At 41.6% G+C, this 43,710-nt stretch carries 36 protein-coding genes; 16 read left to right on the forward strand and 20 right to left on the reverse strand.

Annotation, left to right across the window (positions count from 1 at the left end; translation table 11 throughout):
- The 3 genes from CHX27_RS15540 to accD form a co-directional block, all read left to right on the forward strand.
- On the forward strand, positions 1-2,520 hold a 2,520-nt coding region (locus CHX27_RS15540), incomplete at its 5' end, for a TonB-dependent receptor (protein ID WP_094486185.1).
- Between the two features lie 113 nt (positions 2,521-2,633).
- Positions 2,634-3,704: a class II fructose-bisphosphate aldolase gene (gene fbaA / locus CHX27_RS07710; RefSeq protein ID WP_094486186.1), complete on the forward strand. Its 1,071-nt coding sequence runs from the start codon at positions 2,634-2,636 to the stop codon at positions 3,702-3,704.
- 18 nt (positions 3,705-3,722) lie between these two features.
- A complete protein-coding gene (gene accD, locus CHX27_RS07715) occupies positions 3,723-4,577 on the forward strand; it encodes an acetyl-CoA carboxylase, carboxyltransferase subunit beta (RefSeq protein WP_094486187.1) in 855 nt (284 codons plus the stop codon).
- Here accD and CHX27_RS07720 read toward each other — a convergent pair.
- Positions 4,570-4,890, reverse strand: a complete 321-nt coding sequence (locus tag CHX27_RS07720) for a hypothetical protein (RefSeq protein ID WP_094486188.1) — start codon at positions 4,888-4,890, stop codon at positions 4,570-4,572. The genes accD and CHX27_RS07720 overlap by 8 nt on opposite strands.
- 412 nt (positions 4,891-5,302) lie before the next feature.
- Here CHX27_RS07720 and CHX27_RS07725 point away from each other — a divergent pair, with 412 nt between their 5' ends.
- The 4 genes from CHX27_RS07725 to CHX27_RS07740 are packed head-to-tail and all read left to right on the forward strand — an operon-like array spanning position 5,303 to position 12,420.
- Positions 5,303-8,386: a type I restriction endonuclease subunit R gene (locus tag CHX27_RS07725; RefSeq protein ID WP_094486189.1), complete on the forward strand. Its 3,084-nt coding sequence runs from the start codon at positions 5,303-5,305 to the stop codon at positions 8,384-8,386.
- Positions 8,380-10,005, forward strand: coding sequence for an HsdM family class I SAM-dependent methyltransferase (locus CHX27_RS07730; protein ID WP_094486190.1), 1,626 nt, complete (start codon positions 8,380-8,382; stop codon positions 10,003-10,005). Before CHX27_RS07725 ends, CHX27_RS07730 begins: the two co-directional genes overlap by 7 nt.
- On the forward strand, positions 9,998-11,023 hold the full coding sequence (locus CHX27_RS07735; protein WP_094486191.1) for a PDDEXK nuclease domain-containing protein: 1,026 nt from the start codon (positions 9,998-10,000) through the stop codon (positions 11,021-11,023). Before CHX27_RS07730 ends, CHX27_RS07735 begins: the two co-directional genes overlap by 8 nt.
- A gap of 50 nt (positions 11,024-11,073) precedes the next feature.
- A complete protein-coding gene (locus CHX27_RS07740; RefSeq protein ID WP_094486192.1) occupies positions 11,074-12,420 on the forward strand; it encodes a restriction endonuclease subunit S in 1,347 nt (448 codons plus the stop codon).
- Positions 12,421-12,861: 441 nt separating this feature from the next.
- On the opposite strand, the gene CHX27_RS07745 is transcribed toward CHX27_RS07740, so the two are convergent.
- Entirely contained in the window at positions 12,862-13,155 is a 294-nt protein-coding gene (locus tag CHX27_RS07745) for a hypothetical protein (RefSeq protein ID WP_133063437.1), read from the reverse strand.
- A gap of 24 nt (positions 13,156-13,179) precedes the next feature.
- Here CHX27_RS07745 and rlmN point away from each other — a divergent pair, with 24 nt between their 5' ends.
- The 3 genes from rlmN to CHX27_RS07760 are packed head-to-tail and all read left to right on the forward strand — an operon-like array spanning position 13,180 to position 15,853.
- On the forward strand, positions 13,180-14,235 hold the full coding sequence (gene rlmN / locus CHX27_RS07750; protein ID WP_094486194.1) for a 23S rRNA (adenine(2503)-C(2))-methyltransferase RlmN: 1,056 nt from the start codon (positions 13,180-13,182) through the stop codon (positions 14,233-14,235).
- Between the two features lie 29 nt (positions 14,236-14,264).
- Positions 14,265-15,242 carry a polyprenyl synthetase family protein gene (locus CHX27_RS07755; protein WP_094486195.1) on the forward strand — a complete coding sequence of 326 codons (978 nt, stop codon included), beginning with the start codon at positions 14,265-14,267 and terminating at the stop codon, positions 15,240-15,242.
- Positions 15,239-15,853 (forward strand): thioredoxin family protein, encoded by a 615-nt coding sequence (locus CHX27_RS07760; RefSeq protein WP_094486196.1) that lies wholly within the window; start codon positions 15,239-15,241, stop codon positions 15,851-15,853. The genes CHX27_RS07755 and CHX27_RS07760 overlap by 4 nt, the downstream gene beginning before the upstream one ends.
- Before the next feature lie 128 nt (positions 15,854-15,981).
- Here CHX27_RS07760 and CHX27_RS07765 read toward each other — a convergent pair whose 3' ends face one another.
- The 6 genes from CHX27_RS07765 to CHX27_RS07790 form a co-directional block, all read right to left on the reverse strand.
- Positions 15,982-16,251: an STAS-like domain-containing protein gene (locus CHX27_RS07765; protein ID WP_094486197.1), complete on the reverse strand. Its 270-nt coding sequence runs from the start codon at positions 16,249-16,251 to the stop codon at positions 15,982-15,984.
- Between the two features lie 84 nt (positions 16,252-16,335).
- Positions 16,336-17,241, reverse strand: coding sequence for an ATP-binding protein (locus tag CHX27_RS07770; RefSeq protein ID WP_094486198.1), 906 nt, complete (start codon positions 17,239-17,241; stop codon positions 16,336-16,338).
- A 108-nt stretch (positions 17,242-17,349) separates the two neighbouring features.
- Positions 17,350-18,066, reverse strand: a complete 717-nt coding sequence (truB, locus tag CHX27_RS07775) for a tRNA pseudouridine(55) synthase TruB (RefSeq protein ID WP_094486199.1) — start codon at positions 18,064-18,066, stop codon at positions 17,350-17,352.
- Positions 18,067-18,870, reverse strand: a complete 804-nt coding sequence (locus CHX27_RS07780; RefSeq protein ID WP_094486200.1) for an undecaprenyl-diphosphate phosphatase — start codon at positions 18,868-18,870, stop codon at positions 18,067-18,069.
- Positions 18,867-19,109, reverse strand: a complete 243-nt coding sequence (locus CHX27_RS07785; protein WP_094486201.1) for a DUF3098 domain-containing protein — start codon at positions 19,107-19,109, stop codon at positions 18,867-18,869. Before CHX27_RS07785 ends, CHX27_RS07780 begins: the two co-directional genes overlap by 4 nt.
- A gap of 6 nt (positions 19,110-19,115) precedes the next feature.
- A complete protein-coding gene (locus CHX27_RS07790) occupies positions 19,116-19,991 on the reverse strand; it encodes a cell division protein FtsX (protein ID WP_094486202.1) in 876 nt (291 codons plus the stop codon).
- A gap of 155 nt (positions 19,992-20,146) precedes the next feature.
- Here CHX27_RS07790 and CHX27_RS07795 point away from each other — a divergent pair, with 155 nt between their 5' ends.
- Both CHX27_RS07795 and CHX27_RS07800 read left to right on the forward strand, forming a co-directional pair.
- Positions 20,147-23,224, forward strand: a complete 3,078-nt coding sequence (locus CHX27_RS07795) for a leucine--tRNA ligase (RefSeq protein ID WP_094486203.1) — start codon at positions 20,147-20,149, stop codon at positions 23,222-23,224.
- A 94-nt stretch (positions 23,225-23,318) separates the two neighbouring features.
- Positions 23,319-23,999, forward strand: a complete 681-nt coding sequence (locus CHX27_RS07800) for a zinc metallopeptidase (RefSeq protein ID WP_094486204.1) — start codon at positions 23,319-23,321, stop codon at positions 23,997-23,999.
- A 327-nt stretch (positions 24,000-24,326) separates the two neighbouring features.
- On the opposite strand, the gene CHX27_RS07805 is transcribed toward CHX27_RS07800, so the two are convergent.
- The 5 genes from CHX27_RS07805 to CHX27_RS07825 form a co-directional block, all read right to left on the reverse strand.
- Positions 24,327-25,007, reverse strand: a complete 681-nt coding sequence (locus tag CHX27_RS07805; RefSeq protein WP_094486205.1) for a response regulator transcription factor — start codon at positions 25,005-25,007, stop codon at positions 24,327-24,329.
- 41 nt (positions 25,008-25,048) lie between these two features.
- Complete coding sequence (locus CHX27_RS07810) at positions 25,049-25,564, reverse strand: hypothetical protein (RefSeq protein WP_094486206.1); 516 nt, start codon at positions 25,562-25,564, stop codon at positions 25,049-25,051.
- Between the two features lie 119 nt (positions 25,565-25,683).
- On the reverse strand, positions 25,684-27,750 hold the full coding sequence (locus tag CHX27_RS07815; protein ID WP_094486207.1) for an ATP-binding protein: 2,067 nt from the start codon (positions 27,748-27,750) through the stop codon (positions 25,684-25,686).
- Positions 27,751-27,853: 103 nt separating this feature from the next.
- A complete protein-coding gene (locus tag CHX27_RS07820) occupies positions 27,854-28,777 on the reverse strand; it encodes an SGNH/GDSL hydrolase family protein (protein ID WP_094486208.1) in 924 nt (307 codons plus the stop codon).
- 250 nt (positions 28,778-29,027) lie between these two features.
- Entirely contained in the window at positions 29,028-30,653 is a 1,626-nt protein-coding gene (locus tag CHX27_RS07825) for a hypothetical protein (RefSeq protein ID WP_094486209.1), read from the reverse strand.
- Positions 30,654-30,848: 195 nt separating this feature from the next.
- On the opposite strand from CHX27_RS07825, the gene fabD reads away from it, so the two are divergent.
- A complete protein-coding gene (gene fabD, locus CHX27_RS07830; protein ID WP_094486210.1) occupies positions 30,849-31,724 on the forward strand; it encodes an ACP S-malonyltransferase in 876 nt (291 codons plus the stop codon).
- Between the two features lie 70 nt (positions 31,725-31,794).
- Here fabD and galE read toward each other — a convergent pair whose 3' ends face one another.
- Both galE and CHX27_RS07840 read right to left on the reverse strand, forming a co-directional pair.
- Positions 31,795-32,811, reverse strand: coding sequence for a UDP-glucose 4-epimerase GalE (gene galE, locus CHX27_RS07835; protein WP_094486211.1), 1,017 nt, complete (start codon positions 32,809-32,811; stop codon positions 31,795-31,797).
- A gap of 2 nt (positions 32,812-32,813) precedes the next feature.
- Positions 32,814-33,947: a DegT/DnrJ/EryC1/StrS family aminotransferase gene (locus CHX27_RS07840; protein ID WP_094486212.1), complete on the reverse strand. Its 1,134-nt coding sequence runs from the start codon at positions 33,945-33,947 to the stop codon at positions 32,814-32,816.
- A gap of 93 nt (positions 33,948-34,040) precedes the next feature.
- Between CHX27_RS07840 and CHX27_RS07845 the strand changes: the two genes are divergently transcribed.
- On the forward strand, positions 34,041-35,276 hold the full coding sequence (locus tag CHX27_RS07845) for a 3-deoxy-D-manno-octulosonic acid transferase (RefSeq protein ID WP_094486220.1): 1,236 nt from the start codon (positions 34,041-34,043) through the stop codon (positions 35,274-35,276).
- Positions 35,277-35,422: 146 nt separating this feature from the next.
- Here CHX27_RS07845 and pckA read toward each other — a convergent pair whose 3' ends face one another.
- Together pckA and CHX27_RS07855 are read right to left on the reverse strand one after the other, a co-directional pair.
- On the reverse strand, positions 35,423-37,024 hold the full coding sequence (gene pckA / locus CHX27_RS07850; RefSeq protein WP_094486213.1) for a phosphoenolpyruvate carboxykinase (ATP): 1,602 nt from the start codon (positions 37,022-37,024) through the stop codon (positions 35,423-35,425).
- A 68-nt stretch (positions 37,025-37,092) separates the two neighbouring features.
- Positions 37,093-37,488 carry a DUF423 domain-containing protein gene (locus CHX27_RS07855; RefSeq protein ID WP_094486221.1) on the reverse strand — a complete coding sequence of 132 codons (396 nt, stop codon included), beginning with the start codon at positions 37,486-37,488 and terminating at the stop codon, positions 37,093-37,095.
- A 68-nt stretch (positions 37,489-37,556) separates the two neighbouring features.
- On the opposite strand from CHX27_RS07855, the gene CHX27_RS07860 reads away from it, so the two are divergent.
- The gene (locus CHX27_RS07860) at positions 37,557-38,912 is read left to right on the forward strand and encodes a saccharopine dehydrogenase family protein (RefSeq protein WP_094486214.1); all 1,356 of its coding nucleotides are present in this window, start codon (positions 37,557-37,559) and stop codon (positions 38,910-38,912) included.
- 9 nt (positions 38,913-38,921) lie between these two features.
- On the forward strand, positions 38,922-39,392 hold the full coding sequence (locus tag CHX27_RS07865; protein WP_094486215.1) for an Lrp/AsnC ligand binding domain-containing protein: 471 nt from the start codon (positions 38,922-38,924) through the stop codon (positions 39,390-39,392).
- Between the two features lie 377 nt (positions 39,393-39,769).
- Here CHX27_RS07865 and purT read toward each other — a convergent pair whose 3' ends face one another.
- The 3 genes from purT to CHX27_RS07885 form a co-directional block, all read right to left on the reverse strand.
- The gene (gene purT / locus CHX27_RS07875) at positions 39,770-40,936 is read right to left on the reverse strand and encodes a formate-dependent phosphoribosylglycinamide formyltransferase (protein WP_094486217.1); all 1,167 of its coding nucleotides are present in this window, start codon (positions 40,934-40,936) and stop codon (positions 39,770-39,772) included.
- 63 nt (positions 40,937-40,999) lie between these two features.
- Positions 41,000-42,187: a pyridoxal phosphate-dependent aminotransferase gene (locus tag CHX27_RS07880; RefSeq protein ID WP_094486218.1), complete on the reverse strand. Its 1,188-nt coding sequence runs from the start codon at positions 42,185-42,187 to the stop codon at positions 41,000-41,002.
- A 4-nt stretch (positions 42,188-42,191) separates the two neighbouring features.
- Positions 42,192-43,283 (reverse strand): fatty acid desaturase family protein, encoded by a 1,092-nt coding sequence (locus CHX27_RS07885; protein WP_094486219.1) that lies wholly within the window; start codon positions 43,281-43,283, stop codon positions 42,192-42,194.
- Between the last annotated feature and the right edge of the window lie 427 nt (positions 43,284-43,710).

Genomic DNA, 43,710 nt, shown 5'->3' on the forward strand with positions numbered 1-43,710 from the left:
ATTAAGTTCGCCATTGCCGACAATAAAGGACGTTTTAAAATCGAACTAGAAACTGGCGTTCCTTACGACGTATCCGTTTCCTACATGGGTTACAAAGAACAAATCATTAAACTCGACGGCATTTCCTACCCTGAAAGCCTGAATTTTAAACTCCAAGGAACCGGCGAAACACTAAAAGAAGTTGTCATCAACTACGACTATAAACCCATAGTTGTTAAGAAAGATACGCTTATCTACGACGTTAAAGCCTTCGCCAACGGCAACGAACGAAAAATGCGCGAAGTTCTCGAAAAACTCCCCGGCGTTGAAGTCGATAAAAACGGAAACGTAACCGTGCAAGGCAAACGCGTTACCCAAATGCTTGTCGAAAATAAATCCTTTTTCGGCGGTGGCAGTAAATTAGCCGTTGAAAACATTCCCGCCGATGCGCTCGACAAAATTGAAGTCATAGATCATTTCAATCAAGTTGGTGCACTCAAACAAGTTTCCGACAGCGACGAACTCGCCATGAACGTAAAACTCAAAGAAGACAAGAAAAAATTTGTTTTTGGAGATCTCGAAGCTGCCGCAGCCGTGGCCAACGAAACCAACTACAACTTGCTGCACGCAGGCTTGTTTTACTACAGTCCAAAAATGAATCTGAGCTTCATCGGCGATTCCAATAACATCGGCAACAGCACCTTTACTTTCGAAGATTTAATGCGTTTTCAAGGCGGCGTAAGTACGTTCCTAAGCAACAAACCTGCGCTTACAAACCTCTATGATTTCACAAACGAAAATACCGACGTTATCGAAAATAAATCGCAATTCGCCGCACTCAACTACAGTTTTCAAGCGTCGAACAAACTCGACATCAGCGGTTTCGGAATTTTCTCTAAAACTTTTCTACGCGCACAATCAACTACCGAAAATCAATATCTTAAAAACGATGCGCTGACGTTCGAAAATCTTCTTCAAAAAAACAGCAGCACCAATACCTTAGGCTTACTCAACTTAAAATTCGACTACTCGCCATCCAAAAAGGAAAAATGGTACTACAACATCCACGCCGATGCCTCGCAAAACAACAACGACAACGCAATAAACTCGCAAACCAACTTGGCCAACACTAACTTTTTAACTATTGCCACTGCCGATAATGCCTCAGTAAAACAATTTGTTGAATGGCACAAAAACCACAGCGATAAAAATACCAGTACGCTCGTTATCAATCATACCTACGAAAAAACAACGCCACAAACCACTTGGTTTACGAACAACCAATTTCTACAAGGACTCATTCCGCTGCAAACCGACACTGCTTACCAGATCAATCAGATAAAACAACAAACCAACAATACCATCGATTTGTTGTTCAAGCAGTATCACATTTTCAACAATTTCAATCATTTATATACCATTTTTGGAAATACCTACACAAACGCTTCGTACACGACCAACGAAAAACAACGACTAACCAACGGCACGATTAACGACTTTTCCTCGGCTAATTTTGGAAACGACATTACCTACCAACTCAATGAAGCCAAAATTGGTCTTGAATACAAATTCAAAATCGGAAAGCTAACCGGCAAACCTGCCCTATTCGCGCATCACTTTACCTTACAAACCGAACAAGAAAACGGCAATCAAAAACTCACCAAAGTATTACCGCAACCGCAAGTAAACCTAACCTACGATTTTAATACCGCCGAATCGCTTTCCGGCAATTACGCACTCCGAAATACCTTTGCCGACGTAAGCCAGTTTGCTGACAAATTTGTGCTCCAAAACTACAATGCTGTTTTTAAAGGAAATGCACTTTTAAATAACGAGCGCTTTCACACCGCAAGCCTCATCTATACCAAAATGAGTATGTACCGCGGCCTTTTTCTAAACGCTGTAGCCTCGTTCAATAAAAAAGTTCGAACCCTTAGAAATGAGGTTCAATTGCAAGGCATCAACCAATTTACAACACCAATTCTTACCGATAACCCGGAAACGAACTACCGTTTTTCCGGAATGATTTCTAAGAAAATATACAAATTCACCCTAAAAGCAAACGCAGCCTTATCTTGGTTCTCTTACCTGCAAGAACTAAATGATGTGGAAACCGAGAATCAAAGAAACAATCAAATACTCGGCTTATCTATTCGAACAGCTAACAAAAAGTGGCCGGTAATCGAAATTGGATACAACAAAACTTTCAGTCAGTTTTCAGGAATAACGCGTGCCGATTTTTCTTCAGATACCTGGAACGGCTCGTTTGAACACACATTTTTCAAAAGTTTTATCGTAAACTTCGATTACGAATATCTGCAAAACACCAACAACACCGGACAACGTAATGCCTTCGAATTAGCTCATGCATCGTTGCGCTACCAACGAAAAAACAAAGCCTTCAGCTACGAGCTTAAAGCCCACAACTTATTCAACATACAATCGAAATTTTCCTACAATTTCTCCGACTTTATGATTAGCGAAAATGAAGTCTTTGTACTACCAAGAATCGTGATGCTGTCGATAAGCTATAAGTTGTAAATTACTCGAAGTCAATGTTGGTTTGTAGCTTCGGCACATTTTCGGCATCCCAGCATCTGCCATTCGATTCGGTTTTCTTACTTTTGTAACCTTAATTTAAAAAGACCTGAATAATGGCGCACAACATTAAAGCTGGCGTAGCTACCGGAGATGAAGTTCAAGCAATTTTTAAGCTTGCAAAAGAAAAAAACTTTGCCTTACCTGCAGTAAACGTAGTAGGTTCCAGTACCATAAACGGCGTACTTGAAACAGCTGCGAAGTTAAAAGCACCCGTAATTATTCAGTTTTCAAACGGAGGCGCCCAGTTTAATGCCGGAAAAGGCCTCAAAAACGAAAACGAAAAATCGGCAATCGCCGGAGCAATAGCTGGAGCTTTACACATACATACGCTCGCCGAAGCTTACGGAGCAACCGTAATTCTTCACACCGACCACTGTGCAAAAAAACTCCTTCCTTGGATCGACGGACTCCTAGATGCCAGCGAAAAACACTTCGCCGCTACTGGAAAACCGCTTTTCAGCTCACACATGATCGATCTTTCTGAAGAACCACTTCACGAAAACATCGAAATCTGTAAAGAATACCTAGCTCGCATGAGCAAAATGAATATGACGCTCGAAATCGAACTCGGAATTACCGGTGGCGAAGAAGACGGCGTTGATAATTCAGACGTAGATAGCTCTAAACTTTATACGCAACCCGAAGAAGTAGCTTACGCCTACGAAGAACTGATGAAAGTGAGTCCGCGTTTTACCATTGCAGCCGCTTTCGGAAACGTACATGGCGTGTACAAACCAGGAAACGTAAAACTGACACCGAAAATCTTGAAAAATTCGCAAGATTACGTGCAGCATAAATTCAATACCGGTCACAATCCTGTCGATTTTGTATTCCACGGCGGTTCGGGTTCAACACTCGAGGAAATCCGCGAAGGAATCAGCTACGGCGTTGTGAAAATGAATATCGATACCGACCTGCAGTTCGCTTACACCGAAGGAATTCGCGATTACATGGTTAACAACATCGATTATTTGAAAACGCAAATCGGTAACCCAACCGGCGACGATGCTCCAAACAAAAAACACTACGATCCGCGTAAATGGGTTCGCGAAGGCGAAGTAACTTTCATCAAACGTTTGGAAGAAGCATTTGCCGACTTAAACAACGTAAACACCCTCGCTTAATTCTAAAATTCTCGTCTTATGGCATGGTTTAAAAGAACAGAAAAGGGAATTCAAACGCCTACAGAAGATAAAAAAGACGTTCCGAAAGGACTTTGGTACAAATCGCCTACCGGAAAAATTATCGACGCCGATGAACTCGCTCGCAACTTATATGTAAGCCCCGAAGACGGCTTTCACGTGCGTATCGGAAGTAAAGAATACTTCGAAATCTTGTTCGACAACAACGAGTTTAAAGAGCTCGATGCGAACATGACTTCTAAAGATCCACTGCACTTTTTCGACACGAAAAAATATTCCGATCGACTCAAAGACGCTCAGGAAAAAACCAAATTGAAAGATGCCGTGCGCACTGCCGTTGGTAAGTCGAAAGGCAAAGACTTGGTAGTTTGCTGTATGGATTTTGCCTTCATCGGAGGTTCGATGGGTGCCGTTGTGGGTGAAAAAATTGCCCGCGGTATCGATTACGCCATCAAAAATCGTTTGCCGTTTGTGATGATCTCTAAATCGGGCGGCGCGCGCATGATGGAAGCTGCGTATTCGTTGATGCAGCTCGCTAAAACATCGGCTAAATTGGCGCAGTTGGCCGAAGCGCAATTGCCGTACATCTCGTTGTGTACCGACCCGACTACCGGCGGAACTACAGCTTCGTACGCGATGTTGGGCGACGTGAATATCGCCGAGCCGGGAGCCTTAATCGGTTTTGCGGGTCCGCGTGTAGTAAAAGACACCACCGGAAAAGATTTACCCGAAGGTTTCCAAACGTCGGAATTCCTGCTCGAGCACGGTTTCCTCGATTTCATCGTTCAGCGAAAGGAACTCAAAAACAAAATCAACCTTTTCATTGATTTAATTCAAAATCAAGAAATTAGATAAAAACGATCGACTCTCCGGAGTCGATTTTTTTTGCACAAGCTTTTCGATTTATCGAACTTTTCCTGATTTTTTGGGCGTTCCCTGCACTTTTTTCCGGCAGGCCTTGGGGCACAGCCGCAAAAAACCGCCGGTCAGGCCATGCGCTGTATCCCAAAAACCTCAACCCCACTCCCAGCCCGTTTTTGGGGATGCCGCTGCTGTCCTTAACGCGAAAGAAGTGCTGGAAAGATGCGTTCCCGAAAATCAAAATTTGGGTAAGAACGTATAAATATTTCGTTACTATAAAACCTAAAAAAATTGACAAGTCTTGCATACCTGTGGCTTTTTGGGAATGAAAATTGGAAAAGTGTTTGAAGTGATTAAAATGGTTTGATTTGAAATAATCAAAAGGTAAATTGAAATGAAAATCGATTGGTTAACGAGCTCATTTAGTTTAATTGAACAAAGCAAAAAGCAACAATATTACACCACAGAATTAAGAAAAAACTACCTGTCGTAGTTTCAGAAGTAGTAGAAACACAAATTAACCGAATTCCAGTAGCATCCTCAAGTATTGCATCTTTTGACAATGATAAAAAAGCACAGATTTTAGAAATTTAGTTTTACTGCGATGCTATTTTGCGGTCACTATCGGCGAACTTTCGCATATAGCATTTAGTTTTGGTAGTTGCGAAATAACGAGAAACGACGATAATAACTAACTTGCAAAAAAATGAAACTAGAAGATGGCCTTTAACGAGAATACACGGGTAAAAATTCCAGCCATATTACATCTTTGCAGATTAGGTTATAAATATTTATCTCTTTCTAAATCACAGTGGGATTTCGAAACTAACATTTTTGTAGACATATTTACTGAAAACATTCAACGAATCAACCCTCATTTAGAACCAAATGACGTCAAACGTTTACTCGAAGACATCATACTAGTTCTCGATAATGAAGACTTGGGTGAGGCATTCTACAAAATGCTCGTATCAAATTCAGGAATAAAACTCATTGATTTTACCGACTTTGACAACAACTCATTTCACGTTATTACCGAACTCACCTACAAAAACGGGGACGATGAATTTAGACCTGATATTACCTTATTGATAAATGGTATGCCTTTAGCTTTTATAGAAGTTAAGAAACCAAACAATCACGAAGGTATTCTACAGGAAAGAGACCGTATAAATGTACGTTTCAAGAATAAAAAGTTCCGAAAGTTCATCAATATTTCTCAGGTGCTCGTATTCTCGAATAATATGGAGTATGATCGTGAATCCATTGAACCGATACAAGGTGCATTTTACACATCTACTTCATACAGCTCAGCTAACTTTAACTGTTTTAGAGAGGGCGAGAAATTTGATTTGGCGAACATTTTAAAAACGGAAGATGATGACTTGGAAAATTTGGTTCTGAAAGACAATAATCTTTCAGCTATTAAACATTCGCCTGAGTTTATTACGAATAAAGAACCGAATACTCCTACCAATAGGATTCTGACTTCACTTTTTAGCAAAGATCGTTTTGCAATGATTCTTAAGTACGGTATTGCATATGTGAACGAAGAGAAAGGTTTGGAAAAGCACATTATGCGTTATCCGCAGATTTTTGCTACCAAAGCAATAGAACGCAAACTAGATGCAGGAATTAAAAAAGGCATTATTTGGCATACGCAAGGAAGTGGTAAAACAGCACTCTCGTATTACAACGTAAAATACTTAACCGATTATTTCCAGCGAAAAAACATTGTTCCAAAATTTTACTTTATAGTAGACCGAATAGATTTACTGGAGCAGGCAAAAAAGGAATTTAATAGTCGCGGATTAATCGTACATACCGTAAATTCAAAAGAAGAGCTACTACGTAATTTCAAAACGCAACAAGCTATTCACAACTTAGTAGGAAAACGTGAGATCACCGTCGTAAATATTCAAAAATTTAAAGACGATGACGATGTTTTTAAGGCAAATGATTACGACATAAACACGCAAAGAATATACTTCTTAGATGAGGTTCACCGAAGTTACAATCCAACGGGAAGTTTTCTAGCTAATCTTTTAAATTCAGATAGAAATGCAATTATTATAGGTTTAACTGGAACCCCGTTAATCGGAAACGACAGAACATCGCGTCAAACTTTTGGAGATTATATTCATAAGTATTATTACAATGATTCTATCGCTGACGGCTACACATTAAAACTCATTCGTGAGGATATTGAAACTACCTATAAGTTTCAATTAAAAGAGGCATTGAAAGAAGTTGAAATTCTAAAAGGCGATGCCGACAAACGAGTTATTTATGCTCACGCAAAGTTTGCAGAACCAATGCTAGATTACATTATTCAAGACTTTATCAAAAGTAGAATTCGTTTTGGTGATCACTCAATTGGTGCCATGGTTGTTTGCGATAGTGCTGATCAAGCCCGGAAGTTATTTGAAATATTCATTAATAAATACAATCCCAATCAAAGAACTGTCGAAGAAGTCCAGCCTTTAATGATGGCAGCTGAAGCGCCAGCTGAATATGATTCGTACACAAATAGTGAGCGCAAACCGTTAGTAGCGTCTCTGATTTTACATGACATCGGCTCTAAGGAAGACCGTAAAAACGAGGTTGAAGATTTCAAAAACGGGAAAATCGATATTCTGTTCGTATATAATATGTTGCTCACTGGCTTTGACGCCAAACGTCTAAAAAAATTATATATCGGTAGAATTATCAAAAATCACAATTTACTACAAACACTAACTCGAGTAAATCGTCCTTATAAAAAATTTAAATACGGATACGTTGTTGATTTTGCAGATATTACTAAGGAATTTAACGAAACAAATAGAGCTTATTTTGACGAGTTACAGGCGGAATTAGGCGATGAAATGCAAAACTACTCCAACCTCTTTAAGTCTAGAGAAGAAATTGAGGAAGAGATTAAGAACATCAAAGAAAAGTTGTTTCACTACGACTTGCGAAATGCAGAAATATTCTCGCAACAAATTAGTGAGATTGCTGACCGGCAACAAGTTTTAGAAATTAAGAAAGCCTTAGAAGTTGCCAAAAACTTATACAACCTCATCCGTTTAGAAGGTCATTTTGATTTACTGGAAAAAATTGACTTCAAAAAACTCAATCAACTTTACAATGAAGCGGCAAGGCACCTAGATTTGTTAAATCTCAAAAACAATATTGAAAACAATGTTGACACTTCTAACTTGCTTAATGTTGCACTGGAAAATGTGATTTTCATGTTTCGAAAAATTTCGGAAGAAGAAATGCTCATCGCCGACCAGTTAAAGGACATGCTTCGTAAAACCCGTGAAGCGTTAAGTGGTAATTTCGATCCCGTTGATCCGCAGTTTGTAAATTTATATGAGGAATTGAAACGATTATTTAACAAAAAGAATCTGGATGAAATATCTCAAGATGATATGAGACAAAACATTGGTTCGTTACAAAAGATATACGACAAAGTAACCGAACTCAATCGAAAAAATAATTTATTAAAAGCGAAATATGAGAATGATGCCAAATACGCTAGACTTCATAAACGTATTATAGAGAAGGGCACAATTTCGAAACGAGAAAGCGAAATTTGCGAGACCTTAACCGAAATAAAAAATCAAGTCGATGAAAAAGTGCTAATTAATACTAAAATGCTAAATAATGAAAGTTACTTCGATCAACTTTTAATTCAAATGGTGATTAGTAGCTTTGGAAAAAACAAGATAGAACTAGACTCTGAATCTGCTAAGTACATAAATACTTGTTTAGTAAAAGAATACATGAACGAATATCAAGGTAATAGAGCATGGTAGCAATAGATTTTACGGCAAAAACAAAAGAACTGATTGATAACCTCAAAGGTATTTGTACCACTTATGGATTAGGAAATGATGGTAATGAATTTAAAATAATCACTCAGGTTTTTCTTTATAAATTCATGAATGATAAGTTCGGATATGAAGTAAAACAGCTGGAGCCCAAATTAGCACAAGCCGAGAGTTGGGAAAAAGAAATTTCAAAGTACACCGACGAGCAATACGAAATGTTATTGCTTCGCATGAAGCCCGAAAATGCTAAATTGAAGAGAGAACATTTTTTGGCAAATCTCTATAACAAGCAAGACAAGGAAGAGTTCGCAAAATTATTTGACGACATCCTTCGTGATATTGCAATTTTTAACAATGATATTTTTTCTGTCAAAACGGGAACGGGTGCCAAAATTATACTGTTCGATGAATTGAGCAACTACATTACCGATAGCAGCCAACGAGATAATTTTTGTAAAGCAATTGTAAATCAATTAGTTAATTTTAGTTTTGAAAAGATTTTCAATCAAAAGTTCGATTTCTTTTCGACGATTTTTGAGTATCTCATAAAAGATTATAACAAAGACGGTGGCGGTAAATACGCTGAATATTATACACCGCATGCCGTTTCGAAAATCATGGCTTCTATTTTAGTAGACAAACCCGTTAGCAATGTTACGTGTTACGATCCGTCGGCGGGATCCGGAACCTTGTTAATGAATTTAGCACACGCCATTGGTGAAGACCGCTGCACTATTTACTCACAAGACATATCGCAAAAGTCTACAAGTATGCTGCGTTTGAATTTGATATTGAACAACTTGGTTCATTCTATTCAAAATATCATACAAGGCAATACTATGCTTACGCCTTACCACAAGGTGGGTGATAAGCTGATGACCTTCGATTACATTGTATCCAACCCACCTTTTAAGTTGGATTTTAGCGAATACGTTTCCAGTCTGGACACAAAACAAAACAAAGAACGCTTTTTTGCTGGCTTTCCAAATATTCCTAAAAAGGATAAAGACAAAATGGCGATTTATCCTTTGTTCATTCAGCACATCATGTTTTCGCTGAGTGATAAAGGCAAAGCAGCTATAGTTGTGCCTACTGGATTTATAACCGCACAAAGTGGCATTGAAAAGAAAATACGTGAACGTTTAGTTGAACAAAAAATGCTGCGTGGTGTGGTAAGCATGCCGAGCAATATTTTTGCCACTACAGGCACCAACGTATCAATTTTATTTTTGGACAAAGCAAATACGAAAGGCGATATTGTACTAATGGATGCCTCAAAACTAGGCACTACAGTCAAAGATGGCAAGAACCAAAAGACTTTGCTGTCTGACGAAGAAGAGCAACTGATAATTGAAACCTTTAACAAACACGAAGCCAAAGAAGATTTTACTGTAGTAGTTAGCTACGAGCAGATAAAAGAAAAAAACTACAGCTTTAGTGCCGGTCAATATTTTGAAGTAAAGATTGAATACACCGATATTACACCTGCCGAATTTGAAACCAAAATGAACGGCTTTAAAATGAATTTGGACAACCTTTTCGCTGAATCTAAAACCTTGGAAAAAGAAATTCAGAAACAATTAAATAGGTTGAAGTATGAATAAAGCGGTAGAGCCATTGCAGAATCATAGTTTGTTTAGCGAGCTTTCAGCATTAATTGAAGCAAGCAGGCAGAAAATTGCTGTTGCCGCAAACAGCACCTTAACCCTATTGTTTTGGCAACTAGGTAAACGTATTAATGAGGAGGTGTTGAACAAAGAACGAGCCGATTACGGCAAGCAAATTTTGCCTACACTTTCGGCACAATTAACAGCTAAGTACGGGCGAAGTTTTGAAGAGAAAAATCTTCGTAGAATGCTCCAGTTTGCACAACAATTTACCGATTCCTCAATTGTCGTTCCACTGGCACGACAATTGACTTGGAGCCATTTTTTAATTCTTATTCCGCTGAAAACCAACGAAGCGAGAATGTTTTATGCCCAGAAAGCAATGGAAGAAGGTTGGGGCAAACGCGAGTTGCGCAACCAAATCGCTAAAAAATCTTTTGAACGCCACGAAATAGCCAACTCCCAGCTGATTGCTACTAAACCCGAACTGGTAAACACTTTTAAAGATCCCTACATTTTAGATTTCCTCAACCTGAAAAACACCTACTTGGAGCAGGATTTGGAGCATGCTATTTTACATGAATTGGAAGCCTTTATTTTAGAGTTGGGCAAAGGTTTTGCTTTTATGGAGCGACAAAAGCGGATGATTATTGATGGTGATGATTTTTATTTGGATCTGTTGTTTTATAACCGTAGGATAAAGCGTCTGGTAGCCATCGAACTAAAATTAGGCAAGTTTGAAGCGGCACATAAAGGGCAAATGGAATTATACCTGAAATGGCTGAACAAATACGAAAAAGCAGAAGGCGAAAACGAACCCATTGGTTTGATCTTATGTGCCGAAAGTAATAAAGAACAGGTAGAACTATTGGAAATGCACAAAGACGGTATTATGGTTGCGGAGTATTGGACAGAAATGCCAAGCAAACAAGAACTACAACAAAAATTACATCAAATTTGCATGGAAGCCAAAGAACGCATGGCCAACAATCGCTTAAATTCAGAATATGAATAGGCTAAAAACCTTGGAAAAAAAAATTCAGAAACAATTAAATGGGTTGAAGTATGAGTAAATCCTTTAAAACATATTATATCAGGGATATTGGAAAAGTTTCAATGTGCAAAAGGGTATTAAAAGAGGAAACTTTTGAAAATGAGGAAATCCCTTTTTACAAAATTTCTACGTTTGGAGGGAAGGCGGACACCTTTATTTCACGTAAGCACTATGAAGAGTATAGGAAGAAATACTCTTTTCCTAAAGTTGGGGAAATTTTAATTTCAGCGGCTGGTACAATTGGTAAAACTGTAATTTATAATGGCGAGGACGGTTATTTTCAAGACTCTAATATTGTTTGGGTTGAGAATGATGAGAAGAAAGTACGGAATGATTATCTCTATTATTTTTTTCAAACGAAGCCTTGGTTTACAACTCACGGTAGCACAATAACAAGAATCTACAATGAGAATTTACGTAGTATAAAATTAACTGTACCGGAAAGTCTTATTGACCAACAAAAAATCGCCGCCGTCCTTTCCGCACTCGACTCCAAAATCGAGCTCAACAACCGCATTAATGCCGAGTTGGAAGCCATGGCAAAAACGCTTTACGATTATTGGTTTGTGCAGTTTGATTTTCCAGATAAAAACGACAAGCCGTACAAAAGCAGTGGCGGAAAAATGGTTTGGAATGAGGTATTGAAACGGGAGATTCCAGCGGGGTGGGAAGTGCAGAAAATGTCTGAATGGATTGATATTGATAAAAGCGGAGATTGGGGCAAAGAAGAAGAAGAAGGAAACTTCACTAAAAAAGTAATTTGTTTCAGAGGTGCGGACATAAATGGTTTAAATGGACTTGATGAATTAAAACCACCAGTTCGATATATTCTTGAAAAGAACTCGTTTAAGATTCTTAAATCACATGATTTAATCATTGAAATTTCAGGTGGAAGTCCAACACAATCAACAGGTCGTTTGGCTTTCATTACAGATGCAACAATCAACCGGTTTGAGCATCCATTAATCTGTTCAAACTTCTGTAAACCTGTTTCAATGCGAAACAAAAAACTGCTATACAATTTTGTTTACTACTGGAATAGCCTATATGATAATGGCGTATTCTTTGGCTACGAAGGCAAAACAAGTGGCATTAAAAACCTTCTCTTAGATTCCTTCATTAGTTCTTATTATACTGTTGTTCCTGATGAAAAGATTGTTGACCAATTTTACAACTTCATGGAAAACACCCAAGAAAAAAAACAAACCGCTTTAGCAGAAAACCAAAAACTAACCGAGCTCCGAGATTGGCTATTGCCCATGTTAATGAATGGGCAGGTGAAGGTGAAAGAAGAAATGGAAACAGAATTGTCAATGGCTGCTGAGCCTGCGGCTACTTATGAAAAAAGCCGCACATAATGTGCGGCTAATTGCGACAGGCGAAGGAATCGAACCTTACCACTCCCTAGTTAAATTCAGAATTGAAGACCAACACAAGGAATTCTAATTGCCACAGAACCTGTCGAGCGGGTGCGCCTGTGAACCTACAATTTGAACTATCAAACATTCAAACCCTGTTAAAAAGCTTGAAACCATTAAATGGACGCTGATTTTGATTATTGTTTCTTTCATACTCTTGATTTTTAGTTTGTTAAAAATAATTTCCGACAGAAAAACAACTGTTACCTCGTGTAAATGCCAAAATTTCAAACAACTGAACCAACCAAGACTTTAAGTGTAAGTTTAAAAAATATAAAATTAATCAAGTTGAATAACTTTGAACCATGAGAAATGAACTAAATGTTAATACAAACATACTTACTTGGGCAATAGCTCGAGCTAGATATGAATTGCAAGCATTTATTTAAAAGTTTCTATAAGCACAAGACGTTGAACTTCCCCCCGTGCACTTACCCGCGTAAGCGATTGCAGTGAAAATACCGCGCCGGCGGTGCGTAGTTTTTGGCGCTTCGGGGTGGCGACCACCGGAAGCCGAACCGCAGCCATCCAAAAACACGTACTGGCAAGCGGTATTGCAACGAAAAGCGCGACGGCGGCCTGCACGTATTTTCTTTGAAGAACAATCGAGCCGCCGGTACGCCCAAAAACTACTAGCATAAGACAATCAAAAACCGTCGAAACAATTGTTTTCAATACGGGCTTTAGTACCTTTGCATTATGGAAGTAACGAAGAAAGATATTCGCGCGTTAAGCAAAGAACAATTGCGCGATTTCTTTATCCAATCCGGCGATCAAGGGTTCCGCGGCAATCAAGTGTACGAATGGCTGTGGAAGAAAGGTGCACACGATTTCGACGACATGACCAACCTTTCCAAACAAACCCGCGCGCTACTCCAACAGCATTTCGAAATTCGCCACATTAACGTCGACCAAATGCAACGCAGCGAAGACGGCACCGTGAAAAACGCCGTTCGCCTGCACGACGGTTTGGTTGTAGAATCGGTACTTATACCCACCGAAACCCGAACTACCGCCTGCGTTTCGAGCCAAGTGGGTTGTAGCCTCGACTGCAACTTTTGCGCCACCGCCCGACTAAAACGCATGCGTAACCTGAACGCCGACGAAATTTTCGATCAAGTAAAAGCCATCGATACCGAAAGCCGCGCGTACTACAACCGTCCGCTTTCCAACATCGTTTTTATGGGCATGGGCGAACCGCTGATGAATTACAACAACGTTTTGGCCGCTATCGACCGCATTACGTCCGACGAGGGTCTGGGAATGTCGCCCAAACGCATTACCGTTTCCACATCCGGAATTTCAAAAATGATTCGGAAAATGGCCGACGACGGCGTAAAGTTTAAACTCGCCGTGTCGTTGCATGCTGCCGTTGAAGACATTCGGAACGAAATTATGCCGTTTACCAAAAACTTTCCGTTAACCGAACTCAAGCAAGCCTTGGCGTATTGGTATCAGAAAACCAAAAGTCGGGTTACTTACGAGTATGTGGTTTGGAAAGGAATTAACGATCATAAACAAGCCATCGACGCCTTGGTGCAATTTTGCAAATACGTGCCTTGCAAAGTAAACTTAATTGAATACAACGCCATAGACGACGAGCGCTTTCAACAAGCCGATGAAAAAGCGATAAACGCCTACATCGCGGCTCTTGAAGCCAACAATATTGTAGTGAAAGTGCGCAGAAGTCGCGGTAAAGATATCGACGCCGCCTGCGGACAATTAGCAAATAAAGAACAAAGCATTAACACCTGATTAGCGGTCGACTACCTACCTTTGTAACTATGAAAATTACTGAGCAGATCAAGCAGCCAATACAGGCAGAAATGGAGCGCTTTGAGTCGAAGTTCCATGAATCGATGACTTCAAAAGTTGCCCTGCTCAACCGCATAACCTACTACATTGTAAATCGGAAGGGCAAGCAAATGCGCCCCATGTTTGTATTTCTTTGTGCCAAATTGCTCAACAACGGCTCGGTTAACGAACGTACCTTTCGCGGAGCTGCCGTTATCGAACTCATTCACACCGCCACACTCGTACACGACGACGTAGTTGACGATTCGAACAAACGCCGCGGATTTTTCTCGATAAACGCACTTTGGAAAAATAAAATTGCCGTTTTGGTGGGCGATTATCTGCTCTCAAAAGGTTTGCTGCTGTCTATTGATAACGGCGATTTCGATTTGCTTAAAATTATCTCGGTCGCTGTTCGCGAAATGAGCGAGGGCGAACTGCTTCAAATTGAAAAAGCGCGTCGACTCGACATTACCGAAGATGTGTACTACGAAATCATCCGAAAAAAAACAGCAACACTCGTGGCATCCTGCTGTGCTTTAGGAGCACAATCGGTGAGTCAAGACGAAGCTGTCGTGGCGCAAATGCGTTTATTCGGAGAATACATTGGCATGGCATTTCAAATCAAAGACGATTTGTTTGATTACAGCGACGAAGCCATTGGTAAACCCACAGGAATCGATATTAAAGAACAGAAAATGACCTTGCCGTTGATTCACGTGCTGAATACGGTCGACAAAAAATCGAAAGATTGGGTGATTAATTCCATCAAAAATCACAACAAAAATAAACAACGGGTTAAAGAAGTAATCGCTTTTGTAAAAGAGAACAATGGTTTGATTTACGCCGAAAATAAAATGTTGGAATATCAGCAAAAAGCGCTCGACATTTTATTCACTTTTCCACAAAACGAATACCGCGACGCCTTACAATTAATGGTAAACTACGTTATAGATCGAAAAATATGAAGTTTTTTAGTACGCCAGCTGCTTTGGTTCAAGACGCCTTATCCAAATCGTATTCCTACGCCGAATACCGTAAATTAGTAACCGACTTAATTGCCGAAGGGAAAAGTACGGGGCCAAAACAATCGGCCGATTTGCTGCAATACAGCGAACTCAACGAAGCTCGAATGTCGCGACTCGACAAAACTTCTGAAATCTATCCGGAAATTGCCGCTCAGCTCGAAAAACTTCCGCACCGCCAAACCTGGATTGCCATTACCGAAGGCTGGTGTGGCGATGCTGCCCAAATCTTGCCGTACATCAACAAAATGGCCGAGGTTGCACCAAACGTAAGCTTTAAGTGTGTTCTTCGCGATGAAAATCCGGAATTTATGGATTATTTCCTTACGGGAGAAGCGCGTTCGATTCCGCGAATTGTAGTTACCGATACCGACACGTTTGAAGTATATGCGGCCTACGGACCACGCCCGTTCGAAGCTGCAGAAATTGTGCGTCAGTACCGCGACAAATACGGCGTGATCGACGAAAAGTTAAAAATTCACCTGCAGAAATGGTATAACAAAGACGCTGGAATGCTGATTCAAAGGGAGTTTTTGAGTTTGGTGAAGTTGTAAAGCGAGATAAATGACAAAATATCTTTGTTAGATTAGCTGAAAAGGGGATTCTTTGTTTCGAAATCAAATCAATCTCATTCGCTAAAAAAGAGTCACCGTAAAAGTCTCGACGATTTAATTTGGCTCGCTTACAAAGCTGATATGATTACTCTTTGAACAAAATCATTTGTATTTAGAAAAGTAATTTTCTTTCTAAAAACATCGCTATCAACAGTTTCTCTAAGTTTTCTGAAACATTCATCAGCAAATGAATTGGTAACAACCTCAACACCTTTAAAGTCAAGAAACACCTTTTCATTTGAATTAATTTTTTCGATAATGGACGTACGAACTTGTGCTCCTAAATCTCTTGTTCCGAGACTTGAGCCAATATCTCCAAATTGGATAGTTGCATTCATGATTAAAATTCGTTTCCAACAATAAAACACAAAAGTATTACATTTTAAAGTAAAAAGTAATACATACTTTGTAAACTGCAAATACTATTCCCTATCGCCAAACAAATCTTCATAAACCTGTTTTTTGTAATCGTAAAATTTGCTAGTGAAGGAAGTATAATCAACGTCTACATTTGTATTAATTCTTATATGAACGCAGGTTCCTTGCCAATAATCAATATCTTTTACAGCTGTCTCATTTTCGGAAACACTCAGAGTTTTGTTTCCAGAAAAAATACTCATCCAACCCCTGTTGAGTTTGATAAACTCAGCTGTTGCATAAAGCCCATGGCCTTGTCCACCTCCTTTAGTAACGCCTTCTTCTATGCATTTCAAAATTGCTTCTTCCTCGGTAAAAGTAAAGGCCTTGCTTAAGGATTTATGGACTCCAATTCCATAATCACAGGCAATTAGCCGTATTGTATTTAGTGTTGAAAAATATTGTGCTGCAATCCAACCTTCATTTTGTTCAGAATGATTGAGAACATTATCTAAAATCTCATTAAGGCAATAGTCTAAGCTCACGTAAACATTCTCATGCATTGAAGCTTTTTTTCTCAAAATACCAAGAAAACTGTGTAAAACAGTAATTTGATTTTGCCGAGTGTATTTTTGAATTTGTACAGAAGTTTCATCATTACCTTTATCAACACTAAATGGGAGTTGAACTTTTAACTCCTCGAAAAATTTCATACCTGCTAAATAATTTGCTGGAAGTGAAGCTTGCTGTACATAAATTCGCCCGCTAACAACATACCCAAGACTTTCTAAATACTTTACTGTGCACAATAAAAGCAAAGCATAGTCTGGATAAATGAAGTTGCAATTTGTAAAATCGATACTAACTTCAGTTGTAGGAACAATTTTATATTGATTTACTAGATCACTGCAAACTTTTAAAGCCTGACCGTGTGATTTAGCTAACTCCCTAATTCTAATTAAAAATGCCATCCTATAAATCAATTGGACACCATAAATTTAACTAGAAAATGAACTTAATTTTTTAAAGTTTAGAAGCCATAAAAATCACTAACTCCAAACTAAAAGTAAGTTCAGAATTTAATTTTTTATTGACGCAATAAGTGCTGCCTCAAAGCTCTCAACCGTATAGGCTTCGTCTACCAGAAACGAACCGCTGCCTTCGCGTCGAAGCGATGTTAAATGAGCTCCCGATTGCAATGCCGTTCCCAAATCGTGCGCCAGCGAACGCACATAAGTTCCTTTACTGCATGTGAGCCAAAAGTCGAGCTCGGTTTCCGAACGGCGGTTTAGCTTAAATTCGAAAATCTGCACCGGACGCGCCGCAATTTCTACTGTCTCGCCCGCTCGTGCATGTTCGTACAAACGTTTCCCGTCTTTCTTAATCGCCGAATAAATGGGCGGCTTTTGGAGTATCGTTCCTTCGAACGATTTTGCTGCCGCGGAAAGAAATTCGTCCGTAATGTGTGCGGTTGGGAAAACAGCATCGATTTCCGTTTCTAAATCGTACGAAGGCGTTGTAGCACCCAACTTTATCGTCCCGGAATAAATCTTAGTCTCAGCTTGAAACGTATCGATAGATTTGGTCATTTTTCCGGTGCAAACAATCAAGAGTCCGGTTGCCAGCGGATCGAGCGTTCCGGCATGACCCACTTTTATTTTCTTCAAACCCAACTGCGATTTCAACAACCATTTTACTTTGTTCACCAATTGAAAACTCGACCAATGCAAGGGTTTATCGAAAAGCAAAACTTCGCCTTCGAGAAAACCTTCAGAAGTAAATGAGCGACTTTTCATTTAGCGCGTAAAGTAAATCAGTAGTAAAATGCCCGCAATAATGCGGTACCAACCCCAAAGTTTGAAGCCGTATTTCAACAAAAGTGCGATAAACGATTTGATGGCGATAATTGCAACGATAAACGCCACGACGTTTCCACCTAAAAACAACTGCCAGCCGTTTTCGGTAGCCGAAATAAGTTCGTAACCTTTGCTGCCGCTGGCTTCGTAGGTTTTCACAAAAATGCTGTACACGCTAACGGCAAGCATGGTAGGTACCGCTAGGAAAAACGAAAACTCGGCTGCTGCTTTACGTGAAAGTCCTTGTTGCATACCGCCAATGATTGATGCCGCCGACCGACTTGTACCTGGCATCATCGCCAAACATTGCCAAAAACCAATGATTACCGCTTTTTTAACCGGAAGTTCTTGCTCGTTGTGAATGATGGGGTTTTTGAAAAACCTATCGATAAACAACAGAACAACGCCGCCAATAATCAAAACAATTGCAATAGGCACCGGATCACCAAGAACGGCATCGATGTAATCGTCGAAGAGTTTCCCCAAAACCAAAGCAGGAACTACCGCAAGAGCGAGTTTGGTATAAAATTGCAAACGTGTAAAATCGAAGAATTTTTTGGCATATAAAAAAACCACGGCCAAGATGGCTCCAAACTGAATCGACACTTGAAAAAGTTTGGTAAAATCGTCGTTTTGAATTTGAAAGTACGAACTCGCAAAAATCATGTGTGCTGTTGAAGATACGGGCAAATATTCCGTTAAACCTTCAATGACCGCTAAAACAAACGCTTCGAAATAATTCATTTCGCCGTTTTAGGATTTTTTAAAATCGACCAAATAACCACGCCAAAACCAATTAAAACAACGGTGGGTGCCAATCGAATGCGTCGGAAATTAAAAATCTCTGGATTAAAAACATTTGGATCATCCGATCCGCCTCCCGACATCAGGATAAAACCTAAGGCGATAACGGCACAGCCAATTAACAACAATCTGTAATTCTGTTTTCCGAATACGAAATGCGTTTCTTTAGATTCTTTCATAGTGATTTAGTATAAATCGTCTGTTCGTAAGTTCAAAAAGCGCTGTGTGGCAAAAAAGGTACTCACAAACGTGATTAAAACACCCAATCCAAACACGGCCAATAAGATAATTCCGGTAGCAATAGGTTCGTCTAAAACGCCTAATCCCGGATTGGCATTATCAATCCACAACAGCAAAGCAATTAGAGCAATTACTGCTAAAACGCCGCCAATCATTCCCAACTTCACGCTGGTCCAGATAAACGGCTTGCGAATAAACGCTTTTGTTGCGCCTACCATTTGCATGGTTTTTATGATGAAACGCTTGCTGTAAATCGACAAACGCATCGAACTGTTGATAATCAAAACAGAAATAAGTGCAAAAACACCCGAAATAATCAACATCCACAAACTAATTTTCTGGATGTTCTCGTTCACCAATTTTACAATTTGCTTGTCGTAAACCACATCGCCAATCATTTCATTCTTGCGCAAACGATCTTCAATACGGTCAATACTGTCGCGAACTACATAATCGGCTTTCAAATACACATCAAATGAGTTTTGCAATGGATTGACGCCCAAAAACGAAATAAAGTCTTCGCCAACCACTTCCGAGTGATTTTTTGCTGCTTGTTCTTTAGAAACATATACGGCTTTCTTTACAAATTTTGCCGTTTTTAGCTCGTTGCTAAAAGCTGTTAATGTCGAATCGGTGGCTTCGTTCTTGAAAAAAACCGTCACAGCAATTTCTTCCTTAAAATTATCGGCTAATTTTTTGGAATTAATCACAAACAAGCCGAGCGCACCCAATAAAAACAGCACCAAAAATACGCTGAGTACTGCTGAAAAGTAAGACGTTATGAGTCGGCGTTTTTGAAATTTATCGTACGAAGATGCCATTGTTAACCGCAATTTGGTGGTAAAAATAGTAAACTAATCTGGTTACTGTTTATTATGTTCTTCAAACTTTCCACATTCAGGCATTAAGTTTAAATTTGCGCGCACTTGTCGCAATCCCTACCACCTGTTAAAAGTTGCGACAACGATCCATAATTATGAAGTACTTACCAAACGAAATTGAAGCCAAGTGGCAAAAATATTGGGCCGACGAAGAAACTTTTAAAGCGTCGCACGATTCCGAAAAGCCAAAATACTACGTTCTCGATATGTTTCCGTATCCTTCCGGAGCCGGATTACACGTAGGACATCCGCTGGGCTACATCGCATCCGATATCTACGCACGCTACAAACGCCATCAAGGATTTAACGTGTTGCATCCGCAAGGCTACGACAGTTTTGGCCTTCCGGCAGAACAATACGCCATACAAACCGGACAACATCCGGAAAAAACTACCGCTGAAAACATTGCGCGTTACCGACAACAGCTCGATCGCATCGGTTTTTCATTCGATTGGAGTAAAGAAGTGCGTACTTCCGATCCGAATTATTACAAATGGACCCAGTTCATTTTCTTACAGATATTCGATTCGTGGTATGATAAATCGGCCGACAAAGCACGACCCATTTCCGAACTCGTTTCCTTATTCGAAACTTCGGGAACTACCAACGTTAATGCCGCTTGCGACGATAACGTTACCACATTCACCGCCGATGAATGGATTCACTTTTCACCTGAAACCAAGGAACAGATTTTATTGCAATACCGCCTCACTTACTTGGCCGAAACCGAAGTAAACTGGTGTCCCGGGCTCGGAACCGTGCTTGCCAACGACGAAATTGTTAACGGCGTTTCCGAACGAGGTGGCTTTCCCGTTATTCGCAAGAAAATGACACAGTGGAGCATGCGTATTTCCGCTTACGCAGAACGCTTACTTTCCGGCTTGCAAACCATCGACTGGACGCAATCGCTTAAAGACGCACAAGAAAACTGGATCGGAAAATCGACCGGTGCCTTGGTGCAGTTTGCCGTGCGCGATCAAGACGGTTTGGATTTAGATTTTGCATTAAATGCCGACAATACCACCGGACAGTTTATTGAAGTGTTCACCACACGTCCGGACACTTTATACGGCGTGAGCTTTTTAACGCTTGCACCCGAACATCCGTTGGTAGCACATATTACAACTGCCGACCAAAAAGCAGCTGTGGAGGCCTACGTAGAAGCCGCTGCTAAAAAATCGGAACGCGATCGGATGAGCGATGTTAAGACCATTTCCGGAGTTTTCACAGGGGCTTATGCCATACATCCGTTTACCGGAGCCGAAATTCCGATATGGATTGGCGACTACGTCTTAGCGGGTTACGGAACTGGTGCCGTAATGGCAGTTCCGGCGGGCGACGAACGCGACCATGCTTTTGCAAAATTCTTCAACCTGCCCATTCCACAAATTTTTGAAGACCAAGATACCGACACTGCTGCGTTTACCAATAAAGGCGGATTTTCGTTAATGAATTCGGGCTTCCTCGACGGACTCGACTACAAAGCCGCCATGAAAAAAGTGATACAAGCTTTGGAAGAATCGGGCGCCGGACGAGCAAAAGTAAATTACCGCCTACGCGATGCAGTGTTTTCCAGACAACGCTACTGGGGCGAACCGTTCCCGATTTATTATGTCGACGGATTGCCCAAGGCCATCGCTGTCGAACATTTGCCCATCACTTTACCTGAAGTAGAGAAATATTTACCAACGCCAGACGGTGCGCCACCACTCGGAAACGCCACACATTGGGCTTGGGATACGGTTACAAACACGGTGGTAAGCAACGAACTCATCGACAACCAAACAATTTTCCCGCTTGAGTTAAATACCATGCCGGGGTGGGCCGGAAGTTCGTGGTACTGGTTGCGTTACATGGACGCGAAAAACGAAAACGAACTCTTTTCCGCGAAAGCGCAACAATACTGGCAAAACGTTGATTTATACATCGGTGGTAGCGAACACGCCACCGGACACTTGCTGTACGCACGCTTCTGGAACAAATTCTTAAAAGACCGCGGTTTCATCCAAGAAGAAGAACCGTTCAAGAAGCTCATCAACCAAGGGATGATTTTGGGAATGAGTGCGTTCATACATCGACTGGATTTCGCTGACTATTCGGATGGTCTTGGCGCTACCGCATCTGGAAACACATTTACTTCCGAACAAAAACAACGGATACAAGAATTTTGTAACAACAAGCGAAACAAAGTATTTGTCTCCAAAAATTATTTAGAAAATCGTTTAGACTTAATGAATGGAGAAGTTTTAGGAATTGCTTCCTCTTTTCCTTTTCTAGAAAGATCATTAGTTAAGCGATACCCCGAAATAGAAGACATAATCAGTGGAATACACATAACGGTAGCAAAATTGCATATTGATATCTCCTTAATTAATGAAGTTACCAACGAATTAGATATCGAGAAGTTAAAAAATCACTCACATTTAAGTGATTTTAGAAATGCTGAGTTTATTGCAAGCGATGATAAGATTATCGTTTCTCGCGAAGTCGAAAAAATGTCGAAATCCAAATACAACGTAGTAACACCCGACGATATTTGCGAGCAATACGGCGCCGATACGCTGCGTTTGTACGAAATGTTCTTGGGTCCGCTGGAGCAAGCCAAACCGTGGAACACCGCCGGAATTAGTGGTGTGTTCAGTTTCTTGAAAAAGTTGTGGCGTTTGTATTTCGACGACAACGGTTTTGCGGTTACGGCACAGCCTGCCACGCCCGAAGCTTTGAAAGTACTGCACAAAACCATTAAAAAAGTGCAAGACGACATCGAAGGATTTTCGTTTAATACCTCGGTGAGCCAGTTTATGATTGCCGTTAACGAACTTACAGCCTTGAAATGCCGCGAACGCAGTGTTTTAGAACCTTTAGCCGTGCTTATTTCGCCCTACGCGCCGCACATCGCCGAAGAATTATGGGAGCAATTGGGCCATCAATCGAGCATTGCCTTTGCACCATTTCCGAAGTTTAATCCGGAGTTTTTAGTGGAATCTACCAAGAACTATCCGGTTTCATTTAACGGAAAACACCGCTTTAACGTAGAGCTTCCGATGGATTTAACCACCGAAGAAATCGAATTGCGCATCATGCAAGACGAACGCACCGAAAAGCAACTCGAAGGCCGAACGCCCAAGAAAGTAATTATCGTTCCTGGGAAAATTATAAACATCGTTTCCTAAATTTTCGCTAAAAAGCACCAAATTCCAACTGTCAGCTTGACAGAACATAAAATTTGGTGCTAAATTTGATAAACGTAAAGAAAATAAACATAAAATGGGAATAGGAATTTATTTAATAATGGGAATCTTGTTCTTGGTGTCGTGGTTGGTAAGCAACCGACTCCAGAGCAAATTCGATAAGTACAGCAAATTACACTTGGCCAACGGCATGAGTGGCGCCGAAATCGCCGAAAAAATGTTGGCCGATCACGGCATTCGCGACGTTCGAGTTATTTCGACTCCCGGGCGTTTAACCGATCACTACAATCCAGCCGATAAAACCGTGAACCTCAGCGAAGCCGTTTACAATCAGCGCAATGCGGCAGCGGCAGCAGTTGCAGCGCACGAAGTAGGACACGCCGTACAACACGCAACAGCTTACAGTTGGTTGCAAATGCGTTCAACACTGGTACCCATCGTAAATATTGCCTCGTCTATGGTGCAATGGATTTTACTTGCTGGTGTGCTCATGATCAAAACCTTTCCAGAGCTTTTGCTTATCGGAATCATCGTTTTTGCTGCAACAACGCTCTTTACGGTAATTACGTTACCTGTCGAGTACGATGCCAGTAACCGTGCGTTGGCGTGGCTCGAAAACAAGCGTATGCTCACGCGCGAAGAACAAGCCGGTGCACAAGACGCTTTGAAATGGGCGGCACGCACGTACGTGGTAGCGGCCATCGGTTCTATTGCAACTTTGCTGTATTACATCAGTATTTACGCCAACCGACGCTAATTCGGAAATTCAAAAAACAATACAGAAGCTGCTTTTTAAGGCAGCTTTTTTTATTTGGGCAAACCGGCAGTTCCCACGCCAAAACCCAAGCACTGCCGTCGCGCTTTACGCTGCAACTCCTCGCCACCGGTGGAAACCACCCGGCGGCTGTGGGGTTTCCGCTGCACCCGAGGCTTTAGCCGAACTGACCGGAGGTAATCGCTTTTGCAGAAAATCGTTACCGAAAAAATTACGTTAACGAACGTTCGTAGTAAAAATCGGATTGTTGACGTACAAATCCTATGGCGGATTTTTTGTTTTGAAATCGATTTTAAAAGAGAATTTCTGCTAAAACCATTTCTTTTTAAGTGCGATTTTTATAGCCGCCGTTTTATTGGAAACGTGGAGTTTCTCGTAGATGTTGGCAATGTGTTTTCGTACGGTGTGTGGACTAATAAAAAGTTTGTCGGCTATTTCTTTGTAATTTAATCCGGAAACGATTTCCTGAAGTATATCCCGTTCACGAGACGTGAGATATTCAATCACATCCGATTCCGACTCATTTTCAGTCTTTTGAAACGATTTTTCGGAAAATTTCAACATTTCTAAAGTTCGTTTGGCTACGATGGGCGACATAGGAACTGAACCTTCGTACAACAATTCGGAAATAGATGAAATTATTTTCGCAATCGATTCATCTTTAAGCAGATATCCGCTCGCACCTGCTTTTACGGCATCGAAAATTTTCTCGTCTTCACTAAAAGCAGTAAGCATCAGAAATTGAATATCCGGATAGATTTCTTTGGCGATCAATACGGTTTCGATTCCATCCATTTCGGGCATTTCAATGTCCATTAAAACAACCAAAGGCTGGCTGTTTTTTGGACGCTTCTCCATTTGTTGCAGAAAATCGATTCCATTTTCAGCGGTAAACAAAACCTCGATGGGCTGATTGTATTGAATTTGCTCCGTTAAAGTATTGCGCAACAATCGTTTATCGTCTACAATAGCAATGGAAATTTTTTTCATTTTGCATGTTTTAGCATTAGAGAAGCTCCCATAAAAACCGTTTACTGTTCTATGATAGTTCCTGAAAAAGTTGTTGCAGTTCCAGAACCTAACGGAATCGGCGTAACATTAATTTGAGGAATTACTATTTTAGCTTTTCCGCCTGTTATTGTTACCGTAGCATCTACGGTTTGGCCGCTTACCGGATAGTAACTTGTTCCGTACTGCCCTGTTGCTTCGTCGTAATTTGTACCTGCCGAAATCATTATTTCGTTCGCGTCGGGCAACATGCCGTCGGTTTCCGAAATAATACGATACGTTCCAGCAGCAATACCTGTTTCTTCGCTAAAGATAATAATTGCTGTGTTTAAATTTGCTTGACCGCCCGTTACGTCTATGGCCGTGACGGCGTTTTCAATGTCACCAGTTGAGAATCGTTGCGTTACCGAAGTGGTGTAGTTAGTGCTGCCTACGCTCCAGCCGTTTGCCGAACCTCCGCCCGAGTTATCATCGTCGGAACAATTAACCATAAAAAGTGCTGCGATAGCAAGAACTGAAATTTTAAATACGTTTTTCATTTTGGGAATTTTTAGAAATTAATACACTTGATTTGTTTTTGTAACTATTTACAGGACAAAGCAAGGCATTAGCACTCCCTACAACAATAACTCATTTGTACTATTTTGCTTTCAGTACTTTAAATCGGAATTTCAATGTGCACTATTGTTCCGCTTGGTTTATTAGCTTTAAAATGTACTTTCCCTTTCAAATAATCAACGCGCACCAGAATATTTTTCATGCCTAAACCTCCTTTTTCCAAAGCTTCTTCCAAGTTAAAGCCAATACCGTTATCTTCAATGTGAACGGATATTGTTGTACTTGTTTTGTTCAGTGCAATGTGCAATTCTGTTGCCTGCGCGTGTTTAATAACGTTGTTGATTAGCTCCTGAATAACGCGATACAAAATGGTTTCTTCGGTAAACTCCATTTGTTCTTTGAAACCCTGACTTTCAAAAGAAATTTTTAGTGTTTCTGCATCTACTTTTTCGATGAAGCTCCTTATATCGGATGCAATTCCTGATTTCAAAAGAAAGTTTGGCATCATTTTATGGCTAATCACGCGTACTTCTTTACAACTTTCATCAACTAAAGCCATGGTTTTTTCTGCCAGAAACCGATCTTCATCCCGGACAAGTTCTACACGAGTAAACAAACCGGACAGATTCATTTTCACGGCACTAAACAACTGACCCACGCCGTCGTGAAGATCCGATGCAATGCGCTTTCGTTCGGTTTCTTCGGCTTCAATAACTGCTTGGGTTAACAATTCGCGTTGTTTACTTTTTTCGGCTGCTAAAATTGCTTTTTGCTCTAATTGTTTCTTTCTATACAAAGCATATGCAATTAAGAGTACTAGAATAGCTGCAATGAGTATAAATCCAATCGTTGTGTTTTTGCGATTAAGAGCAATTTCTTTCTCTTTCAAAATCAACTTCTGACGTAGGGCTTCCTTGCTCAAACTTTTAATTTTCTCTTGCCTTTTCGAAGCTTGCAATTGTGCTTGCAAAATAGTTTTACCCTGTTTAGCGATGTGCAAACTGTCTTGTGCCAGCTGCAAACGCGCACCAGACAGCGCTAATTTTTGTCGCGTTAACTCTAACAAATTTCGACTCAGAGCCAACTGCTGGTTAGCGATTTTTAGATTCTTTATCGAATCGGCTTTGGAAAGCAGTAAAATCTTGTTTTCTTTTTGCTGCGTTTCGAATTTAGTTTGGTAAAAAACAACCGATTTGCGTTGCAGCGAATCGCTAAGCTGGCTTTCTACTTTCCGAAGTTTATCGAGATATTCGATTGTTTTTTTATCCTGATTACTGTTTCTAAAAAATGTAGAATAATGCAGGTAAACTTGCTGCAAACTACTATAGTCTTTTATTTTCTTGAAATAGTTTTCGCAGGCTTGTAAGGTGGTTAATGCTTCGGGCTTGTTTTGCAAAACTTGAATTTCGCCGATGTTACTTAAAGCCGTATTTTCCGAATGTACGTCGCCTGTTTGTTTAGACAGCTTTAGCGATAAGCGATAGTATTCTAAGGCTTTTTCAAAATCGGACTTGTAATAATAAATCACCCCGATGAGATTTGCATTTACGGCTTGTTCTTTAAATAACTTCAGTTTTTCACAAAGCGCATTTGCTCTTATAGCAGTTTCTAGGGCAGCATCTAGGTTATTTTCTGTAATGTGAAGGTTTGTTAGGTTTATGTAAATCAGCGCCTTCGGGTTATCTAATTTGTATTTTTCGGCAACCTTTAAACCTTTTTCAAAATACTGAAGTGCAAGTTTCTTGTTGTTCGTATTGTTGTACATCATCCCAACGTTGTTGTACATATTAGCCGTTGAATACGGAATATTCAGTTTATCGAATAAATCTGCTGCTTCAAGAAAGAACTTAGTTGCGTTTGTGTAATCGTTTCGAAGTGCGTAAATACTGGCTTTTATATTCCGTGCCGACGCCATTAGTGCCGGTTTTTTTATCTCGCGACTTCTGTTATACAGATAATCGCAAAGTGAAATTCCGTTTCCAATATCGACTCTGAAATTTTCAAAGATGTAATCGAGATGCCCTTTAATTTGGGTCGAATCGCGGTACATTTTCGGAGCGAGTTTCAGCGTATCCGTGTGTATCGAAAAACGCTTCTCTCCCTTAACTTGAGAAAAAGTTACGCTTGAAACGGTGAAAAATAAGCAGTAAAGTACTATTCTGTGCATAACTCATTATCAAATTCGACGTCTTTTAGTTAAACTTCTGTGCCGCACAATCGGCAAATTCTCTTTCAAATTCGTCTAAAGTAAAAGACTGGTATCAAATATATTAGTTTGCCAACCAAGCTGCTAGAATTGAACTCATTTTTTGGGCACCTGCCGCATTCAAATGATCGGCGTCGTAAAAATCGTGCGGAACAAACCGCGGATCGGCGCTAAAATCCAAAAATTGCAGCTGCTTATTTATTTTTTGCAACTGTTGTACCACTTGCAGCATTTCTTGTTTCTGCTCAAAGGGAATCAGTTCGCGATAGGTATCCATGGCGGGCAAAAGGACAAAAACGACTTTTATGTTGTGCTTAGCCGCGAGCGAAACTATATTTTGCAAGGCTTTTCTCTGTATTGTTCGCTGCAGCTGTACGTCGGCTGACTGCAAATCGAAGGTATGGCGCTTTGCCGCAATTACTGCCGATTCACGCAGACGTTTCGCATTGAAATCGCGGTACGTTACTCCAGCACCAAACGCATTGCAGGTAACTTCCGATTTATCGTGTGCGTAGTAGCTAAGAAGTCGGTCGATGTTTTGCAGCATCGAAAACGAAGCAATTTCCAAGTGATTTTGCGGAAATTCCCCTACTTGCATGGATCGGTAAATGTTGTAGTGTCGCAAACGCCAAGCCTCGGAACCCTCAGTTAGACTCTCGTACAAACTGAAATACGACAAGCCAACGACCAACGTTTTTAGATTCGGCAGTCGGTTGATTTCGTGTTTTACCACTTTTAAGGTAAGGTCTGGTGTTTCGGAAACGGCCGCCAGATTGAAGGTTTGCTGGTTTATGTATTCCGGATTAATTCCGAAATAGGGATGCGAATCGCCGAGAATTAGCGTGGTAATTGTTTGTTTGTGCTTTTCTAACTGCGCTTCGCGAAAGCTGGCATCGTTGGGAATGCATCGCAACGCCCATTCGCAAGCTACGAGCAGCACGGCAACGGGAGCTAAAAAAAGAAAGACGTGTTTTAGAAATTTTTTCATGATGCAACTCGGCTGTTTCAAATGTAAAACTTTTGCCGTGCTGCTGCATTACGCGTGTATCGAAAAACGTCTTAAACGACTTTTCTTAGCGGATTTTTCAAAATTCAGACGAATTGTTGTGCACTTTTCCGGGTTAGGGATTGGCAGCGATACCCCGCATCCGCTGCGGCGGGGCGGAGTAAAGCAGAAAGCCCGACGGCGCCACACCTACCGTTTTCACAATAAGGCGTGGCGCCGGAACCCCCAAAAATTACTTGAAACTCTTATTCTTAAAACTCGAAATATCGATGACCTCTTCCTGTTCGCGATCGAAGGAAATTTCGATACTGTCGCCAACTATGGTAACGGGAAGCTGGTTAGACAATTGCGAAGATCCGACGAAAATGTCGTTTTGGTTTTTAATGGTAAAGTAGTAAAAACTATTGCCGTTTTTCACATCGGTTTGAATGCGACTCACCACGCCTTTAAGCACTTCTTTTTGCGTAACGCTTTTCGCACCAATGCCGTTATCGGCCATGTTGTACACGTTTTTATACGACATTAAGGTTTCGCGCATGGTATTTCCAACGCCCACAATCGTGTAATCGTTGATAGAAACCATGGCAAACATTTTGACCAACCCGCCTGAATCTTTTAACGTCATTACATAGGTCGGAATATTGTTGATGATGTACGGAATTGGCGTTGAAGCTTGGTAGCCTTTTTCCTGCACTTTACCTTCGGCCGAGCGTTGTGCCGCATATTCGGTAGCGCCGCTCTGCTTGTAGTAGGTGGTTTCTTTAGTTCGGGTATCCACGAGGACAAACCCAACTGTCGACTCGTCTTTACCTACCGACGATAATCCGGTGTACCAATACGACTTCTGATTTTTGCCGTACACGAGCGTTAAGCCTTCGGTAGTTTCGAGTTTATCGGCATTCGACCAGTTGAAGTAGCCGTTAACGTACTCGCCCCAATCGTCGAGTTGCTCTTCGATAAAGGAAATAGGCTGAATACGATCGATCCACGTAGGCGTTGAAGTAAGCGAATATTCTTTGATTTCGCCGGTTTGTGCATCGATGGAGAGCACGCCATTTGCATCGCTTCCGTTAAAACCAATTTTCTTATCGTAGGTTGTGACAATCCAGTACGGATTTCCGGCATCGTCGATTTCGAATTTAAAGCCAGTGATTCCGGTAGCCATATAGCCGTTAAAATACACATGTCGGTCGATACGTGAACCAAAATACGCGGCCGGTTGGTACTTAATTTTTAGCGGTTTGTTGTTTACGTTGGTTACGAGTCGAACGTCGCGCTCGTTGGTGGCAGAAACCATCACGTAGCCGGGAGTACCTTCGGAATTGGCGTACCATTTAAAGAAACCGGTATGTAAAAGTGGTGCCACCCAGTAGAGTTCGTCTTTTACTTTTTGTATGGTAAAATCGCCGATTTCAACTTGCGAACCTAGAGCGGGTTGCGAGCCGATGATTTTTTCGCCGAGTAAATACGCTAAATTCTCATCGACCACACGAATTTTATCGAGCGAAATGGGTGCAATATGCGTGGTAAGTTCGGTACCGGTTTTAACGGTTCCAATTAATTTTTGGTAGGCATCGGCGTGAAACATCGGTAGCGAGGTAACTAAGGGAACTACCGTTAAATACAGTAACACCACCAACATAGGAATTCCGAGAACTTTTCCAATTTTTCCTGAGGCAACCACTTGCTTGGATTTTGGATTGACAGAAAAGCTGGTGAAAAAAACTACAGTTAGCAACAAGGTAAACAGCAACAAAAGTCCAAGACCGTAAAAGCCGTAGTTTAAAACCGGAAGGAAGAAATAGACTCCCAAATACAGGGTTAATAAAAGCAGCAAAACGCGTAGCACTATTTTCATTTTCTTTTGTTTTTGTAATTAGTAAGCTGTTTTGTAATTCTGTTACGTTTAAAACGATACTTCTACAAAGTACTGCAAAAAGATTTTAGGAAGTGGCGTATTTATGGAATTCTGACTCGTAATTAAGTGATAAAATTTTTAGGTTGAACTGCTTCGAATTACTTTCTTTGCAATTACAAACATTCAAATTTACAGATGAAAGCATACGTATTTCCTGGACAAGGCGCGCAATTTAGCGGCATGGGAAAAGATTTATACGACAGTTCGGAGCAAGCCAAAGCACTATTTGAAAAGGCAAATGAGGTTTTGGGATTTCGAATTACCGACATTATGTTTAACGGAACTGCCGACGAGCTCAAGCAAACCAATGTAACCCAACCGGCAGTTTTTTTACATGCGGTTATTGGCGCCATAACCTTGGGCGCCGATTTTAAGCCGGCGATGGTTGCTGGCCATTCGTTAGGTGAGTTTTCGGCTTTGGTTGCTGCAGGAGCGATGAGTTTTGAAGACGGCTTGCGTTTAGTTGCCATTCGAGCCAATGCGATGCAAAAAGCTTGTGAAGCAGCACCTTCAACAATGGCGGCTGTTCTTGGTTTAGAAGACGAAGTTGTAGAGCGCATTTGCGAAGAAACTCCTGGAGTAGTGGTTGCGGCGAATTACAATTGTCCCGGACAGCTTGTTATATCTGGCGAAGTGGCTGCGGTCGAAAAAGCCTGCGAAAATCTGAAAGCGGCTGGAGCAAAACGCGCACTAATTTTACCGGTGGGTGGTGCATTTCATTCGCCGATGATGGAGCCTGCACGCGCCGAACTAGCTGAAGCGATCGAAAAAACGAACATTCAGAATCCGATTTGCCCAGTGTATCAAAATGTGGTTGCCAAAGGTGTTACTGAGGCCGCAGAAATCAAGCAAAATTTAATTTCGCAACTTACTGGAGCTGTGAAATGGACGCAATCGGTACGACAAATGATTGCCGATGGTGCAACGCATTTTACAGAAATAGGTCCGGGTGCCGTTTTAACAGGCTTGGTAAAGAAAATCGACAAAGAAGTTACAACAGAAAATTTGTAAATGCATCGTATCGAAGTTTTTGATTGCGAACTAATTTTTGAATCAAAATCTTATAAAATAAAATCCGCGGTTAAATGCCGCGGATTTTTTGTTCCCATTTCCATGCTGTAGCAATGGCATGAGTAAGATCGTTTTTGGCTTTCCAACCTAAAACTTGGTTGGCATGCTGGGTGTCGGCATAAGCTGCGGTAACATCGCCTTCGCGTCGCGCAACGATTTGATATGGTAATTTCTTTCCCGAAACGGCTTCAAAAGCGTTTATTACTTCAAGAACTGAAGAACCTTTTCCTGTTCCGAGGTTGAATATTTCTAAATTCGATTGATTCTTACCTGAAAGCAAACGCTGCAACGCCACTACATGAGCTTCGGCTAAATCGACTACGTAGATGTAATCGCGTATGCAAGTACCGTCTGGCGTTGGATAATCGGCTCCAAAAACCGACAATTGATTGCGTAATCCGGCGGCAGTTTGCGTAATAAAAGGCACTAAATTTTGTGGAACACCGAGCGGCAGTTCGCCAATTTCGGCACTTTCGTGTGCACCAATAGGGTTGAAATATCGTAAGGCAATTGCTTGAATTTGATCGGCTTTTGCCATATCCGATAAAATCTCCTCCCCTATTTGTTTGGTATTTCCGTAGGGCGACATGGCGGGTTTAATTGGTGCCGATTCGGTTATCGGTAACTCATCGGCCTGGCCATAAACGGTACAAGACGAACTAAAAATAAACTTCGCGTTTGGGAATTTTTGCAAACCAGAAAGTAGGTTTAAAATGCCTCCAATATTGTTGTGGTAATACAAAAATGGGTTGGTAACGCTTTCTCCCACGGCTTTTGATGCAGCAAAGTGAATGACGCCATCGATTTGTGCTTGCGATTCAAAAAAGCTATTTACGTCGCTTTGGTTTCGTAAATCAACTTCGAAAAAATCGGGTTTCACGCCGGTAATTTTCTCAATGCCATCGAGAGCAGATAGCGAGGTGTTGGATAAATCATCGACAACAACTACGTCGAAGTTCTGTTCAATAAGTGCCACTACGGTGTGTGCACCAATGTAGCCTAAGCCTCCGGTTACTAATATTCGCACAATTATGGTTTTAAAAATTCGATAACTTTTGAGGTGATGAATGCTATTTGCTCATCGTCTAATTCTGAGTGCATCGGAAGAGAAATAACTTCTTTAACCAAACGATTGGTATTTGGGAAGTCTGCTTCTTGATAACGTTCATCTGCGTAAGCTTTCTGTGCATGCAACGGAATTGGATAATAAATGGCGCAAGGAATTCCGTTGTCTAAAAGATGCTGCATGAGTCCGTCGCGATCGCCATCAATAATTCGCAACGTATATTGGTGAAACACGTGGCAGTCGCAGATATCGCAAATAGAAGGTGCTATTATTTTCGGATGGTTTTCAAAAGCAGCTGAATATTTTCGAGCGGCGTTCTGACGAGCGGCGTTGTAAGTATCCAAATGTGGCAACTTGGCGTTGAGCACGGCTGCCTGAATACTGTCTAATCGCGAGTTTACACCTACAACGTCGTGGTGGTATCTCACGTACATTCCGTGGTTTACGATACCGCGTAAGGTGTGCGCCAGTTCGTCGTCGTTGGTAAAAATTGCACCTCCATCGCCGTAACAGCCTAAATTTTTAGAAGGGAAGAACGAGGTTGCTCCTACATGTCCGATCACTCCCGCTTTTCGCTTGCTGCCGTCCGAAAACTTGCAATTCGCGCCGATAGCTTGTGCGTTATCTTCAATCACATACAAGTTATGTTCTTCTGCCACACGCATAATTGCTTCCATGTTTGCTGCTCTTCCGAAGAGGTGCACCGGAACAATTGCTTTCGTTTTTGGTGTGATAGCTTTTTTAATGGCTTCGATGGAAATGTTCATGTTTCCTAATTCTACGTCAACCAAAACAGGAGTAAGTTGCAATAACGCAATTACTTCGACGGTTGCTGCAAAGGTAAAATCGGCTGTAATCACCTCATCGCCTGGCTGTAAACCCAAGCCCATCATTGCAATTTGCAAGGCATCGGTACCGTTGGCACACGGAATAACGTGCTTTGCACCTAAATACGCCTCCAAATTTTTTTGAAACGAAGCAACTTCAGGTCCGTTGATATAGGTATTGGTATCTAATACTTCTTGGATTTTGGCGTCGATCACCGGTTTTATCTTTTCGTATTGACTTTTTAAGTCAACCATTTGAATTTTTCGCATGTGTATGGAATTTACCGCGCAAAAGTAAGAAATAAAGCAGTTGCTAGCTGTCAAGAAAAAGAAACGTATTTTCGCAGACGAAAGCTTTTTTACATGTACACGCTTTATTCTTTACTCGTTCGTTTGGTTGAACTCGTGCTACCACTTGTTGCGCGGAACTCCGTTAAACTTCAGCAATTTGTATCGGGCAGGGCCACGGTTTTCGCACAGTTATCGGATTTTATGCGTTCGGAGCCCCAGACCATCTGGTTTCACACCGCATCTCTTGGCGAATACGAACAAGGTTTGCCGATTATGGAAGAAGTAAAAAAGCAGTATCCGAAACACAAAATTGTGCTGACGTTCTTCTCACCTTCCGGTTATGAAATTCGCAAAAACAATAAAATTGCCGACCTAACGCTGTACCTTCCTCTCGATACAGCTGCTAACGCGAGAAAGTTTTTGAATCTGCTCAATCCCGAACTCGTGTTCTTTGTCAAATACGAATATTGGCCAAACTATTTACAAGAAATGAAACGCAACAACACCAAGCTTTTCTTGGTTTCTGGCGTATTCAGATCCAATCAGATTTTCTTTAAATGGTATGGTGGATTCTACCGAAAGGCGCTAACCGCTTTTTCACACTTTTTTGTACAAAATGCGACTGGTGCCGAATTACTTCGCGGCATCGGTTTTCAAAACATCACCGTGAGCGGCGATACGCGTTTCGACCGCGTGGTTGCCATTGCCGCTAACGTAAAAACTCCCGAATGGCTTACGAATTTTAAAGGCAGCGATAATCTGATTGTCATTGGAAGTAGTTGGCCAAAAGACGAGCAATTGTGGGCAAACTACATCAATGGCAGCGCAGCCGGCACTAAATTTCTTTTCGCTCCGCACAACATTAAATCAGAACAAATTACCGAATTGCAACGACAGCTGCGCGTACCTTTTAGCACATTCTCTACCATGAAATTGGAGGAACTCCCCGCCGCAAGAGTACTCATTGTAGACGCTATCGGATTCCTAACCAGCCTTTACGCTGCCGCGGATATAGCCTATGTAGGCGGCGGCTTCGGAAACCCGGGCATCCACAATGTATTGGAACCCGCAATTTTTGGAACTCCAGTAGTGATCGGCCCGAATTACAACCATTTTGCAGAAGCTACAGCGCTGGTAAAAAACGGCGGTGTACTATCAGTTGATTCGGAAGCGGCTTTTCGTGAAAAAATTGATTTACTGCTGAATGAACCCGATGTGGCAGCCGAAGTAGGACATATTGCGCAAACATTTGTTCAAATGAACACGGGAGCGACAGCAAGTGTGATGAAGTATTTAGGTAATCTGTAGGTTTCTCTTCAAATAGCCGATTTGGAAAAGTGTATTGCTTAACGTTTTTGAACATTGAAATACCTTCGATTTAAAACGAAAATCCGCGATAGCTCGCAACAAACTACCGCGGACATGAACAAATTAAAAACTACTTTTTAATCGAATTATATTGTTGGCCCACCTGCCATAATCTCGGCGTTGGCGAACGATTCAAACTTGCTGAAATTATCTTTAAACTTTGCGGCAAGTTCTACGGCTTTCTGATCATACAAAGCAGCATCCGACCACGTATTTCTTGGATTCAAAACCTCTGCTGGCACATTTGGACAGCTGGTTGGAATTTCCATACCAAAAACGTCGTGCTTTTGGTAGTTTACCGCATCTAACTCGCCATTTAACGCAGCAGTAATCATCGATCGTGTGTAAGCTAACTTCATTCTGGAACCAGTTCCGTAAGCGCCGCCCGTCCAACCGGTATTTATTAACCACACTTTCACACCTGCTTCTTGCATTTTAGCACTCAACATTTCGGCATATTTTGTAGGATGTAAAGGCATAAATGGCGCACCAAAACAAGCAGAGAAATTAGGTTGTGGCTCGTTTACTCCAGCTTCGGTTCCTGCAACTTTTGCCGTGTAGCCCGAAATAAAATGGTACGCCGCCTGACCAGGCGTTAAACGAGAAATCGGAGGGAGGATACCAAACGAATCGGCAGTAAGGAAAAAGATATTCTTTGGATTTTTTCCTATAGAACCCGGTTGAATGTTTGCAATATGCTCGATGGGATACGAGACGCGTGTGTTGGGCGTAATCGACGTGTCTTTAAAATCAACGTCCATTGTACCTTCTTTAAAAACAACATTCTCTAAAATGGCACCCGGCTTAATAGCACGAAAAATATCCGGTTCGCTTTCTTCTGTTAAGTTTACAACTTTGGCATAACAACCGCCTTCAAAATTAAAGATGGTATTTTCGGATGTCCAACCGTGTTCGTCGTCGCCTATCAATTTTCTGTTTGGATCGGCCGATAAGGTAGTTTTTCCAGTACCTGACAAACCAAAGAACAAGGCAGTATCGCCCGATTCGCCCACGTTAGCGCTACAATGCATTGGCAATGTATTTTTGAAAACAGGCAACATGAAATTCAAGGCTGAAAAAATTCCTTTCTTCATTTCTCCGGTGTAGCCCGTTCCGCCTACTAAAGCAATTTTTCGAGAAAAATTTAGAATAGCGAAATTCGACTGTCGGGTTCCGTCGCGCTCGGGAACAGCTTCGAAGCCAGGTGCACAGATTACGTGCCAATCAGGCGAAAAACCTTCCAATTCGCTAGCGTTAGGACGCAAAAACATATTGTAACAAAACAAATTCGACCAAGCAGTTTCGGTAACCACACGTACGTTCAATCGGTAATGTGGATCGGCACACACGTAACTTTCACGAACAAAAACTTCTTTATTGGATAAGTAATCGCAAACACGATCGTACAGCGCATCAAATTTTCCGCTATCGAAAGGGATATTCACTTTGCCCCACCAAACGTGCTCACGGGTAATGTCGTCCTCAACGATAAAACGATCCTGAGGCGAACGCCCTGTAAACGCACCCGTGTTAATGGCAAGGGCGCCTGAACTAGCAGTAACACCTTGACCTTTAGACACCGTTATATTGTGCAATTCTTCCGGACTTAATTGATAATGAACTTGAGCGTTTTGAATTCCTAAGGAAGTTACCGAAATCGATTTCGTAATCAAGGCGTGGTTGTCCATAATTTTATGAATTGTGTTGCATTAAAATTTGCTGTAAAAGTAAAAATTATTAAATTACAACGTTGTAGTTAAGAAAGATTTTCTTTTTTCGAACGAAAAATATGGTAAATTGTTAAAATCCAAGCGGCAATCATCAAAACGCCGCCTATTGGTGTTATAGGTCCTAGGAATTTAACATTTATTCCGAGGTTCGTTCCAAACAATAAGCCAAAGATAGATCCTGAAAAGAGCATTACGCCAGCCAGACAGAGCTGTAAAATACTGTTTACTTGTTTCTTAGAAAATGAATACGAAGCTATTGCCACCAAAAATAAACCGTTGTACATCAAATAGCGCACGGCAACTTCGAAGGTTTCCAACTGATTTTCCGTAAAGATTTTCTTCAAGGCATGGGCGCCAAACGCACCGGCAACAATACTAATTACGCCAAGAATTAATCCCGTACTTGCTAATTGCTTATTCAAAACCATAAAATTCGAGTCTAGCCAACAAAGGCAATTGTTTACATTTGCGCAAATCTGCACACAAAGCTATGAGAAATATCTTGATTGTTGGTGCCGGACGATCGGCTTCTTCACTTATAAAGTACTTATTGGATAAAGCGGAAACAGAACAGTTGCATCTGACCGTAGCCGATTTGTCGGTCGAACTCGCCCAAAAGAAAATCAACAATCACCAAGCGGCAACAGCAGTGGCATTCGACATCCACGATGCCGCATCGCGAAGCAAACTCGTTTCCGAATCCGACCTGGTAATATCGATGCTGCCTGCTCATTTGCATATCGAATTGGCAAAAGATTGCTTGAAACACAGCAAACACCTCGTTACTGCAAGCTACATTAGCGACGGCATGCAAGCCCTAAACCAGGAAGCCATTGAAAAAGGATTGGTATTCATGAACGAAATTGGATTAGATCCGGGAATCGACCACATGAGTGCCATGAAAATTATTGACGAAATTCGAGCTAAAGGCGGAAAAATGCTGCTATTCGAATCGTTTTGCGGCGGATTGGTAGCGCCTGAATCCGACAATAATCTGTGGAATTACAAGTTTACTTGGGCGCCTCGAAACGTTGTTTTGGCCGGACAAGGCGGTGCTGCGAAGTTTCTTCAGGAAGGAACGTACAAGTATATTCCGTACCACAAATTATTCCGACGTACCGAATTTTTGGAAATCGACGGTTTTGGCCGATTTGAAGGCTACGCCAACAGAGACAGTTTAAAATACCGCGAAGTGTACGGCTTGCAAGATGCACTGACGCTGTACCGCGGAACCATCCGACGTGTAGGCTTTTCACGAGCTTGGAATGTTTTTGTTCAATTGGGAATGACCGACGATTCGTACATCATCGACAATTCCGAACAACTGAACTACCGCGAATTTGTTAACCTCTTTTTACCACACCATCCGAGCGATTCGGTCGAAATAAAACTTCGTTTAAACGCAGGTATCGAACAAGACGACGTGATCTGGGACAAACTTCAGGAACTCGATCTCTTCAACCCAAACAAAATTGTAGGTATCAAGAACGCGACGCCCGCAATGATTTTGGAAAAGATATTGAGCGACAGCTGGAAACTATCTGAGGATGATACCGATATGATTGTCATGTACCACAAAATCGGCTACGAACTCGAAGGCAAAAAGCAGCAAATTGACGCCACCATGGTTTGCCTCGGCGACGACCAAACGTACACGGCTATGGCTAAAACAGTAGGCCTTCCCGTTGCTATTTCGGCACTAATGATTCTCAATAAAGTAATTACAACACCGGGCGTGCAATTGCCTATTGCCAAAGAAGTTTATGAGCCCGTTTTACAAGAATTGGAACAACACGGCGTGATATTTAACGAGAAAGTTGTAGATTACAAAGGTTACGAAAATTAAGGTACGATTATGAAAATCAATGCGCTACAAATAGAAATTGACGGCATCGACAAAGAAATCCTGCGGGAACTAATGATCGATGCCCGAAAACCCATACTGCAAATTGCCAATAAAGTAGGTATTTCTGGAGCTGCCATTCATCAGCGACTTCGAAAGCTGGAACAAGCGGGCGTAATCTCAGGTTCTAAATTCACTGTCAATAATAAAGTATTGGGATACAGCACTATGGCGTTTATAGGTATTTATCTCGACAAAGCTGCCCGAAACCCAGAAGCCGTGCGCGAGTTAAAGAAAATCCCCGAAGTTTTGGAATGCCACTATACCACAGGAAATTGGTCGATTTTAATAAAAATCATTTGTCGCGACAACGAACATTTGATGAATTTATTGAATAACAAAATTCAGGTTATTGATGGCGTGAGCCGTACAGAAACATTTATTTCTCTAGAACAACAGCTCGAGCGTCAAATTCAATTGTAAGAAATCTCAATACGCTTTCGTTATTCCTTTTTTTTGGCCAGCAATTCCCGCGCTTCGTTGCTAGTCCGCGTGGGAAACCGGTTTTTTGTAAGTCTTGCAACGGCTTCCGCTGGTCGCCGCCGCGCGCCAACAAAAAAATCCGCTTTCCCACTGTGGGCTATCCACTGCGCTCGGGGCTGGAAAAGAGTGCTCCAAAAAATAACATCTGAAATTAACGTGCTTAAGCTGTATTCAAAAGCACAAGATTAGTCCTAGCAACAAATCATCGCTTTGCAAAACAATATAATATTTACTCAAAATTATATTGATTACCAGCTCGCTATAAACGACAAGCCGATATTTGCGATACAAGCCGCAAAGCACGAATACTTAGGAGCCTACCCCACCACCGAAACCCGTGCAGCTACTCTCTTGGCCTGCGAGGTGATGTATTCTATTTCTTTGTCTAAATCGCCGTAAACCAATGCAACGCCCATCCGGCGATACGGTCTTGAAGTGGGTTTTCCAAACAAACGGATATCGCTGTTCGGAACCGAAAGTGCCGCATCTATTCCTTCAAAACGAGGAGAATTACTATCTGCTGCAGCTAAAATCACAGCACTTGCGCCCTTTTTCAACAATTGAATTTCATTTATGGGCAATCCCAACACGGCACGCGCGTGCAGTTCAAATTCGTTTAAATTTTGGGTGCCCGCCAAAGTTACCATGCCAGTATCGTGCGGTCTGGGCGATAATTCCGAAAAGTAAACCGCCGTCTTCGAAATAAAAAATTCAACACCAAACAAACCCGCACCTCCCAATGCTTCCGTTACTTTGGCCGCCATTTGCTCGGCTTCACGAAGCTGCTGCTCCAACATAGGCATCGGCTGCCAACTTTCCTGATAATCGCCGCGCTCCTGACGGTGCCCTATCGGCGCACAAAACAAAGTCGGTCCGTTTTGCTGCGTCACAGTTAGTAGCGTAATTTCGTAATCAAAATCAATGAAAGCCTCTACGATAACTTCTACTAAGTCGCCTCGCGATCCTTCTACGGCATATTGCCAAGACTTCGAAATATCGTTTTGTGATTTTATAACCGATTGTCCTTTGCCCGAAGACGACATCAAAGGCTTTACCACACAAGGCATACCTACCTCGGCAACGGCGGCTCGCAACGAAGCTTCGCTGGTAGCATAGCGGTATTCGGCTGTTTTCAGATTTAAATCGATTGCCGCTAAATCGCGTATTGCCTTCCGATTCATCGTAAAATTCGCGGCTTTTGCGCTCGGTACAACCTGAATGCCCTGCTGCTCGTAGTGGTAAAAACGTTCGGTACGTATCGCTTCAATTTCAGGAACAATTATATCCGGACGGTGTTTGGCAATCACGACATCGAGCGCCAAACCATCGAGCATGTTTATCACTTCGTAAGCATCGGCCACTTGCATTGCAGGCGCGTTTGCGTAACTATCAACCGCCACAACATATTGCCCCAAACGCTTACAGGCAATCACAAACTCTTTTCCAAGCTCGCCGGAGCCTAGCAGTACGATACGTTTTTCCATAACTTATATACAGAACACCAAGCGTTTGGACGGCTACTGCAATCGTAAAGTTCGACGCACTAACTAAGAAACCGCGGCTTGAATGCGATTAAAAGCTTCTATAAGCTGATTTTCTGCGGCAGCGTAAGAAATACGAATACAATTCGGATTTCCAAATGCGTCTCCGGTTACCGTTGCTACATTTGCCTCGGCAAGTAGATACAAGGCAAAATCGTCGGCGTTTTTAATTTCCGTACCGCGCAGAGTTTTCCCAAAATAATACGAAACGTCCGGAAACACATAAAACGCGCCTTCCGGTACGTTGCACTTAAATCCAGGAATCGATTTCATTTTTTCTATAACCAAATCCCGACGCTGGTGAAAGGCGTGTACCATGTCATTCAAGACACTTGGATTTGCTTGTAATGCCGTAATTGTAGCTCGTTGCGCAATAGAATTGGCTCCGCTGGTAACCTGACCCTGAATTTTCGTACAAGCTTTAGCAATAGCCTCTGGCGCACCAATGTAGCCAATACGCCAACCGGTCATGGCAAAAGCTTTAGCGACACCATTTACGGTAACGGTTCGATCTAGCATGCCTTCAATCGAGGCTATACTGCAATACGATCCCGAAAAATTTATATGCTCGTAGATTTCATCACTTACTACTATAATCTGCGGATGATTTTTCAATACCGCGCACAAAGCTTCCAATTCGGCTTTGCTGTACACCGAACCACTTGGGTTGCAGGGCGAGCTAAACCAAAGCATTTTTGTACCTGGCGTGATCGCATCTTGTAATTGTTGCGGCGTTATTTTAAAATCGGATTCTACCGAAGTGGGTACTACAACCGGAATACCTCCCGACAATTTGATCATTTCGTAATAGCTTACCCAAAACGGTGCTGGAAGGATTACTTCATCGCCATCGTTTAACAACACTTGGGCAATATTGTACAAGGATTGTTTTGCACCTGTTGAAACAACGATATTCGAAGGCTTGTAATCAAGCTGATTATCGCGTTTGAACTTCTGACAAATCGCTTCTTTTAATTCGGCGTAACCGTCGACAGGCGTATAGGTACTGTAGTTTTCGTCGATTGCTTTTTTGGCCGCTTCTTTAATGAAATCGGGCGTATTAAAGTCGGGTTCTCCCAAGCTTAAAGAAATAATGTCTTTTCCTTGCGCTTTTAATTCGCGTGCCATGGCAGCCATAGCAAGCGTTTGCGAAACAGCAAGATTATTGATTCGATCAGAAAGAATGTAGGTCATGATATTAAACTAGAGACGGATTTCCAAGTGCTTTTAAATGTCTGAAATGGGCGTAGATAGCCGAGCGAGTGGTTTTAAACTCGTAGTAAGGCAAGTTGCATTCTTTGGCAGTTTGCTTCACGATTTCACCAATTTTACCGTAGTGAATATGACTGATATTCGGGAAAATATGGTGCTCGATTTGATGATTCAAACCGCCTGTGAACCAGTTTACAATCGGATTCTTGGGAGCGAAGTTCGCCGTGGTGTACAGTTGGTGAATGGCCCAAGTATTTTCCATTTCGCCGTTTTCGTTTGGTGTTGGATACGAGGTTTGATCTACCACGTGCGCCAATTGGAAAACGATACTCAAAATTAATCCGGCTGTGTAGTGCATCAAGAAAAATCCTAAAAGTACTTGCCACCAATCAATTCCGATTAGTATTGGCAATAAAATCCAGATACTTACGTATAAAATTTTAGTGATGATAAGCGTTGTCCACAATATCTTCGGACTTTTCTCTTTACCATAAAACAGTCGGCGTTTCAGGTAGTTGCGCATTTGTTTGAAATCGGTGGTAATAGCCCAATTAAATGTGAGCAATCCGTATAAAAATACGCTGTAATAGTGTTGAAATTTGTGAAAACGATGCCATTTCGCTTCGGTTGTAAAACGCATGATACGTCCGGCGTCTAGATCTTCATCGTGGCCGTGAATATTCGTGTACGTATGGTGCAACACATTGTGCTGAACTTGCCAATTGTATACGTTTCCGGCAAGTACATAAATGGTTGATCCCATAAATTTGTTGATCCAACTTTTGCTCGAATACGAACCGTGGTTTCCGTCGTGCATCACGTTCATACCCACGCCAGCCATACCCACTCCCATAACTACCGACAGCAGTAACATGGCCCAGAATGGCATGTCGAGGGTTAAGATTAAAAAATAAGGCGTCAAGAAAATAGCGAACATAATCACGGCTTTCAGGTGTAATTTCCAGTTGCCGGTTTTAGAAATATTATTGTCTTTGAAGTAAGCATTCACGCGGCTGTTGAGGGTTCGGAAAAACTTCGCGGTGTCTTGCTTAGAGAAATTCGGTATTGTGGTATTCATAAAAAATTGTTGTGCTCAAAGGTAAAGAATTAGAGTGGACCACGATGCATGAACGCTAAAATTTAGGTTTTGTTTCACCTGTGAACTATGTTTTATTTGGGCAATGCGCCGCAACGAGTTTTCTCCTAAAACAGATGTGCATAGCGGCGCCCGCGCTTTTTGCTGCAACTCCTCGCTTCCGATCGTTACTGGAAACGCATCTCGTCGCTGCGGGGTTTCCGCGTCAATCGCTATTGCGAAAACGTTACTTGGTGACGTTCACCAGTTGACGTATCGTTTCTGGGGAAGCTAGTCCCGATAGCTATCGGGATAGACTTACTGACTTTCAAACTTTTACGTTTCATGTTCCCAATCTAACCCACAATTCCTTGGTGCCTGAGCCTGTCGAAGGCTAATGGAGATTTTTGTATTAAGATTTGAGTCCCGA

It is taken from the genome of Flavobacterium aurantiibacter (assembly GCF_002251775.1).
In the GTDB taxonomy this organism is placed as follows: Bacteria; Bacteroidota; Bacteroidia; order Flavobacteriales; family Flavobacteriaceae; genus Flavobacterium; species Flavobacterium aurantiibacter.

Bases quoted from the DNA above. Each gene is read 5' to 3' on its own strand.
- CHX27_RS07735 (WP_094486191.1), top strand. From the start codon at position 9,998: ATGAATAAAGCGGTAGAGCCATTGCAGAATCATAGTTTGTTTAGCGAG.
- fbaA (WP_094486186.1), top strand. From the start codon at position 2,634: ATGGCGCACAACATTAAAGCTGGCGTAGCTACCGGAGATGAAGTTCAA.
- pckA (WP_094486213.1), bottom strand. From the start codon at position 37,024: ATGGACAACCACGCCTTGATTACGAAATCGATTTCGGTAACTTCCTTA.
- rlmN (WP_094486194.1), top strand. From the start codon at position 13,180: ATGGAAGTAACGAAGAAAGATATTCGCGCGTTAAGCAAAGAACAATTG.
- CHX27_RS07790 (WP_094486202.1), bottom strand. From the start codon at position 19,991: ATGGCATCTTCGTACGATAAATTTCAAAAACGCCGACTCATAACGTCT.
- CHX27_RS07865 (WP_094486215.1), top strand. From the start codon at position 38,922: ATGAAAATCAATGCGCTACAAATAGAAATTGACGGCATCGACAAAGAA.
- CHX27_RS07785 (WP_094486201.1), bottom strand. From the start codon at position 19,109: ATGAAAGAATCTAAAGAAACGCATTTCGTATTCGGAAAACAGAATTAC.
- fabD (WP_094486210.1), top strand. From the start codon at position 30,849: ATGAAAGCATACGTATTTCCTGGACAAGGCGCGCAATTTAGCGGCATG.
- CHX27_RS07725 (WP_094486189.1), top strand. From the start codon at position 5,303: ATGGCCTTTAACGAGAATACACGGGTAAAAATTCCAGCCATATTACAT.
- CHX27_RS07885 (WP_094486219.1), bottom strand. From the start codon at position 43,283: ATGAATACCACAATACCGAATTTCTCTAAGCAAGACACCGCGAAGTTT.
- purT (WP_094486217.1), bottom strand. From the start codon at position 40,936: ATGGAAAAACGTATCGTACTGCTAGGCTCCGGCGAGCTTGGAAAAGAG.
- CHX27_RS07720 (WP_094486188.1), bottom strand. From the start codon at position 4,890: ATGCAAGACTTGTCAATTTTTTTAGGTTTTATAGTAACGAAATATTTA.
- CHX27_RS07765 (WP_094486197.1), bottom strand. From the start codon at position 16,251: ATGAATGCAACTATCCAATTTGGAGATATTGGCTCAAGTCTCGGAACA.
- CHX27_RS07820 (WP_094486208.1), bottom strand. From the start codon at position 28,777: ATGAAAAAATTTCTAAAACACGTCTTTCTTTTTTTAGCTCCCGTTGCC.
- CHX27_RS07840 (WP_094486212.1), bottom strand. From the start codon at position 33,947: ATGCGAAAAATTCAAATGGTTGACTTAAAAAGTCAATACGAAAAGATA.
- CHX27_RS07795 (WP_094486203.1), top strand. From the start codon at position 20,147: ATGAAGTACTTACCAAACGAAATTGAAGCCAAGTGGCAAAAATATTGG.
- CHX27_RS07740 (WP_094486192.1), top strand. From the start codon at position 11,074: ATGAGTAAATCCTTTAAAACATATTATATCAGGGATATTGGAAAAGTT.
- CHX27_RS07755 (WP_094486195.1), top strand. From the start codon at position 14,265: ATGAAAATTACTGAGCAGATCAAGCAGCCAATACAGGCAGAAATGGAG.
- truB (WP_094486199.1), bottom strand. From the start codon at position 18,066: ATGAAAAGTCGCTCATTTACTTCTGAAGGTTTTCTCGAAGGCGAAGTT.
- CHX27_RS07780 (WP_094486200.1), bottom strand. From the start codon at position 18,870: ATGAATTATTTCGAAGCGTTTGTTTTAGCGGTCATTGAAGGTTTAACG.
- CHX27_RS07880 (WP_094486218.1), bottom strand. From the start codon at position 42,187: ATGACCTACATTCTTTCTGATCGAATCAATAATCTTGCTGTTTCGCAA.
- CHX27_RS07815 (WP_094486207.1), bottom strand. From the start codon at position 27,750: ATGCACAGAATAGTACTTTACTGCTTATTTTTCACCGTTTCAAGCGTA.
- accD (WP_094486187.1), top strand. From the start codon at position 3,723: ATGGCATGGTTTAAAAGAACAGAAAAGGGAATTCAAACGCCTACAGAA.
- CHX27_RS07805 (WP_094486205.1), bottom strand. From the start codon at position 25,007: ATGAAAAAAATTTCCATTGCTATTGTAGACGATAAACGATTGTTGCGC.
- CHX27_RS07760 (WP_094486196.1), top strand. From the start codon at position 15,239: ATGAAGTTTTTTAGTACGCCAGCTGCTTTGGTTCAAGACGCCTTATCC.
- CHX27_RS07825 (WP_094486209.1), bottom strand. From the start codon at position 30,653: ATGAAAATAGTGCTACGCGTTTTGCTGCTTTTATTAACCCTGTATTTG.
- CHX27_RS07770 (WP_094486198.1), bottom strand. From the start codon at position 17,241: ATGGCATTTTTAATTAGAATTAGGGAGTTAGCTAAATCACACGGTCAG.
- CHX27_RS07810 (WP_094486206.1), bottom strand. From the start codon at position 25,564: ATGAAAAACGTATTTAAAATTTCAGTTCTTGCTATCGCAGCACTTTTT.
- CHX27_RS07860 (WP_094486214.1), top strand. From the start codon at position 37,557: ATGAGAAATATCTTGATTGTTGGTGCCGGACGATCGGCTTCTTCACTT.
- CHX27_RS07845 (WP_094486220.1), top strand. From the start codon at position 34,041: ATGTACACGCTTTATTCTTTACTCGTTCGTTTGGTTGAACTCGTGCTA.
- CHX27_RS07800 (WP_094486204.1), top strand. From the start codon at position 23,319: ATGGGAATAGGAATTTATTTAATAATGGGAATCTTGTTCTTGGTGTCG.
- CHX27_RS07730 (WP_094486190.1), top strand. From the start codon at position 8,380: ATGGTAGCAATAGATTTTACGGCAAAAACAAAAGAACTGATTGATAAC.